54 protein-coding genes and 1 pseudogene (2 of these 55 running past the window's edge) are annotated in these 56326 nt (G+C 71.0%); 23 read left to right on the forward strand and 32 right to left on the reverse strand.

The window, feature by feature from the left end:
- A protein-coding gene (locus tag EMA17_RS03840; RefSeq protein WP_126635404.1) for a VOC family protein crosses the window boundary here: on the reverse strand, nucleotides 1–87 show its 5' portion. The gene continues 381 nt to the left of window position 1, outside the view; 87 of the gene's 468 nt are visible here — the first part of the coding sequence; the start codon lies at nucleotides 85–87; its stop codon lies off the left edge, out of view.
- A gap of 113 nt (nucleotides 88–200) precedes the next feature.
- On the opposite strand from EMA17_RS03840, the gene EMA17_RS03845 reads away from it, so the two are divergent.
- Nucleotides 201–1190, forward strand: coding sequence for a helix-turn-helix transcriptional regulator (locus EMA17_RS03845; RefSeq protein ID WP_126635405.1), 990 nt, complete (start codon nucleotides 201–203; stop codon nucleotides 1188–1190).
- 41 nt (nucleotides 1191–1231) lie between these two features.
- On the opposite strand, the gene EMA17_RS03850 is transcribed toward EMA17_RS03845, so the two are convergent.
- Entirely contained in the window at nucleotides 1232–1933 is a 702-nt protein-coding gene (locus EMA17_RS03850; protein ID WP_126635406.1) for a TetR/AcrR family transcriptional regulator, read from the reverse strand.
- A gap of 96 nt (nucleotides 1934–2029) precedes the next feature.
- On the opposite strand from EMA17_RS03850, the gene EMA17_RS03855 reads away from it, so the two are divergent.
- From EMA17_RS03855 to EMA17_RS03865, 3 genes are read left to right on the forward strand one after another with little or no spacing between them, the layout of a single operon-like run.
- The gene (locus EMA17_RS03855) at nucleotides 2030–3778 is read left to right on the forward strand and encodes a CocE/NonD family hydrolase (protein WP_160161301.1); all 1749 of its coding nucleotides are present in this window, start codon (nucleotides 2030–2032) and stop codon (nucleotides 3776–3778) included.
- Nucleotides 3775–5271, forward strand: coding sequence for an MFS transporter (locus tag EMA17_RS03860; protein WP_126635408.1), 1497 nt, complete (start codon nucleotides 3775–3777; stop codon nucleotides 5269–5271). The genes EMA17_RS03855 and EMA17_RS03860 overlap by 4 nt, the downstream gene beginning before the upstream one ends.
- A complete protein-coding gene (locus tag EMA17_RS03865; RefSeq protein ID WP_126635409.1) occupies nucleotides 5268–6494 on the forward strand; it encodes a low temperature requirement protein A in 1227 nt (408 codons plus the stop codon). Before EMA17_RS03860 ends, EMA17_RS03865 begins: the two co-directional genes overlap by 4 nt.
- 55 nt (nucleotides 6495–6549) lie before the next feature.
- Here the strand turns inward: EMA17_RS03865 and EMA17_RS03870 are convergent, their stop codons facing one another.
- From EMA17_RS03870 to EMA17_RS03880, 3 genes are all read right to left on the reverse strand, one after another.
- Nucleotides 6550–6993, reverse strand: a complete 444-nt coding sequence (locus EMA17_RS03870; RefSeq protein ID WP_126635410.1) for a GlcG/HbpS family heme-binding protein — start codon at nucleotides 6991–6993, stop codon at nucleotides 6550–6552.
- Nucleotides 6983–7378: an NIPSNAP family protein gene (locus tag EMA17_RS03875; protein ID WP_126635411.1), complete on the reverse strand. Its 396-nt coding sequence runs from the start codon at nucleotides 7376–7378 to the stop codon at nucleotides 6983–6985. The genes EMA17_RS03870 and EMA17_RS03875 overlap by 11 nt, the downstream gene beginning before the upstream one ends.
- 162 nt (nucleotides 7379–7540) lie before the next feature.
- Nucleotides 7541–8509 carry an NADP-dependent oxidoreductase gene (locus EMA17_RS03880; RefSeq protein ID WP_126635412.1) on the reverse strand — a complete coding sequence of 323 codons (969 nt, stop codon included), beginning with the start codon at nucleotides 8507–8509 and terminating at the stop codon, nucleotides 7541–7543.
- A 140-nt stretch (nucleotides 8510–8649) separates the two neighbouring features.
- On the opposite strand from EMA17_RS03880, the gene EMA17_RS03885 reads away from it, so the two are divergent.
- On the forward strand, nucleotides 8650–9063 hold the full coding sequence (locus EMA17_RS03885; RefSeq protein ID WP_126635413.1) for a winged helix-turn-helix transcriptional regulator: 414 nt from the start codon (nucleotides 8650–8652) through the stop codon (nucleotides 9061–9063).
- 46 nt (nucleotides 9064–9109) lie between these two features.
- On the opposite strand, the gene EMA17_RS03890 is transcribed toward EMA17_RS03885, so the two are convergent.
- Entirely contained in the window at nucleotides 9110–10165 is a 1056-nt protein-coding gene (locus EMA17_RS03890) for an aldo/keto reductase (RefSeq protein WP_126635414.1), read from the reverse strand.
- A 357-nt stretch (nucleotides 10166–10522) separates the two neighbouring features.
- Complete coding sequence (locus EMA17_RS52485; RefSeq protein ID WP_170222092.1) at nucleotides 10523–10693, reverse strand: hypothetical protein; 171 nt, start codon at nucleotides 10691–10693, stop codon at nucleotides 10523–10525.
- 523 nt (nucleotides 10694–11216) lie between these two features.
- Between EMA17_RS52485 and EMA17_RS03895 the strand changes: the two genes are divergently transcribed.
- From EMA17_RS03895 to EMA17_RS51600, 3 genes are all read left to right on the forward strand, one after another.
- The gene (locus EMA17_RS03895) at nucleotides 11217–11579 is read left to right on the forward strand and encodes an ArsR/SmtB family transcription factor (protein ID WP_126635415.1); all 363 of its coding nucleotides are present in this window, start codon (nucleotides 11217–11219) and stop codon (nucleotides 11577–11579) included.
- Between the two features lie 229 nt (nucleotides 11580–11808).
- The gene (locus tag EMA17_RS03900; protein WP_246126445.1) at nucleotides 11809–13452 is read left to right on the forward strand and encodes a SulP family inorganic anion transporter; all 1644 of its coding nucleotides are present in this window, start codon (nucleotides 11809–11811) and stop codon (nucleotides 13450–13452) included.
- Nucleotides 13453–13556: 104 nt separating this feature from the next.
- The gene (locus EMA17_RS51600; protein ID WP_160161302.1) at nucleotides 13557–13733 is read left to right on the forward strand and encodes a hypothetical protein; all 177 of its coding nucleotides are present in this window, start codon (nucleotides 13557–13559) and stop codon (nucleotides 13731–13733) included.
- A gap of 65 nt (nucleotides 13734–13798) precedes the next feature.
- On the opposite strand, the gene EMA17_RS03905 is transcribed toward EMA17_RS51600, so the two are convergent.
- The 5 genes from EMA17_RS03905 to EMA17_RS03925 form a co-directional block, all read right to left on the reverse strand.
- Nucleotides 13799–14632, reverse strand: a complete 834-nt coding sequence (locus EMA17_RS03905; RefSeq protein WP_126635417.1) for an SDR family oxidoreductase — start codon at nucleotides 14630–14632, stop codon at nucleotides 13799–13801.
- Between the two features lie 87 nt (nucleotides 14633–14719).
- Nucleotides 14720–15616: an endo alpha-1,4 polygalactosaminidase gene (locus tag EMA17_RS03910; RefSeq protein WP_126635418.1), complete on the reverse strand. Its 897-nt coding sequence runs from the start codon at nucleotides 15614–15616 to the stop codon at nucleotides 14720–14722.
- Nucleotides 15617–15858: 242 nt separating this feature from the next.
- Nucleotides 15859–16482 (reverse strand): NAD(P)-dependent oxidoreductase, encoded by a 624-nt coding sequence (locus EMA17_RS03915; RefSeq protein WP_160161303.1) that lies wholly within the window; start codon nucleotides 16480–16482, stop codon nucleotides 15859–15861.
- Between the two features lie 101 nt (nucleotides 16483–16583).
- Entirely contained in the window at nucleotides 16584–17417 is an 834-nt protein-coding gene (locus EMA17_RS03920) for an inositol monophosphatase family protein (protein ID WP_126635419.1), read from the reverse strand.
- 262 nt (nucleotides 17418–17679) lie between these two features.
- Complete coding sequence (locus tag EMA17_RS03925; protein WP_126635420.1) at nucleotides 17680–17922, reverse strand: 4-oxalocrotonate tautomerase family protein; 243 nt, start codon at nucleotides 17920–17922, stop codon at nucleotides 17680–17682.
- A gap of 227 nt (nucleotides 17923–18149) precedes the next feature.
- Here EMA17_RS03925 and EMA17_RS03930 point away from each other — a divergent pair, with 227 nt between their 5' ends.
- Nucleotides 18150–19019, forward strand: a complete 870-nt coding sequence (locus EMA17_RS03930) for a helix-turn-helix transcriptional regulator (protein WP_174861295.1) — start codon at nucleotides 18150–18152, stop codon at nucleotides 19017–19019.
- A 93-nt stretch (nucleotides 19020–19112) separates the two neighbouring features.
- Here the strand turns inward: EMA17_RS03930 and EMA17_RS03935 are convergent, their stop codons facing one another.
- A complete protein-coding gene (locus EMA17_RS03935; RefSeq protein WP_126635421.1) occupies nucleotides 19113–19577 on the reverse strand; it encodes an ester cyclase in 465 nt (154 codons plus the stop codon).
- Nucleotides 19578–19719: 142 nt separating this feature from the next.
- Here EMA17_RS03935 and EMA17_RS03940 point away from each other — a divergent pair, with 142 nt between their 5' ends.
- Nucleotides 19720–20619 (forward strand): LysR family transcriptional regulator, encoded by a 900-nt coding sequence (locus EMA17_RS03940; protein WP_160161304.1) that lies wholly within the window; start codon nucleotides 19720–19722, stop codon nucleotides 20617–20619.
- Nucleotides 20620–20624: 5 nt separating this feature from the next.
- On the opposite strand, the gene EMA17_RS03945 is transcribed toward EMA17_RS03940, so the two are convergent.
- The gene (locus EMA17_RS03945) at nucleotides 20625–21416 is read right to left on the reverse strand and encodes an alpha/beta fold hydrolase (RefSeq protein ID WP_126635423.1); all 792 of its coding nucleotides are present in this window, start codon (nucleotides 21414–21416) and stop codon (nucleotides 20625–20627) included.
- Between EMA17_RS03945 and EMA17_RS03950 the strand changes: the two genes are divergently transcribed.
- Nucleotides 21313–21747, forward strand: a complete 435-nt coding sequence (locus EMA17_RS03950) for a MarR family winged helix-turn-helix transcriptional regulator (protein WP_170222076.1) — start codon at nucleotides 21313–21315, stop codon at nucleotides 21745–21747. The genes EMA17_RS03945 and EMA17_RS03950 overlap by 104 nt on opposite strands.
- Before the next feature lie 72 nt (nucleotides 21748–21819).
- Here the strand turns inward: EMA17_RS03950 and EMA17_RS03955 are convergent, their stop codons facing one another.
- Nucleotides 21820–22617, reverse strand: a complete 798-nt coding sequence (locus EMA17_RS03955; protein ID WP_246126424.1) for an SIR2 family NAD-dependent protein deacylase — start codon at nucleotides 22615–22617, stop codon at nucleotides 21820–21822.
- 504 nt (nucleotides 22618–23121) lie between these two features.
- On the opposite strand from EMA17_RS03955, the gene EMA17_RS03960 reads away from it, so the two are divergent.
- Together EMA17_RS03960 and EMA17_RS03965 are read left to right on the forward strand one after the other, a co-directional pair.
- Nucleotides 23122–24888, forward strand: coding sequence for an alpha-L-fucosidase (locus tag EMA17_RS03960; RefSeq protein WP_160161305.1), 1767 nt, complete (start codon nucleotides 23122–23124; stop codon nucleotides 24886–24888).
- A gap of 301 nt (nucleotides 24889–25189) precedes the next feature.
- On the forward strand, nucleotides 25190–26422 hold the full coding sequence (locus EMA17_RS03965) for a cytochrome P450 family protein (RefSeq protein WP_126635426.1): 1233 nt from the start codon (nucleotides 25190–25192) through the stop codon (nucleotides 26420–26422).
- A 178-nt stretch (nucleotides 26423–26600) separates the two neighbouring features.
- Here the strand turns inward: EMA17_RS03965 and EMA17_RS03970 are convergent, their stop codons facing one another.
- Nucleotides 26601–27272 carry a DUF1963 domain-containing protein gene (locus EMA17_RS03970; protein WP_160161306.1) on the reverse strand — a complete coding sequence of 224 codons (672 nt, stop codon included), beginning with the start codon at nucleotides 27270–27272 and terminating at the stop codon, nucleotides 26601–26603.
- Nucleotides 27273–28041: 769 nt separating this feature from the next.
- Between EMA17_RS03970 and EMA17_RS03975 the strand changes: the two genes are divergently transcribed.
- Nucleotides 28042–30345 (forward strand): hypothetical protein, encoded by a 2304-nt coding sequence (locus EMA17_RS03975; RefSeq protein WP_126635428.1) that lies wholly within the window; start codon nucleotides 28042–28044, stop codon nucleotides 30343–30345.
- Nucleotides 30346–30451: 106 nt separating this feature from the next.
- Here the strand turns inward: EMA17_RS03975 and EMA17_RS03980 are convergent, their stop codons facing one another.
- From EMA17_RS03980 to EMA17_RS04000, 5 genes are all read right to left on the reverse strand, one after another.
- Nucleotides 30452–31483, reverse strand: coding sequence for an LLM class F420-dependent oxidoreductase (locus EMA17_RS03980; RefSeq protein ID WP_126635429.1), 1032 nt, complete (start codon nucleotides 31481–31483; stop codon nucleotides 30452–30454).
- Nucleotides 31484–31505: 22 nt separating this feature from the next.
- Nucleotides 31506–32306 carry an SDR family oxidoreductase gene (locus EMA17_RS03985; protein WP_126635430.1) on the reverse strand — a complete coding sequence of 267 codons (801 nt, stop codon included), beginning with the start codon at nucleotides 32304–32306 and terminating at the stop codon, nucleotides 31506–31508.
- Nucleotides 32306–33190 carry an amidohydrolase family protein gene (locus EMA17_RS03990; protein WP_126635431.1) on the reverse strand — a complete coding sequence of 295 codons (885 nt, stop codon included), beginning with the start codon at nucleotides 33188–33190 and terminating at the stop codon, nucleotides 32306–32308. Before EMA17_RS03990 ends, EMA17_RS03985 begins: the two co-directional genes overlap by 1 nt.
- A gap of 45 nt (nucleotides 33191–33235) precedes the next feature.
- The gene (locus EMA17_RS03995; RefSeq protein ID WP_126635432.1) at nucleotides 33236–34831 is read right to left on the reverse strand and encodes an AMP-binding protein; all 1596 of its coding nucleotides are present in this window, start codon (nucleotides 34829–34831) and stop codon (nucleotides 33236–33238) included.
- A gap of 90 nt (nucleotides 34832–34921) precedes the next feature.
- Nucleotides 34922–35698 carry an AraC family transcriptional regulator gene (locus EMA17_RS04000; protein ID WP_126635433.1) on the reverse strand — a complete coding sequence of 259 codons (777 nt, stop codon included), beginning with the start codon at nucleotides 35696–35698 and terminating at the stop codon, nucleotides 34922–34924.
- Between the two features lie 925 nt (nucleotides 35699–36623).
- On the opposite strand from EMA17_RS04000, the gene EMA17_RS04005 reads away from it, so the two are divergent.
- Complete coding sequence (locus tag EMA17_RS04005) at nucleotides 36624–37226, forward strand: lytic polysaccharide monooxygenase auxiliary activity family 9 protein (protein WP_126635434.1); 603 nt, start codon at nucleotides 36624–36626, stop codon at nucleotides 37224–37226.
- On the opposite strand, the pseudogene EMA17_RS04010 reads toward EMA17_RS04005, so the two are convergent.
- Nucleotides 37199–37888, reverse strand: a pseudogene (locus EMA17_RS04010) (FAD-dependent monooxygenase); the annotation flags it as partial. The gene EMA17_RS04005 and the pseudogene EMA17_RS04010 overlap by 28 nt on opposite strands.
- A 234-nt stretch (nucleotides 37889–38122) precedes the next feature.
- Here EMA17_RS04010 and EMA17_RS04015 point away from each other — a divergent pair.
- Nucleotides 38123–38515, forward strand: coding sequence for a hypothetical protein (locus tag EMA17_RS04015; RefSeq protein ID WP_126635436.1), 393 nt, complete (start codon nucleotides 38123–38125; stop codon nucleotides 38513–38515).
- Nucleotides 38516–38846: 331 nt separating this feature from the next.
- Complete coding sequence (locus EMA17_RS04020) at nucleotides 38847–39428, forward strand: hypothetical protein (RefSeq protein WP_126635437.1); 582 nt, start codon at nucleotides 38847–38849, stop codon at nucleotides 39426–39428.
- Nucleotides 39429–39724: 296 nt separating this feature from the next.
- Here the strand turns inward: EMA17_RS04020 and EMA17_RS04025 are convergent, their stop codons facing one another.
- From EMA17_RS04025 to EMA17_RS04035, 3 genes are all read right to left on the reverse strand, one after another.
- Nucleotides 39725–40831 carry an NAD-dependent epimerase/dehydratase family protein gene (locus tag EMA17_RS04025; RefSeq protein ID WP_174861296.1) on the reverse strand — a complete coding sequence of 369 codons (1107 nt, stop codon included), beginning with the start codon at nucleotides 40829–40831 and terminating at the stop codon, nucleotides 39725–39727.
- A complete protein-coding gene (locus tag EMA17_RS04030; RefSeq protein WP_126635438.1) occupies nucleotides 40828–42093 on the reverse strand; it encodes a wax ester/triacylglycerol synthase domain-containing protein in 1266 nt (421 codons plus the stop codon). Before EMA17_RS04030 ends, EMA17_RS04025 begins: the two co-directional genes overlap by 4 nt.
- A 175-nt stretch (nucleotides 42094–42268) precedes the next feature.
- Nucleotides 42269–43141 (reverse strand): phosphotransferase, encoded by an 873-nt coding sequence (locus EMA17_RS04035; RefSeq protein ID WP_126635439.1) that lies wholly within the window; start codon nucleotides 43139–43141, stop codon nucleotides 42269–42271.
- Between the two features lie 552 nt (nucleotides 43142–43693).
- On the opposite strand from EMA17_RS04035, the gene EMA17_RS04040 reads away from it, so the two are divergent.
- The 6 genes from EMA17_RS04040 (at nucleotide 43694) to EMA17_RS04065 (ending at nucleotide 49653) form a co-directional block, all read left to right on the forward strand.
- Nucleotides 43694–44950, forward strand: coding sequence for an ROK family transcriptional regulator (locus tag EMA17_RS04040; protein WP_160161307.1), 1257 nt, complete (start codon nucleotides 43694–43696; stop codon nucleotides 44948–44950).
- 223 nt (nucleotides 44951–45173) lie between these two features.
- Entirely contained in the window at nucleotides 45174–45431 is a 258-nt protein-coding gene (locus tag EMA17_RS55205) for a lasso RiPP family leader peptide-containing protein (RefSeq protein WP_281290430.1), read from the forward strand.
- Nucleotides 45428–47386, forward strand: a complete 1959-nt coding sequence (locus EMA17_RS04050; protein ID WP_126635442.1) for an asparagine synthase-related protein — start codon at nucleotides 45428–45430, stop codon at nucleotides 47384–47386. Before EMA17_RS55205 ends, EMA17_RS04050 begins: the two co-directional genes overlap by 4 nt.
- Nucleotides 47383–48258 (forward strand): lasso peptide biosynthesis B2 protein, encoded by an 876-nt coding sequence (locus tag EMA17_RS53790; protein WP_246126426.1) that lies wholly within the window; start codon nucleotides 47383–47385, stop codon nucleotides 48256–48258. Before EMA17_RS04050 ends, EMA17_RS53790 begins: the two co-directional genes overlap by 4 nt.
- Nucleotides 48259–48496: 238 nt before the next feature.
- A complete protein-coding gene (locus tag EMA17_RS51605) occupies nucleotides 48497–48661 on the forward strand; it encodes a hypothetical protein (RefSeq protein ID WP_160161308.1) in 165 nt (54 codons plus the stop codon).
- Nucleotides 48662–48927: 266 nt separating this feature from the next.
- Entirely contained in the window at nucleotides 48928–49653 is a 726-nt protein-coding gene (locus EMA17_RS04065; protein WP_126635444.1) for a DUF981 domain-containing protein, read from the forward strand.
- Between the two features lie 58 nt (nucleotides 49654–49711).
- On the opposite strand, the gene EMA17_RS04070 is transcribed toward EMA17_RS04065, so the two are convergent.
- From EMA17_RS04070 to EMA17_RS04100, 7 genes are all read right to left on the reverse strand, one after another.
- A complete protein-coding gene (locus EMA17_RS04070) occupies nucleotides 49712–50902 on the reverse strand; it encodes a globin domain-containing protein (RefSeq protein WP_126635445.1) in 1191 nt (396 codons plus the stop codon).
- Between the two features lie 99 nt (nucleotides 50903–51001).
- Nucleotides 51002–51451, reverse strand: a complete 450-nt coding sequence (locus tag EMA17_RS04075; protein WP_126635446.1) for an RrF2 family transcriptional regulator — start codon at nucleotides 51449–51451, stop codon at nucleotides 51002–51004.
- Between the two features lie 120 nt (nucleotides 51452–51571).
- Nucleotides 51572–52342 (reverse strand): S16 family serine protease, encoded by a 771-nt coding sequence (locus EMA17_RS04080; protein WP_246126427.1) that lies wholly within the window; start codon nucleotides 52340–52342, stop codon nucleotides 51572–51574.
- A gap of 95 nt (nucleotides 52343–52437) precedes the next feature.
- The gene (locus EMA17_RS04085; RefSeq protein ID WP_246126428.1) at nucleotides 52438–53553 is read right to left on the reverse strand and encodes a bile acid:sodium symporter family protein; all 1116 of its coding nucleotides are present in this window, start codon (nucleotides 53551–53553) and stop codon (nucleotides 52438–52440) included.
- A 96-nt stretch (nucleotides 53554–53649) separates the two neighbouring features.
- On the reverse strand, nucleotides 53650–53916 hold the full coding sequence (locus EMA17_RS04090; RefSeq protein ID WP_126635447.1) for a hypothetical protein: 267 nt from the start codon (nucleotides 53914–53916) through the stop codon (nucleotides 53650–53652).
- Between the two features lie 82 nt (nucleotides 53917–53998).
- Complete coding sequence (locus EMA17_RS04095) at nucleotides 53999–54862, reverse strand: isocitrate lyase/PEP mutase family protein (RefSeq protein ID WP_126635448.1); 864 nt, start codon at nucleotides 54860–54862, stop codon at nucleotides 53999–54001.
- 340 nt (nucleotides 54863–55202) lie between these two features.
- On the reverse strand, nucleotides 55203–56326 hold the 3' portion of the coding sequence (locus tag EMA17_RS04100) for an NAD(P)/FAD-dependent oxidoreductase (RefSeq protein WP_126635449.1). 64 nt of this gene lie beyond the right edge of the window; 1124 of the gene's 1188 nt are visible here — the last part of the coding sequence; its start codon lies beyond the right edge, outside the window — the gene reads right to left on this strand; it ends in the stop codon at nucleotides 55203–55205.

Here is a 56326-nt window from a genome sequence, read left to right on the forward strand (position 1 = left end):
CCGGCCGCCGAAGACCGACTGGTAGAACTCCAGGGCCTCGCGGGCCTGGCCGTGGAAGTTCAGGTGGGCGACAGCGTTGAGCGACATCGTGTTCCGGTCCTTCGCGAGTGATTTCCGGTGCCGGAGGTTTCCGGCGACGGGATCGACGATGTCCGAAGTACAGGTCGGTGAACGTCCGCTACTGGTGGCATGGTGAAAACATGCCGATCGCTTCCTCGACGACGACCTCCAGCCGGCTGCTGGCGCTGCTGTCCATGCTGCAGGCCCGCCGCGACTGGCCCGGCGGCCTGCTCGCCGAGCGGTTGGGCGTCAGCGCGCGAACCGTGCGCCGCGACGTCGACCGGCTGCGCGAGCTGGGTTACCCCGTGCAGGCGGTCAAGGGTCCCGACGGCGGATACCGGCTCGAAGCGGGCAGCCAGATGCCGCCACTGCTGTTCGACGAGGAGCAGGCGGTCGCGCTGGCCGTGGCGCTGCGGATCGCCGTCGGGACGGGCGCGGGCATCGAGGAGGCCGCCGCGCGGGCGCTGGCCACCGTGCGGCAGGTGTTGCCGACGCGGTTGCGGCAGCGGGTCGACGCCCTGGAGATCGGCGTGGCCGGGCGCGGCGGCGATCCGCAGGTCGATACCGGGATCCTGCTGACGCTGAGTGCCGCGGTCCGCGCGGGGGAGGAGCTGCGGTTCGACTACCGCTCACCGGGGCGCACCGAGGATGCCGAGCCGCGCCCGCCTCGCCGGGTGCAGCCCCATCACCTGGTGGTGCGCGCCGGGCGCTGGTACGTCGTCGGCTGGGACCCCGACCGCGGCGACTGGCGGACCTTCCGTGCCGACCGGATGACGCCGCGGATCCCGAACGGGCCGCGGTTCGCTCCCCGTGAAGTGCCGGGCGGGGACGTGACCGCCTTTCTGTCGGCCCGGTTCAAGGGTTCCGAGAGCGTGGACGCCTGGCCCTGCCGCGGCGAGGTGATCCTCGGCCTGCCGGTGGCGGAGGTGGCCCCGTTCGTCGGCGACGGCCGTGTCGAGGAGCTCGGCCCCGACCGGACCGGGCTGACGACGGGATCCTGGTCCTGGGCCGCCCTCGCGGCGGCGTTGGCCCGCTTCGACACCGAGATCGAAGTGGTTGCCCCGCCCGAGTTGCGCGAGGCCTTCGCGGAGTTGTCCCGCCGCGCCGGCCGCGCCGCGGGCACCGGATAGGCCGGCCGCCGGCGAACTCCACGGCCGCGAGGGCGCGCGGGTCAGGGGCTGTCCCGCGCGAGTAGCCACGCAACGACGTCGTCGAGGATGGCGAGCAGGTCGTGCAGGGGGTACGTGTGGTCGCCGAGTGCGTGGTGGAGTTCGATGCCGTCCACGGCCGCGTAGACGAACTCGCCGATCACGCGCAGGCGTTCGGGATCCGGCATCGGACGTTCGGGCGTGGCGGCGTCGCCGTGGATGGTGTCGGCGAACGCACGGACCGTCCAGGCGTTCAGTTTGGCGAGCCGGGCGCGCAACGCGTCGTCGTGGAGGCCGAGTACGGCGATGGCGAAGTACGCGCGCGTCGCGTCGCCGTCCTGACACATGCGTCCGACGCCGTCGAGGTACGCCTGCCGGCGCTCGCGCCCGGGTCGCAGTTCGCGGGCCTCGGCGGCGAAATCGGCCACCTGTTCCTGGTAGAGCCGGTCCATCAGGGCTTCGATGAGTCCGTGCCGGGTGCCGAAGTGGTACGAGACCGTGGTCACGTCGACGTGGGCTTCGCGAGCGACGGCGACCAGGGTCAACCCGGCCGTCCCGGCGCGGAGCAGGACGCGGTGCGCGGCGTCGAGGATCGCGGCGGTCGTCCGCGGCGAGTCCGCGGGGCGACGGTCCAGCGGGGTGCCCTCCCCGGGGGCCCGGCGGACGACTTCGCGGGGCCGACCGCGTCCGCGGCGAGGCTGGGGTGTGCCGGGTGATGTGTCCATGTCGCTCCGATGAAATGCCGGCGAATTCTTCCCATGCTCGCGCGTTCTGTGGCGACTAGCGTCACCCGCCTGTCACGTCGCGAACGGGAGACACGGATGAAGCATCTCATTGCGGACGCAAAGTGGGGGATGACCCGGGCATGTCTGGTCGGCGCGAAACATCTCGCCTTGCCGTTCAAGGAACTGCCCTCGGCGTCGCCGGAGAGTTTCCCCAGGGTGCGGGTGGTGCGAGGCACGATGGTGCCGATGCGCGACGGCGTACGCCTGCTGACGGACGTATACCTCCCGGCCGACCGCACCGCACGGCCGTCCGGGACCCGGCACCCGGCGATGCTGATCCGGATGCCGTACGGGATCCGCGAGGCGTACGCGTACATGCCCGCCGTCGGCCGTTTCTGGGCCCGGCGCGGCTACGCGGCGGTGATGCAGGACGTCCGCGGCCGGTTCGGTTCGCAGGGCGAGTGGCGTCCGTTCGTGCACGAGGTCGACGACGGCTACGACACGATCGACTGGGTGGCCGACCAGCCCTGGTGTGACGGCCGGGTGGCGATGACCGGCGAGTCCTACTACGCGTTCACCCAGTGGGCCGCCGCGGCGTCCGGCCATCCCGCGCTGGCCTGCATCTCGCCGGGCGACATGGGCCTGGACATGCACACGCTGCTGTTCGAGGGCGGCGCGCTGTGCCTCGGCAGCACCGCGATGTGGGCGTGCGACCAGGCCGGACGTGGGTTCCTCAACTGGCACCGCTTCGATACCCGGCATCTGCCGGTACGGGACATGGCGGACGCGGCCGGACTGCCCAGTGGGCTCTACCGCGAGTTCGCCGACCGCCCCCAACGCACCGGGCGCGACGACGACTTCTGGAACGCGCACGACTTCCGACACCTGCTCGACCGCGTCGAGGTGCCGACGATGGTGTGGAGCGGCTGGTACGACAACCTGCTGCCCGGCACGCTGCAGTGCTGGACGGAACTCGAGGAGCGCCGCCCGGACCTGGCGCGTCTGAGGCGCCTGGTGATCGGCCCCACCGACCACGAGACGAGCTGCGACTTCGACGGCAGGGTGGGCCGCGTTCCGATCCCGACCGGTCCCCGCGCCTGGGACCGGGTGTTGGCGTTCTCCGACGAGGTCCTGACCCGGGCCGACGGCTCGACGGCGGTACCCGTCGAGCTCGACGGGCCCCGGGTACGGGCGTACGTCACCGGAGCCGACCGCTGGCACACCGACGACGCCTGGCCGCCCCGCGACACCGCCGAACTCCGCCTCCACCTGCGGGGCAACCGCGAACTCACCGCCGGTGAACCCGAGGTCACCGAGCACCCGGCACGGTTCGTCTATGACCCGACCGACCCGGCGGCGCCGTGGGAGGGCAAGGACCTGTGGTCGATGACCAAGGCGCTGGCGGACCGCCGCGATCTCCATAGGCGCCCCGACGTGTTGGTCTACCGCGGCGATCCGCTGACGGACGACATGGTCGTCGTCGGCCCGATCACGGCCACGATCCACGCCTCCACGACCGCCGACGACGCGGACGTCACCGTCTCGTTGATCGACATCGCCCCCGACGGGTTCGCCCAGCTCGTCCAGGAAGGCATCCGACGCCTGACGCACCGCGACCCCGCCGACGCGCCGACACCGGTGGAACCGGGGCGCCCGTATGCCGCGCACGTCGACCTGGGGGCCACCGGGCATCGCTTTCGCGCTGGTCATCGGATCGGCGTCGAGATATCCGGCAGCGCCTTCGACCGCTGGGACCGCAACACCAGTGCGGGCACGACGACGATCCATCACGACGCGGTCACCGCGTCCCACCTGGACCTGCGGGTCGTGGGGAGAACGTCATGACGCGCGCCGCGAACGCCCGGGCCCTGCCGAGACGGGTGCGATGGGGGTACGGAGGCGGCGAGTGGGCCAACGCCGTGATGTGGACGGCGTTCTCCACCCTGTTCCTCTACTACATGACCGACGTCGCCGGCGCGTCCGCCGCGCTCGGCGGAACGGTGGTGGCGCTGGGCACGGTGTGGAACGCGGTCCTGCAGCCGTACATCGGCCGGCGCTCGGACCGCCTGCGCTCGCCCCACGGGCGCAGACTCCCCTTCCTGACGGCCGCGGCGATCCCGTACGCGGTGACGTCCTGGCTGCTGTTCACCGACTTCGGCCTGACGGGTGTCGCCCGTGCGGCCTACTACACCGCGGTCGCACTGGCCTGGTTCACCAGTCTGACCGTCTTCTACGTGCCGTACGGAGCCCTCGGCGCCGAGCTGAGCACCGACCCGACCGAGCGCACCGCCCTGTCGAGCGTGCGCACCGCCTTCTCGCAACTGGGCGCACTCGTCGGCGCGATCACCCCCCTCGCGCTCCACGACGTACTCGGCGACGCCCTGGGCGGGAGCGACAAGGCGGGCTGGTCGGCCGCCGCCGCGGTATGCGCCCTATTGGCCACCGGCGGCCTGCTGGCGACCTGGGCCACGGCGCGCGGCCGCGAACCGGCGGCGGAACCCGCGACCGTCCGACCACGAGACGGCATGGCGATGGTCCGCGAGTCCCGGACCGTGCGACTGACGCTGGGCATGCTCGCGTTCGGTTGGGCACCCTTGAGTGTCACGGGCGCGGTCGCGGTGTACTACGGCGTCCATGTCATGGGCTACAGCGAGGACACCGCGTCCCTGGTGATGCTGACCTGGTTCGCGGCCGGACTCGCGTGGCTGCCGCTGGTGCGCCGAATGACCGACCGGATCGGCAAGCCCCGCACATACCTGCTGTTCACCGGCTGCTGGGCCGTGGTGCAGTGCCTGTTCGTCTTCCCGGGCCGGGGCGACGACGTCCTGTTCTGGACGCTCATCCTGCTCAGCTCGGCCGGCAGTATGGCGGTCGCCGTCACCGGCTGGGCTCTTCTCCCCGACATCGCCGACACCGAATCGGCCCGCACCGGGGAACGCCGTGAGGGCACCCTCTACGGCCTGGCGGCCTTCGCCCAGACCGCGCTCGCCGCGATCGTCGTCTGGATCGCCGCCCTTGCCCTGTCCTTCGCCGGGTACGGCGGCGGCGACCACCCCGATGCCCGAGCACGGCACACCATCACCGTGCTGATGTCCCTGGGGACCGCCGTGTGGATGCTCCCGGGCATGTGGTGCGGCCGGCAGATCCACAACACCCTCCGCGCTTCCCAACCACCGACACAACCGGGCGCGCTCCGCCGGGCTTCGGCCGGTCCCGAAGTCCGAAGGTCGCGCCGGGGCCGTGATCGCCGCATTCGATTCGGGGTGAAAAACCCGCCCGTGTCGGACGGCGGGTCTTCGCCCGCACAGTCCGGCCCACCCGGATACTCCGCTGTATGAGCGCGCCCGTCCCCGCCGACCGATCCGCGGCCGACGACTCCGAACGCGCCGAGCAGCGGGCGACATGGACCGAGTTGTTCTTCGACCTGGTCGTCGTGGCGGGTGTCGCCCAACTCGCCCACCTGCTGCACGACCCCTCGCCCGACGACGTCGCCCTGTACGCGCTCTTGTACCCGGCGCTGTGGATTGCCTGGACCGGTTTCACCGTCCGCGGGTCCGTCGAGGGCGAACGCGCCGCCGTCCCGGCCATGCTCGTGGGCATGCTGGGCATGGCCGTCCTGGCGTCCTCGGTCGCCGACATCCGGGACGGGAGCGGCACGGTCTTCATCCTCGCCTACGTCGCGTTGCGCTGGTTCGCCGGACACCTGTGGCAAGGCGGCGCCATCACCATCGCCATGGACTGGCCCCTGGCCCAACTCGGCATCGGTACCACGCCGTGGCTGATCTCCCTGTGGGTGGACGCCCCCGCCCGCTACGGACTCTGGGCGCTGGGGCTGGTCCTGGACTTCCTCATCCTGTTCACCGTCTCCGGAACCCGCACACTGGGCGCCGCCACCCGCAGGGTCGACCGACTCCTGCGACGCCGAGCCGACCGGGAACGTACCCCGGCCCCCTCGGTCGAGGCGGCCTACACCAATACCCCTCACCTGGCCGAACGACTGGGCCTGTACGTGATCATCGTGCTCGGGGAGGGAGTGTCCCAGGTGGTCTCCGCCGCCTCGGACACCACTCGGGACCCCGGCACGCTCGGCACCGCCCTCGGCGCCTTCGCCCTCCTGGTGGGGGTGTGGAGCCTGTCGCTCCTCCAGGGGTTCGCCGGCATCCCCCACCTGCGCGCCGGTGTTCTCCCGCTGCGGCGGACCATGCTCCTGCACGGCGTGAGCACGGGGCTCGTCGGCGCGCTCGCCGCGGGGTTGGGCGTCGCGGTGGCGGCCCGGGGAGCGGTGCCATCCGGCAATCGGTGGTTGTTGTGCGGTGCCGTCGCGGCGTGGGAGTGCGTGGTGCTGATCGGCGACCTGACCGCCGGGCGGCCGTCGATGGGCACGTTCGTGCGGGCCCTGCCCGGTCCGGCGGTCGCCCTCGGCCTGAGTGCCCTCGGCGATCGCATCGGAATCGCCGTGCTGGTCTGGGTGTTGGCCGCCATCGTGATCCGGCACGTGCTGTCGGGCCCCTCGCGCCGGCTCCCCGCAGCCCCGGCGGGCCACCACCCGCCCTCGCCCTGACGGCGTTCGCCGCGCCCCACCACGCCCGACACGGCGGGTACGGGTTCGTGTCACGTTATGCGGGGATCTCGAAGCCGAGCGCGTCGAGTGCGGCTTCCGCGGCCTGCCGGTCCTGTTCGTAGTTGCCGCCGGAGATGCCGAGTCCGCCGACGACGACGCCGTTCTCGGTGATCGGGTAGCCGCCGCCCACGGCCATCAGCCGGGGGTGTTGCGCGAGGGGGGCGACGTGGGGGTCGGTGACGTAGGAGTTCCACACGTGGGTGGGGACGCGATAGGACACGGCCGTCCATGCCTTGTCGACCGCCACCTCGGCGGCCAGGAACGGCGCGTCGTCGGTGCGCTCGAACGCCTTGAGATGACCTCCGTTGTCGGTGACCGCCACCGCGACCGGGAAGCCGATCTCGTCGGCGGCGGCGAGCACCGCCCCGATCAGCTCGGCGGCCGCGGAGCGGGTGATGGTGGGAGCGGACAGGGACTTCGCCTGCGTTTCACGATTCATGGGTGCCTTCTTGCGGGACGGACGAGGTGGGGGTGATCGCCGTGGAGGGATGTTCGGGGACGTGTCGGCCCAGGGCAAAGGCGGGTGTCGGGGCCGCGCGGGTGACCACGGACTTCTCGACCAGCAGCAGGTCCTGCACGACCGGGTCGATCACGTCGGTCCAGTGGTCGTCGTCGTAGACGGCGGCGTACAACCGGACGCGCCGCGCCTCGCTGTCGAACCGCCGGATCCAGATGTAGCCGTCCGGGTCCTCCTCGTCGGTGAAGGACGCGGTGACCGTCATTCCCTTCGAGGTCTGGAAGGGGATCACGACCTCCTCCATGTAGCGGACCCATTCGTCCCGACGTCCGGGCCGGGTCCGGTAGCGGCGGATCTCGTAGAACATGGTGGGTTCTCCCTCGTTGTCGGCCGGCGCCGGAAGGCGGAGCCGGGGCGCGGTCGCGCCCCGGCGGTGCTCGGCCCTACGGGCCGAGGGGCGTGGCTCGGTCGACGCCGGTCGGTCGTGCGGCGGTGTCGGGTGGTGGTGCGGATACCGCGAGGCGGTGTGTCAGGAGGCGACGCGCAGGACGAGCTTGCCGCGGGTACGGTCGGTCTCGCCGCGAGCGTGCGCCCGGGCGACCTGCTCCAGGGCGAAGACCTCCTCGACCTCGACGGCCACCTCTCCGGCGTCGACGAGTTCGGCGATGCGGGTCAGGGCCGCGCCGTCGGGTTCGACCAGGAAGGCGCTCGCGCGCATCCCGCGCGAACGAGCGGCCTCGGCCAACTCGGCCGAGACCCCGGCGGGGATCGCCACGAGCAGGCCGCCCGGGCGCAGCACGTCCAGCGATCGGGTGCTGGTGCGGTCGTGACCGTCACCGACCAGGTCGATGACCACGTCGACGTCGCGGGCCGCGTCCTCGAAGCGGACGGCGGTGTAGTCGACGAGTTCGTCCGCGCCGAGTCCGGTCAGCCAGTCGTGGCGGCCACTGCTCGCGGTGCCGATGACGTACGCGCCCAGGTGCTTGGCGAACTGGACCGCGAAGTGCCCCACCCCGCCCGCCGCCGCGTGGATCAGCACGCGTTGGCCGGCGCGGACCCCCGCCGTGTCCACCAGCGCCTGCCAGGCGGTGAGGGCGGCCAGGGGGACGGCGGCGGCCTGTTCGTGGGTGAGGCGGGCGGGCTTGCGGGCGAACTGGCGCGCCGGTGCGGTGACGTACTCGGCGTAGCCGCCGACCGCGCGGGGAAACCACGGCATCCCGAAGACCTCGTCACCCGGCTCGAACGTGGTCACCCCGAAGCCGGTCTCCTCCACCACCCCGGACACGTCCCAGCCCAGGATGAACGGCGGCTCGCCCAACACCCCGGCCATACCCGTGCCGGAACGCGTCTTCCAGTCCACCGGATTGATCCCGGCCGCGTGCACCCGCACCAGGACCTCGGTCGGCAGGGGCACGGGCCGGGGCACCCGCGCCACCCGCAGCACCTGCGGACCGCCGAATCCGTTCTGGACCACGGCGCGCATCAAGGTTGCGGACATACGTCAACTCCAAGCGGTGGAACGACGGGAGGTCGATCGTGCGGCCTCCCTGTTGATGTCGACGACCGTATCCACGCGCATATAGTTACCCGCAAGGTTCACTACTTCCCTTTGGGAAGCAAGCAGGTGAGGAGCGGTTCATGGTGATGGAATGTGCAACGGGCCGGCACAGTGACCACGACGTCTACGCCGCGCAGTGCCCCTGCCGCGCGATGCTGGACCTGCTCGCCAACAAGTGGTCGGCGCTGATCATCGGCGCGCTCGAACAGGGCTCGCAACGCTTCGGAGAGCTCCGACGGCGTCTCCAGGGCATCAGCCCCAAAGTCCTCACCCAGACCCTGCGTCGCCTGGAGGACTCCGGCATCCTCACCCGCACCGTGCACCCCGCCGTACCCCTGCACGTGGAATACGCCCTCACCGATCTGGGCCACAGCGCCGCCGTCCCCCTCCGCCTGCTGCGCACCTGGGTCGAGGAGAATCTCGACGACACCACCACGAGCGCGTGCCTGCCCCGAAACCCGACGGGTCCGGAAACCGCAGCCACGGGCTCGTGAGGCGGGACCGCCCCGTTTGCCGCGGGCGTGAACGCGGACGCCGTTGTCACTGTGGCGGCTGTCGGCGCGCTGCCCGGGTTTCGGTGGTGCGCCGGCGGAGTTCCGGCCGGGTGAGCGCGGGTGGGAGGTAGGCGACGTCGACGGGTCCGACGTCGGTTCCCGGCGGCGCGATCTCGTCGATGCGGTCGAGGACGTCGTCGTCGAGGAGGGTGTCCGCGCCGGCGAGGAGGTCGTCGAGTTGTTCGGGTGTGCGTGGGCCGATGATCGCCGAGGTGACCGCGGGGTGGGCGGTGACGAACGCGAGGGCGAGGTGGGGCAGCGACAGTCCGGCCTGTTGGGCGACTCCGGCGAGTGCCTCGACGGCGTCGAGCTTGCGCTCGTCGGTCATGTGCCGCCGTGCCCAGTGCAGGCGCCCGGGCGAGGCCGTTTCCGTGTTGCCCCTGCGGAGGCGGCCGGCGAGCAGGCCCATCGCCAGCGGGCTCCACACCAGGACGCCCAGTCCGTGGCGCTCGCAGACCGGCAGGATCTCGCGTTCGATGCCGCGGTTGAGGATCGAGTAGTGCGGCTGTTCGGAGCGGAAGCGGGCGAGTCCGCGCCGATCGGACACCCACTGGGCCTCGACGATGTCCGAGGCGGGCAGGTTGGAGTGGCCGATCGCGCGGATCTTGCCCGCGCGCAGCAGGTCGGTCAGCGCGCCGAGGGTTTCCTCGATGTCGGTGCCGGGCTCGGGGTGGTGGGCCTGGTAGAGGTCGATGTGGTCGACGCCCAGGCGGCGCAGCGACCCTTCGACGGCGGAGACGATCCATCGGCGGGAGTTGCCGCGCCGGTTGGGGTCGGATCCCATCACGCCGTTGAATTTCGTGGCCAGGACGACGTCGTCGCGGCGGCCGCGCAGGGCTTTGCCGATGATCCTCTCGGCTTCGCCGTCGCCGCCGCCGTAGACGTCGGCGGTGTCGATGACGTTGATGCCGGCGTCGAGGGCGCGGTGGACGATGCGGATGCAGTCGTCGGGGTCGGGGTTGCCGTAGGGGCCGAACATCATCGTGCCCAGGGTGTAGGCACTGACCTGGATGCCGGTCCGGCCGAGCGGACGGGTTCGCATGGGTTTCTCCTGGGGTGCAGGCGTGCGGCCGGACGGGGCGCACACCTCGCGCAACGGTCGGAGCCGGGTGTACTCGGCCGTGACGCCGACGACTCGGCCGAACACGACGTTCGTCGCTCCGAAGACCGAACGAGTGGTTTCCGGTGCCGGAGGGTTCCGGCGACGGGACCGACGATGTCGGAGGTACAGGTCAGAGAGCGTCCGCTACGTGTGGCACGGTGAAAACATGCCGTTCGCTTCCTCGTTTCGCGCTCGTCCTTGGGGCGAACACGAGCTTCGGTCGCCGCAACACCCACACGCCCGGCCGATGCGCATGGCATGGCGTGGTACCGGGCGGGCCCTGGGTCGGGATCGGGGTCAGGCGCGGTCGGGCAGCGGTACGCCGTGTTGTTCGGCGAGGCGTTCGAGGGCGTCCAGGCGTGCCTGCCAGACCTCGATCCCGTAGGCGTCGTGGTCCTCGCGGGCCTCGTCGAGTTTTTCGTGGGCCTCTCGGAGGCCGCCGATCAGTTCGTGCACGAATTCCCCCATGGGGTACCTCCTGGGACGCTCCGCCGGTTCGTGGGCCGCATCGTGCTCGGCGCAGACCTCCCCATCATCCTGACGTATGAAGCAGTTGCCAATCTTATCAATTGCTAAGCTATCGTCTTCGTCGAGTCGGCGGTTCCCCGCGATGGTGGGGCCGCCGGTGGATGTGGTCGATGCGGGTCGGTGAGGTGGTGTGGAGGATGCCCGGGAGTTGGGGGGATCTGTTCAGGTGCGCTGTGTGGACGCGGGCTCGGGCGACGGCCGCGCGACCCGGACCTGCGCGTCACGCGCCGGGGTAATGACTTGCTAAAATAAGCAATTGCTCAATTCACGTGAAACGAAGGTGTCGTGGAGCCCGTCCCGAGACGGGCGGCGGGCGACAGGACAAGATTCTTCCCATGACCGAGTACAGACCCGAGGACCCTGCGTGGTTGCCACACACCCGTCCGAGCGACCCGGCCGCCACCCGGCGACCGCCGTCGCCGACCGCCCCTCGCACCGTGACCCCCGGGAAGGACGTGGAGCGGTGAGCACCCCGCTGTACGAGCTGAAGGCCGAGTTCTTCAAGACGCTCGGCCACCCGGCCCGCATCCGCATCCTCGAACTGCTCAGCGAACGTGAGCACGCCGTCGCCGAGATGCTCCCCGAGGTCGGCATCGAAGCCTCGCGGCTGTCTCAGCAGTTGGCGGTGTTGCGGCGCGCCAACCTGGTGGTGGTCAGCCGCCGGGAGGGATCCACCGTCTACTACACGCTCACCAGCCCCCGGGTGGCCGAGTTGCTCGCCGTCGCGCGCAACATCCTGACCGGACTGCTCGCCGGACAGATGGAACTGCTCGAAGACCTGCGCGCGACCACGCCCCAGAGTTCCCCGAGGACGCCCCAGGACTGAGCCGGACCTGCTGCGGTGCCGCCCCACCCGCACGACGGCCCGGGAACGATCGCCCGACCACGGGCGGGTGCGGGGCATCGGCACGGCCTACCTTCCAGGAGCGAGGAACCGCACCATGAACGACCGGTGGCAGCCACCCCACACCGCCCGGGACACTCCGGCTCCCCCGGTCGGCGGACGCGCCGCCCGCCTGCGCGCGCTCCTGCCCGGGCGCGGCGACCTGCGCACCATGCGCCGTTCCCCCGGACGCGACCTGATCGCGGGACTGACGGTCGCGGTCGTCGCGCTCCCACTGGCGCTCGCGTTCGGCGTCGCGTCGGGTCTGGGCGCGCAGGCCGGGCTGGTCACCGCGATCGTCGCCGGGGCGCTGGCCGCCGTGTTCGGCGGCTCCAACCTCCAAGTGTCGGGACCCACGGGGGCGATGACCGTCGTCCTGGTGCCGGTGGTCGCCGCCCACGGCACCGACGGCGTCCTGATGGTCGGCCTCCTCGCCGGGCTGATCCTCGTCGTGATGGCCGTGTCGCGTCTCGGGCGCCTCGCGGCCTTCCTGCCGGCCCCCGTCATCGAGGGGTTCACCGCCGGGATCGCCGTGGTGATAGCCCTGCAACAGGTCCCCGCCGCACTGGGGATCGCCCACGCCGAGGGGGACAAGGTCTGGCAGAGCGCCGCCGACGCCGCGTTCCGCTGGCTCGATCACCCCGGGGCCGCCGCGCCGATCACGGCCCTGGTGGTCGCCGGCGTCATGCTTTCGGGCGCCCGATGGCGCCCGGCGGTCCCCTTCTCCCTGGTCGCCGTCGCCGGGGCCACGATCCTGGCGTGGTCGATGGATCTACCGCTGACCCCGATCGGGGCCCTGCCCGCGGGACTTCCCGCCCCTTCGCTCGGGTTCGCGGACACATCCATGGTGGTCGACCTCCTGCCCTCCGCGCTGGCCGTCGCGGCGCTGGCCGCGCTGGAGAGCCTGCTCTCCGCCGCCGTCGCCGACGGCATGACCGTCGGGCAACGGCACGACCCCGACCGGGAGTTGTTCGGCCAGGGCGTGGCCAACCTCGCCGCGCCCCTGTTCGGCGGCGTTCCCGCCACCGCCGCCATCGCCCGCACCGCCGTCAACGTGCGCGCCGGGGCGACCTCGCGTCTGGCCGCGCTGACCCACGCCGTCGCACTCGCCGTGATCGTGTTCACCGCCGCCTCCCTGGTCGCCCACATCCCGCTGGCCGCCCTCGCCGGAGTCCTCCTCGCGACCTGCGTGCGCATGGTCGAGGTCTCCGCGCTGCGCGCCCTCGCCAAGGCCACCCGCGCCGACGCCCTCGTGCTGGCCCTGACGTTCGTCGTCACCGTCGCCCTCGACCTGGTCACCGCCGTCGCCGTCGGCATCGGCCTCGCCGTGCTCCTGGCCCTGCTGTCCGTCGCCCGCGCCGCCCGCCTCGAACAGGTCCCCCTGGACACCACCGACCACACCGACGAGGAACGCGCCCTCCTCGAAGCGCACATCGTGGCCTACCGCCTCGACGGACCCCTGTTCTTCGCCGCCGCACACCGCTTCCTGCTCGAACTCTCCGAGATCACCGACGTCCGAGTCGTCATCCTGCGCATGTCCCGGGTCACCACCATGGACGCCACCGGCGCCGGCGTCCTGGGCGACGCCATCGACAGACTCGAACACCGCGGCATCACCGTCCTGCTCTCCGGGATCAAACCCGCCCACGACGACATACTCACGAGCCTCGACATCGCCGAACACCTGCGCCGCGACCACCGCATCCTGCCCGACACCCCCGCCGCCATCGAGCACGCCCGAACCCTGCTGCGCCAACCCCACACCCGGCCCGCCCCGTTCGAGGCCGACTCCGCCCCCCGGGCACTGCCGTGCTGAGCCGCGACCCCTCGGGCCCCGGCCACCCGGCCGACGGCGACCCGCGCCCCATCGGCCGTCACGGCGCCCCCGCCGCCCTCGAACAACCGGATCGGAGACACAGCGTGAGCCCCGACGACACGAACGCGGAACGCCCCACACCGCCCCGCCCCGTCGCGAGACGCCAGACCCAGAAGGAGATGGAACGGGGCATCATCGTCTGGCTCCTCGTCTTCACCTTCGGAACGCACCTCATCGGCGGCGGAATCTGGCTCTACATCCACTTCAGCGGCCGCGGCTGACCGTGCGTCCGGTGCGCCCGGCGAAGCGGGTGCGCGTGTCCTCGCGGTCGACGTGCGGGACGCGGTCAGTCGAGCCAACGGGACATGGCGGCGGCGACGTTGCCGCCGTCCAGGTCCGCGAGGGAGAGGCCGACCAGGGCGGTCGCGGTCGGTGAGGTCTGCCAACGGAAGCGGGGTGTGTCGGTGGTGGCCGCCTCGACCACGACCGCCGCCGCGTTTCGGGCCGATTGGGCCTCGGCCATTTCCGCCTGCGCGGTCCGGAGGAACCTTTCCGCGAGTTCGCGGTAGGGGTCGTCCGCGCGGAAGAGCGCCCGGGCGTCGAGGTTTTCGGTCATGTTCGTCGCGACGGACGCGGGTTCCACCACACTGATCGTGATCCCGAAGCGGGCCGCCACGGGTTCGAGGGACTGCATCAGGCCTTCGAGGGCGAACTTCGAGGCGCAGTAGGCGTCGAGGAACGGTTGGCCGTGGGCTGCGCCGTTGCTGGTGACGTTGACGATGCGGCCGGCGCCGGCTTTGCGCATGGACGGCAGCACATGGCGTGTCAGGGCGGCGGGGCCCAGGTAGTTGACGTCGAGTTGCCGCTGGAGGGCGGCGGTGTCGAGGTGTTCCAGTGTTCCGGCCGTGCAGGCGCCGGCGTTGTTGACGAGGATGTCGATCGGGCCGAATTCGGCCGACACCGCGTCGAGGCACCGTCGGGCGTCGTCGAGGTCGGTGACGTCCAGTCCGCGCACTGTCAAGTCGACGCTCTGGTCGGCGCATTCGGCGCGCAAGGGGTCGGCCTTGGCGATGTCACGCATCGTCGCCACCACGCGGATGCCCCTGGCGGCCAGGCCCACGGCGGTGTGCAGGCCGATTCCGCTGGATGTCCCGGTCACCAGTGCGACCTTGTTGTCCATGTGTGATTCCTCTCCGGTGGGCGCTTCGACGGCGAGCCGACTCCGTCCCGCCGATGGGCGGCGGTGGGTGCTGCGGATGCCCGGCCGTCAGCAGGTTCGGCGGACGTACTTGCCGTTCGGCGGGGCGGTGACGTCGTGGTCGCGGCGGACGACCGAGATGCGCGGGCCGACGGATGTGCAGGCGGAGGCGAATCCGGCGTCGTCGTACTCGACGTCGACGACCCGGTTGTCGTAGGCCGATGCGTACTGATCGCACTCGTCGGTCGCGCCGCACTGCTCGGAGACGGCGAAGTCGAATCCGATCTCCCGGTGCCGGTCGAGCAGTTCGGCGCCGTTCTTCTGGGCGATGGCCAGGCCGTCGCGGTGGGCGCGCCGTGCCAAGAGGGTGGCGAACGCGATGTTGTCCTGCGGTTTGAGCAGCCCTTGGGAACGGCCGTAGGAGTCGAGGTTGTCGGGTTCGACGGCCTGGAATCCCTTGGCCGCGCAGCCGTCGATCCAGGGGTATTCGATCTGTGCGAGCCTGTCCCGCTTGGCGGCGGTGGACACGTCCAGCAGGGGCTCGTGCCAGTCCTTGTCGAGGATCGGGGCGCCGCCGGAATCGCGCAGCAGCAGGTCGGGGTGGTTGCTCTGCCACCAGGCGCTGCTGCCGGGCTGGGCCTGGAAGGCGTTGATGTAACAGATGTTGTACAGGCCCGGGGCCGGGTCCGCGCCGCTGTCGCGCGAGACGATGCGCACGCCCGCGGCCGGCGGGTAGGCGCCACCGATCTGGTAGTCCCATGGTGCGCCGACCGGTGGCGGCAGGACGGGCCTGGCGTCGCCGGCGGTCGGCTGTGCGGGTGGCGCGGCGGTGCCGGCGCCGGGGGAGGGGTTCTGTGCGGTCGGCGCGGTGTCCGCGTCCTCGTCGGAGCCCGAGGAGGCGCATGCCGCCGTCAGGAGAAGGGTCAGGGCCAAGGCCACGATCCGGGTGGCTGCGGTCGAACGCATGAAGGTTCCCGTGTGTCTGCGGGTACGGTCCCCGCCTCGGTACCGGTAGGGTCCTGGCGACTGGGTCCGGGCTTGCGGCTGCGCCGGCATACCGGATGGGAGTACCTCGGGCGTCGGAGGGCAACGCGCTTTCACGCTACACCAATCGACTCGCCGGCCGGCCGAAGCGGTGCGGTGGCGGTCGTCTTCGTGGGATCCGTCCGCCGGGTTCGTGCTGGCGGGGACGGCGGCTCGCCGGCGGCTCAGCGATTGTCGAACAGGGCGATGGTGTCGGTGTCGGCGAAGTGGGGGCTTTCCGCTTCCGCGACCATGAGGGCGGCGATTCCGGCGCGGGGTGCCATGGGCGGGATCGTGCGCGGTCGGAAGTCCGCGGCGCGCAGGAGTCGTCCGTTGTCCCGGTAGGGCTTGTTGGTCAGCGGCCCGGCGTGGACGGTGGTCCCGCCCGCTTCGCGGACGGTGCGGCCGGCGACGGCCTTGGCGTCCCACTCGTGGCGCAGGATGGGCTTGAGGAGAGCCCCCGTGACGGGGCCGAGTGCTCCTTCGGTGGCTCCCATGCCCAGGGAGGTGAGCCAGACGACGCGGGACGCGGCCGAGGCGATCTGACGGGCGCCGTCGACGAGGATCGCCGGGTCCTGCTTCTTGGTGATGCCCAAGGCGCTGATGACGACATCGGCGCCCTCGACGGCCGCGGCGACCGTGCCGGCGTCGGTCACGTCCGCACGGACCACCCGCAGGTTCGCTGCGGCGGGCACCTCGATCCGTTCCGGCCGGCGGGCCAGCGCCACGACGTCGTGGCCACGCTCCACGGCGCGGGCGACCAGCAGCCGGCCGGTCGGTCCGGTGGAGCCGAGTATTGCGATCCTCACGATGATCTCCACTCGTGCGGTAAGAGGATGAACAGGGTTCCGTGGTAAGCCACTTGGCGGCTCCGGTCGGCCCGGGGCGGACCCGGACCGGGTGGTGCGGGTCAGCGGGGGCCGGACAGGACGTCGACCGCCCGGGCGTGCAGGCCGGGCGCGGTGGCGAGGAAGTCGGCGCTCGCCAGGCTCCAGGGCTCTCCGCGGGTGTCGGTGACGGTGCCGCCGGCCTCGGCGACCAGGAGCGCGCCGGGCAGCAGGCCCGAGCGCACGTCGGAGAACTGCCAGAAGACGTCCATGCGGCCGGCCGCGACGTGCACGAGTTGCAGCGTGGCGGGGACCGAGACCCGCACGACGAGGGCGTCGAGGAGCATGGCGGTCACCGCCGCGCCCGTGCGGCGGAGCGCTTCCTCGTCCTCGCCCGGCTTGGCCTGCCCGGTGCCCACCAGCGCGGCGCGCAGGTCGGTCTTGGCGGAGGCGCGCAGCGGTGCACCGTCGAGGAAGGCCCCCTTGCCGCGCAGCGCGGTGTAGGTGTTGCCGGTGAGCGGCAGGTGGACCACGGTCAGGACCGGGGCGTTGTCGCGTACCAGCGCGGCGGTCACCGCCCATTCGCCCATGCCGTGGATGTGGTTGATGTTGCCCTCGGCGGTGTCCACCACCCACCACTCGCCCCCGGGCAGCACGCCGCCGGCCAGTTCGTCCTCGACCCATCGGGAACCGGGACGTGTGTCGAGCAGCGGCTGCGCGACGAGGGCCAGGACCGCTTTGTCGTTGGCGTGGATGGCGCGGACGATCTCGTCGAGGTCGCCGGGGCGCGCGGCCGTGTCGTAGCGCTTGCGCAGGAGTTCCCCGGCCGCCTCGACCACGGTCACGGCGCGCTCCAGGACCGCTTCGAGTTCGGCGGCGTCGGCGGGGACGGTGCGGGGGGCGGGGAGGGTGTTCATGATCGCTCCTGATGCGAAAGGGAGGGGGATTCGCGGCCTGCCGGCTGCTCGCTTTCGACGTTAGAAGCAGGGATCATTAACATCAAATGCAACCTTGTTACGCCTGGATTTACTGTGGTGCAACTGGATTTCCGGGCCCCGGCCCTGCGCGCGACCGTGCACGATCATCACCGTGTCCCGCCGGGGACGGCCGCGCGAGCCCGGACCGAACGAGGCGGGCCCGGCGCCGTGGCGCCGAGCCCGCACACCGACCGGGTGGCCGTCAGGCGTTGTCGTCGCCGTTGCCGCCGTTGCCGCCGTCGTCGCCGTTGAGCATGGCGGCGGTCAGGACGTTGCCGGCGACGCCCCAGCCGCCGTCGACGACCTCGTCGATCAGCACGACGGTGGTGGCGCGGGCCCGCTCACCGTAGATCTCCGCGTACAGGTCGGTGGTGCGCTCGACGAGCTTCTTCTTGTCCTCGGTGGTGACGGTGCCCGCAGGGACCTTGAAGTTGGCGAAGGGCATGGGTGTTTCTCCTTGAGTGGGTTTCCGTGAAGCGGGGAGGTTTGGCCGGGGCCGCCTCCCGGGTGCCGGCCGGCGTGGTCGGAGGCCGGCGCGGGGGGTCAGCAGTTCGTCGATGCCGATCCGGCGCGCTCGGGGTGTTTCGTGTTCATGCCCTCCACGATGCGCGGCGCCGGCCGGCGGAACCAGGGGACGTCATCCCCTGGGTCGCCCGCGCGACCGGACGCACAATGGCAGACATGGGTTCCGTGAAACACACCGAGTTGGGGGCGTTCCTGCGCTCGCGCCGCGCCCGCATCCGCCCGGCCGACGTGGGTCTTCCGCACGGGCCGCGCCGCCGGGTGCCCGGGCTGCGCCGCGACGAGGTCGCCCGGCTCGCCGGCGCGTCGGTGGACTACTACAACGAACTCGAACGCGGCGCCGGATCCCAGCCCTCCGAACAGATGATCGCCGCGTTGGCCCGGGCGCTGCGGCTGACCGGCGACGAGCGCGACCACCTGTACCACCTGGCCGACCGCCCCGTGCCCGCGTCCGGCGGGCCGGCTTCGCACGTCCATCCCGGCATGCTCGACCTGCTCTCCCGGTTGACCTCGACACCCGCACAGGTCATCACCGACCTGCACGTCACCCTGGTCCAGAACCCGCTCGCGGTGGCGCTGCTCGGGGACCACTCCGGTTTCCGGGGCACCCGGGCGAGCTTCGTCCACCGGTGGTTCACCGAGCCCGACGCCCGCCTGCTCTATCCCGAGGCCGACCACCCGGGGCAGTCCCGGGCCTTCGTCGCCGACCTGCGCGCGGCCGCCGCCCGACGCGACGCCAGGGACACCGAGGCCGCGTCGCTGATCGGCACGCTGCTCGCCGCCTCGCCCGAATTCGCCGCCCTGTGGGCCGACCACGACGTGGCGTTCCGCCGCGACGACCGCAAACGCCTCGACCACCCCACGCTCGGCCCGATCGAGGTCAACTGCCTCAACCTGTTCAGCGAGGACGGCCGACAACGGCTGCTCTGGTTCACCCCCGCCGTCGGCACCGACAGCGCCGACCTCCTCGACCTCCTGGCCACCCTCGGCACCCAGGACATCACCGGTCTCGAACGCTGAGGACTCCACGCCACGGCACCGGACCCTCCGCGCGCGTCGGTGCCGAGGATCCGGACGCCGCCGGCCGACCGCCGCCCGGCCGCCGGGTGTCGGTCAGCGCCCCTCGGTGAGGTCGACGCCGAGCCGGCGCAGGAAGCCGACGTTGTCGTACTGGACCCACTCCTCGGCCAGTCGGCCGTTCTCGTGATAGCGGAAGAGGTTGATCAGCTCGAGTCGCATCGGCTGCCCGTTCGGTGCGATCGTGCCGATGGGCGACGCCTCGAAGGGCCCGGTGAAGCGCCCCGACATGCAGGTACGCGAACCGATGTACGGACCCTCGCCGATGATGGCGCGACGCTCGCAGGCGAATCCCTCGAACGCGGCACGCATGGCCGCGAAGAAGGAACGCAGCTGTGGGTACGTCATATCGCCGTCGGGACCGTGGAACACGAAATCGTCCGCGAAATAGGCGTCCAGCTTCTCGTCGTCGGCCACGGCGATCGCCTCGCGGCCGATCCGCACCAATGCGCGCGCACGCTCGTCGTACCGGGTGTCGTCAGGGGAAATGAACTCGCTCATGGGAAGGGCCTTTCGGGGTTTCGGCTTGTGTCGCCACCTTCGACGGTAGACCCCGAAAGCCGACTTTCGGCTCTGCGTCACATGCAATCATCGGTCCGCTCCCATAACGTCCATGCATGGCTCGGACGGTTACCATGTCGCTGTGCCGGAACTCAGCATCACCGCCCTTCGCGTCGTACGCGCGGTGGCCGCGCACGGCTCCCTGAGCGGCGCGGCGCGCACGCTCGGCTACTCCCAACCCGCCGTCTCCCGCCAGGTCTCGGCCGCGGAGAAAGCCGCGGGACAGCCGCTTTTCGTACGCGGCGCGCGCGGCGTCAAGACCACGCGCGCGGGGGAGATCGTCGCCCGATTCGCCACCGAGACCCTCGCCGGACTCGACCGGCTCGACGAACGGCTCGACGCGCTCACCTCCGGGCCGCAGATCCGGGTCCGGGTGGGGGCGTTCCCCGCCGCGAACGCCGGCCTGCTCCCCTTCGCGCTGGCCAGAGCGTTGGAAGAGCAGCCCAGACTGACGTTCACACTCACCGAGGCGTCCTCGCCCCGGCTCGTGCACCAGGTCACCACCGGGCGACTGGACATCGCGATCGTGGCCTCCGGGCCCGGCCTGCCACAGCCGGCCCTGGAGGGGCTGCGGATCATCCCGCTGCCGGGCGGCGACCTGATGGTGGGCGTGCCGCGCGGGCACCCGCTCGCCGAGTCGGAAAGCGCCGTCCCGGTACGCGAACTCGCCCACGCGTCATGGATCGTCGGCAAAGGCGCCGACGACGAACCACAGTTCGGTGCCTGGCCCACACTGACCGATCCGCTGATCGCCTTCCGCACGCGCACGTGGCCCAGCCGGTTCGGACTCGTCGCCGCCGGTCTCGGCATCTGTGTCATCCCGGAAATCCTCGCCCCGGTCGTCCCGCGGAACATCGCCCTGGTGCGCGTGGACGACCCGAACCTGCTCGGCCGGCGCATGTTCGCGGTCACCGGGAACGACAGGGTGGAAACCCACGAAGTCGTCGTCCGGGCCCTGCGGGAACCCCGCGAGCACCGGTAGACGCCTCACCGTCGACAGGCCGGGTTGCTCGTCCGGCGTAGGTGGGCGTCGATCAGGGCGAAGGTGGCTTGCGGTTGTTCGATCTGCGGGAGGTGGCCCGCCTCGGGAACGACCTCGAGTCGGCCGTTGCCGAAGGCGTCGGCGTATGCCGCGCCGTAGACGGGGGTGACGATGCGGTCGCTCTCACCCCAGAGCAGGAGGGCGGGTGCCTGGACGTGCCGGAGCCGGCGCAGCAGCTTGGGGTCGTGCATGTAAGGGTCGCCGGCGAGGACGCGCATGGTGGCCATGTTGGTTCGTCTGCGCGCGAGTTCTTCGGCCGGGACGTCGGCCGGGTCGAGGTGGTAGTGGTCCGAGTCGTGCCAGGAGTGCTCCGCGACGCCGCGTGCGTCGAGGGCGAAGAAGTCGGTGATCGGTTCCGTCTCGACCCGCACGCCGACGGCGTCGACCAGGACGAGGCCGGTGATGGTTCCCGCGTTGTCGCGTACGGCCATTTCGGCGGCTGTCCAGCCGCCGAGCGAGGAGCCGAGGACGAGAACGTCGCGCAGTCGGCGTTCGCGCAGGAGGTGGAGGTAGGCGAGGGCCAGGTCGTCGATGCCGGTGAGCCATGCGGGGCGGTGGGTGCCGTCCCGGCCGGGGTGCACGGGCGCGATGGTGTGTGCGACGTGGGAGAGGTGTCGGACGAGGCCGGCGACCGTGTCGGGGCCGCCGCCGTGCAGGACGAGGACCGGCCTTCCGGCTCCGGCCTCGGAAGCCCGGTATCGACAACACCGGGCCCTTGACGGCGCGCTCTCCGCCAACGGCACCACGCCGGCCCAGTGGGATGCCCTGCGTGCGATCGGCCGCTCGCCCGGGGCATCGGCGCGCGAGTTGGCCGCGGCCACGTTTCAGACCGAACAAGCCTTCGGAGCGCTCGCGGGCCGTCTCACGGCCCAGGCCCTCATCGAGCGCCGCCCGGGACTCGGCCGGCGTATCGAGCACCACCTCACGCCCGCCGGCGAGCAGGTCCTGGCGGTCGGCCACACGGTTGCCGACAAGGTGCTCACCGCCTGCTTCGCGGCCCTGTCCGGCGCGGACCGCGCAACGCTGCTCGACCTACTCCGGCGCCTGACCGCGGAACGAGACACGTAGAGCCCCGAAGGCAACCCCGACCTGCGATCCGGCGCCGCACCGGCGCCGGATCCGGGTGCTCGCCCGTCGGGCTCATCGGGTCGGCGTTCCGCCCGCCACCAGCGTGCTCACGAGTCGCGGCACGATGGCCTCGATGTCGCCTCGCAGCACGGTACTTGCGAGGCCGTCGTACGGCGTGGGTTCGGCGTTGACGATCACCAACTCGACACCGCACCCGATCGCCGCGGCGCACAGATCGGCGGCGGGTCGCACCCGCAGCGAGGTCCCGATCACCACCAACACCTCGGCCGCCCGCACGGAACTCGCGGCCCGCCCGTGGACGTCACGGTCCGGGTGCTCGCCGAACAGGGCCACGTCCGGCCGCAACACCCCCGTCCGACAGGCCGGACACGGGGGCTCGCTCGCCCCCGCCCGGACCGCGCGCAGCGCGTCGACCATCGGCACCGGGCATCGGCATCGCACGCAGCGGGCACGGGCCAGGCTTCCGTGCAACTCGTGCACGGAATCGACGGGGCTGCCCGCCATCCGGTGCAGTCCGTCGACGTTTTGCGTGACGATACTCGCCCGCAGCCGAGCCAGTGCCCGGTGCGCCGCGCCGGGCCGGGCATCGCTCACCCCGGGTGCGGCCAGGTCGCGCCACACCCGCGCCCGCACGCTCGGGTCGGTCGTGTACCGCTTGCGGTGGGTGTCCTGCTCGCGCGCCGGATCGCGGGTCCACAGGCCGTGCGGGCCGCGAAAGTCGGGGAGGCCCGAGGCGGTGGAGATCCCCGCCCCGGTCAGCACCGCCAACCGGCGCACCCCGCGTAGCCCCATCTCGCCCATTCGGCCGCCGAGTTCGTCCCCGTCGGGCTCGGGTGCGGTCTTGGTCACCGGTGCGAACGCTCCTTCGTGAGGCGGTCGGTGAAAGCGGCCGGGGCGCGTGGGAACCACCCGCGACGGCCCCGATCACCTTGATGGACGGGACCGGTCGGCGCATCGCTCGCTCGGGGGTGTTCGGCGATCCCGCCCGGCGGAACGGCCGGTTGCGCGGTGCCCGCCCCGAGTCTGCTCGTCGCGTCGGATCGGCGCATCCGAATTCCGAGCAGCGGCCGGCAGCGCGTGCCGATTCCGACGTCGTGCACGCTTCGCACGTGTTCGGGGCGTCCGACCTGTCGTCGAGGCACACGATCGTGATGCGTTGTATCCAGGCGAGGGCCCGGTCCGGCAGGGTTCGGGCCGGGGCGTTGGCGTGCCACTGCTCGCCGGATGTGGTGGGGGCGTGTTGCGAGGCCCGGTGTCCGGACTTGGCCCTGCCGATCCCACGGTGCGCCGCGGGCGGTTGTGTGGGTAAGCGGTATGCGGATGGACTTCCACCGGACGGAAAGGGATTCGCTTATGCGTTTGGCCGGTAGGCGCAAGTCGACGGGGCTGTTCGTCACGCTGGTTCTGCTGACGGCTCTCCTCGTGGGGCCCTTCCCGACCCAACGGGCCCACGCGGACGACGGGTTGACCGACGTTCTCGATCACAAGTACGGCCTGTTCGTCCACTACGTGCCCGGTCGCACGGTGACCCCCGGCGGCGTCGTCGTCCACGACTCCAACGCTTTGGCGAACGCCTTCGACGCGAACGGGTTCGCCGACGATCTGGCCGCCACGAAGGTGCAGTACGTCGTCTTCACCGCCTGGCACGCCGGGATGGTGGCCCTGTACCCGAGCCGGAGGATGCTCGACTGGGACCTGCCCGGCCATCGCGTCGACCGCGACCTCATCGGCGACATGATCACCGCGGTCAAGGCCAAGGGCATCCGGGTCTATCTCTACACCCACCCGCGCGACGGCATGGAATTCACCGCCGCCGACAGGCGAAAGACCGGCTGGGGAACCCAACCCCACCCGCCCGGCCAGCCCTGGAACCCGGGAGCGGACTTCGACCGCCCCCGATGGAACACGTTCGTCAACGACGTCTACCAGGAGCTGATGCAACGCTACGGCGCACGGATCGACGGCCTGTTCATGGACGAGGGAAGCCCTGCGGGCGACAGCCAGACCGTCCTGGACTACCCCCGGCTGCGCACCACGATCAAGGCGGTCAATCCGCGCGCCGTGCTCATCCAGAACGACTACGGCAACCTGTACGGCCTGGACAAGGGCATGAAGGAGTACTTCGGCCAGAACGAGTTCGCCCAGCCCGACGGCGACCTGTGGCCCGGCTACGCCAAGCCCGTCACGGCGACGCTGCGCGCGACCGAGACCTCCTGGTGGGCCTCGGAGACCGGCGGCTGGGTGAAGTACCCGCCGCGGAGCCTGTTCCGCTACACCGTCCTGCAGGCGGGCACCAACACCGACGGCGGCGGCACGGCCTGGGCGGCCGGCCCCTACGCCGGCGGCGGCTGGGAACCCGGCGTCATGCCGGCACTGCGGCAGGTCGGCGCGTGGATCGACCCGATCGCGCGGTCCGTCCTGGACACCCGACCCAGCACGTCCTACCCCACCAAACCCGGGACCCGCATCACCGACCTGCCCTGGGGCGTGGCCACCAGGTCACCCGACGACCGCGCCGAATACCTCCACGTCCTCAACCCGCCCGCCGGGCGGACCCTCGTCCTGCCGCTGCCCCGCGACGGCAAGGTCTTCTCCGCGGCCTCCCTCGTCAAGGACGGCACACCGGTCGCGCTCGGCCGGGACGCCAACCGGGTCACGCTCACCATCCCGGGATTCTGGGACGCCAACGACACCGCCATCGAACTCACCGTCGCCGACCGCTCCGGCCCCGTCGCCCTCTACCGCTGCTTCAACCCCGCCACCCAGGACCACCTCGTGACCACCGAAGCCGGCTGCGAGGACCCGAGCCGCTACCACTTCGAAGGCCCCCTCGGCTACGTCCACCGCGACCGGGTCCCGGGCACCGTGCCCCTCTACCGCTGCTACAGCCCCGCCGCCAACGACCATCTCGTGACCACCGAAGCGGGTTGCGAGGACCTGAGCCGCTACACCTTCGAAGGCCCCCTCGGCCACGTTCACCACGATCCGACGGCGGGCACCGTCCCCCTCTACCGCTGCTTCAACCCCGCCACCCGACAACACCTCGTCACCACCGACTCCCGTTGCGAGGACCCGAGTCGGTACTCCCTGGAGGGTGCGCTCGGCCACATCGTCAACTGAACCGGGCACCGCGTGGGCGGGGGACCGGGCGGCGGCCGCAGCACACGCTGCTGGGATGTGCCCGGTGCGTCCACTCGGCGTGCTCATCGCTCACCGAACGCCGGTTCGCCGGAGCCCTGTTCCGGGGAATGCTCACTGTCGGCGGGGCACTCGACAACGTGCTGTAAAGCTACTCACCCATGGCGAACTCCTGCTTCCACAGGCGTCGACGTGGCGTCCGGGACCGTTCCGCCGCACCCCGACCGCCTTGCCGTGCACTTCTCACCCCCGTCCGCGCATCGAAGAGCCACGGAGGTACGCCATGGAATCCGCCGACCACGCCGGATGCCCGTTCCTCGACCCCACCGGCGCCGACCTGCACACCGAGGCCGCCGGCCTGCGCGATCGCGGCCCCGCGACGCCCGTTCGCCTTCCCGGAGGCGTTCGGGCCTGGTCGGTGACCCGACGCGACACCATCAAGTTCCTGGTGAGCGACCGCCGCGTCTCCCGCGACGCGGCCGCGCACTGGCCCGCCCTGCGCGATGTTCCCCGGAACTGGCAGCTGGACGTGTGGGTCCGCACCGACAGCGCCTTCAACGCCCACGGCCGTGAACACCGCCGCCTGCGCGCCCTCATCGCCACCGCCTTCACCCCGCGCCGCACCGAGGAACTCCGGCCCCGCGTGCAAGAGATCGTCGACCGCCTGATCACCGACCTGCACATCGTCGAAACCGGGCAACCCGTCGACCTGCGCGCGGCGTTCGCCCGCAAGGTGCCCACGGAGGTGATCTGCGACCTGTTCGGCGTCCCCCCACACATGCGCGCGCGCAGCCTGCACGTGATCGACGCCGCCCTGCACACCGCCGCCGACCCGGACCAGGCCACCGCCGACTACCGCGAACTGCGCGCGTGCATGGGCGAACTGGTCGCCCACCGACGCGCCCACCCCGGCCCCGACATGACCAGCGACCTCATCGCCGCCCGGGACGGCGACGGCCACCTGACCGAGACCCAACTCGTCGACACCTGCATCCTCATGATCGGCGCCGGCTCCGATACCACCGTCAACCTGATCCTCAACAGCGTCCACGCCCTCCTGATCCACCCCGACCAGCACACACGTCTGCGACGCGCGAGCATCGACTGGAACGACGTCGTCGAGGAAACCCTGCGCCTCGAAGGCCCCATCGCCCACATGCCCCTGCGCTACGCCGTCGCGGACATCGAGCTCGGCGAGGGGGTCACCATCCGCCGCGGCGACGCCATCATCATCGGATTCGGCGCCGCCGGCCGCGACCCCGCCGTGCACGCCGACCCCGACGTCTTCGACCCCGCCCGCGCGGACAAGGAACACCTCGCGTTCGGCCACGGCCCCCACTACTGCCTCGGCGCGCCCCTGGCCCGCATGGAAGCCGACATCGCGCTGCGCGCACTCTTCGCACACTTCCCCGACCTGACCCTCGCCCACCCCGAACGTGCGCTCCCGCGCCGGGAGTCGTTCATAGCCAACGGCCTTCGCGAACTCCCCGTCCTCCTGCGCACGGACACCTCCTGACACAACCCCGCTCGCCGCCCCGGGCGTCGGCCGCGCGGCGCCGCCCGATGTCGTGCCGCCTCGCGAACTCCCTTTGCACAGAGCGGTGTTCGGCGACAACCCGGGCACGCCCGCAAGGGGCGGTCGAACCGCCTTGCCCGACCGGAGTATCCGCACTCGATCGACCGACTCGTCGGCCTCAGGAGTCCTGGACGAGCAGCCTGCCGCGGGTGCCGTCCTCGGACACGAAGGCGAACAGTCTCGGTGCCGCGCCGAGGTGGAGCCGGAACGGTACCCAGTTCGAGTCCAGTTGCAGCAGCAGCCGCCACGGCCCGCCGTCCGGCCACTGGTCACCCTGGAAGAACAGCGGCGTTCCACCGATCTTGTCGCCGTCGACCCGCTCCACGTAGCGGTCCCGGTCGGCGGTCGGCAGTGCCTCGAGTTCCCCACTCGTCAGGGAAACGGGCTCGTCGACGGGGCGGAGGTCGGCGGTGAACTCCACCGCTGCCCCGTCGTCGCCATACAGTCCCGGCCCGGTCGCCAGCGGGCGTACCGGGCCGGCATGGTCGCCCCCCGGCTGCACGATCACCGCGTTCTCGCCCTCATCGGGATCGATGACGTCGGGATCGAAGAAATCCTCCCCGTGGTCGGCGTGGGTCACGAAGACGTAGGCCACCTTCCCGCGGCCGGCCGCTCCCAGGACCGGGCCCAACTCGATCTGGCAGACGAACCGCATCGGCCGATCCCAGGCCGCACTGATCGGCCACTGCGGACCGGTCAGCCACACGGGCCGACCGCCGAACTTGGTGGTCGGGGTGGAAATCGGTCGACCGGTCGGGGAAAAACCTTCGATGCGCCGCGCTGTCACCATGACCGGCATCATCCCCCAGCCCCCACACCCGACGACGAACCCGACGCGGCATCCCGGCCGTCCCCGCAGAGGGCGGTTCCGTGGGCGGTCGTCGACAGGGCGACCGGATGATCGAATCCATCACCCCCGGTGCTCCAGGGATGCGTTGCCGAAAGGCGTGAACGCCTCGGGCGAGAAGTCGGCGCGGAGGAAACCGTTCCGGTGCCCGGTTGCCGCTCCTCAACGGGGAATCGGCCCGCTCGTCGATGGCGGTGTGCCGGGGGGATCGTGATCGTGTCGGCGGGACGCGCGGTTTTGCAGTGGGGACCGGGCGACGGACCTACCGTGGATTGCATGCCCGGCGCGAACGGCAGGATCCGGGCCGGAATAGCCCCACGTCCCCGACCGGCCTACGAAACCGGAATCGATCGTGATTGCCCACGTTCCGACTGAATTCCTCGATTTCCGACAAGACCGTCAATGCTCCCGTACGAACCGAGGAGGACGCGGACCAGATGCCGCGACACACCGTCGATCGCACAAGCGGGTGGGCCGCCGGTCGGATTGCGCACCCGATCATTCGGGCCCGGGCGGTGTCGGGTCTTCGGCCGGCGGACCGGCTTGACGGGCCCGACCGAGGGAATCATGCAGCGAATTGGTCCCGGCACGGTTCGGATTCGAATCCCGCCGGACGCATGCCCGTTGGGGGAGGGGCACGATGAATCCGTGGACCACCCGCGCGAAGCGGTGGCGTACTCGAGTTTTCGGCGCGGTGGTGATCCTGGCGGGGATGGCCATCCTTGCGAATTTCCTGGTGTATGGGCAGGCGTCCGGAGACCAGATCGCCTCCGTCGTGGGAACGATGATCAGCGTGTTGGCGATCGTCGGAATAATTCCGAATTTCGGTTCGGATCGCGGTGTCGTCACCGTGGATGATATTCTCCCCGAGATTCGAAGCAATGCGAAAGACCTCTGGACCCGGGAGCGACGGGACCGTGGTATCGAACGCCCGGATCTACTGCGGGTTCGGATTCGAGATCTGGACACCGGCACCTATCTCGTCGAGCCTCCCCCGCCTCCGGCGTCGCCCCGATACGAATGGGATTTCGAGGAATACCTCGCGCAGGTCACCGGCCTCGTGTTGACGGGCGGTGTGCGACGAGCCGTCGTCTACGGTTCCGGCGGCGGCGGGAAGACCACGCTCGGGGTGCTCCTGACGACGGGAATCGCGCGATACGCCGAAAACTCGGGACTGGTCGCTCTATACCTGCCCCTGGCGTCGTGGAGTCCGTCCCGGGAAACATTCGAGACCTGGTTCGACCACCAGGTCACCGCCTCCTACCCCGCTCTTCGCCAATTGCGGCCGGAACCCGGCAAGTCCCTGCTGCACGCCCTGACCGACTCCGACCGGATCATGTTGATCCTGGACGGCCTCGACGAGGTCGAGGGAGGCCAGGTCCCGGGGCTCGCCCTCCGGGGGATCGACACGATTTCCAAAGACAAGCCCCTGTTCGTTCTCTCGCGGCCGCTGCCACCCGACATGCCCGCGCCGACGAAATCCTGGAGGCTCGTCCTCGAGGATCCACGCCCGGCCGACGTTCTCGGCTATCTCGGAGCACGTCTTCCCTCCGTCGGCCCCGGGACCCGTGCGCACCTGAACGGGCTGATCCACGCGATCCAGGCCAATCCCGGGTCGGATCTGGCGGCCATGCTCGGCTCGACACTGTGCGTCGACCTGCTGTGGCGGGGCTCCCTGAGAGATCCCGCATTGCCCACCCGCCTGCGCCATGTGGTCCAGTGGCACGGCGGCGACGCGGGCAGGGCGCTGCTCATGGAGACGCACGTCGACCAGAGCCTCGCCGGACGCATATCCAGACCCGCCCGGCGCGCCAGGGTAAGGAAACAGGCCGCGTACATCGCCTACAAGATGCGGAACGTACAGCCCCCGGCGGCGACCCTGCCCTGGTGGCGCATCCACGAGGCGATATCCCCGGGGATCTTCGGCATCGCCGTGATACTGGCCGTGCTTCCGGCCTACCGGCTCTGCCTCGAGATGCCCCGGGGCCTCACCCGCGGATTCGCCATCGGCAGCATCACGGGCATCGTCCTCGGAGTCTGTCGCGGCGTCCGGACAAAGCAAGCCGCGCTCACCGCGTTCCTGGCCACGGCCCTCGCCGTGGTGGTCGAGGGAACGCTTCTCGGCGAGGGTCCGACGGCCGTGATCGACGGGGCGGAGATCGCACCCGCGGTGGGGCTCGTCTTCCTGCTGAGGACCCGGCTCACCGGATCACTCGTCGGTGGCGGGTTCGCCTGCCTGGCTGTCGCGGCATCCTCGGCCCTCGGCGTGTTCCTCGCACAGGCCGCGTTCGGACACGCCGATCCCGACCGCTCCCCGGGGCAGGTCCTGTTGGCGGTCGCGCTGGGAGTCGTGGTCGCCACCGTCTCGGCCAGGATCCTGACGCGTCCGAACGACCCGCTCGTCCCGTCCACGGCTCACGTCCACGGAGGCTTGGGGCCACCCGTACAACTGGCCTCGGCCATCGTCGCAGCCGCGCTCGTGGGAGCCGCGGGCGGGTTCGTGGGCGGGGTCGCACACGGGCCGAACTACGGTCTGAAGCTGGGAATCGTCTTCGGCGTCGTCGTCGGAGTACCGGTCGGCCTGACGGGCGGGCTGATCAGTTGGCTCAACCAGCCCTCGCCCGGACACCTCCCCAGCATCACCCACCTGTATCGCCGGGACCGAGCCCTCGCGCTCTTCTGCGTCGTATCGATCGCGGGAGTCTCCACCCTGATGCTCTGGGTGACGACCCGATTCCTCGGGACGACCCTGGGTGACCCCCACTTCACCCCCGCCCCGGTCCACGGCCTCCTGTTCGGCGCATCCATAGGACTCATCGTCGCCGGCTTCAACACGGCGTGGCCCAACTATGCGATATGTGTCGTGTCGTTCGCCGTCCGCAGGCGACTTCCGTGGCGGCTGATGAGCTTCCTCCAACTCCTGCACACCTGCGAAATCCTCCGGCGCGACGGCCAGTTCTACAGCTTCCGCCACCGACAACTACGAGAACACCTGGCCGACACCCACATTCCCTGAACAATCCCCCGGTAGGGACTCGCCGTCGCAGCCTGTGGGCAGATCCACCGGAGTTCGTGGCAACCGTCAAGCGTCGCAATGGGTGTTGCCCGGGCGGAAGCGGAGGTCAGGCCGCCCACTCCTTGAGTCGACGTATGAGGCCGGCGGGGTCGGGGCCGGTCGGGGTGACCTGGAGATTGGTTACGCCGGACTCGCGGAAGGCTTCGATTCGTTCCCGGACGTAGGAGGCCGGGCCGACGAGGTTGATCTGTTCGAGGAGTCGGAACGGGACCTTGGCCTCGGCTTCCTTCGTCTTGCCGTCGAGGTAGAGGTCCTGGATCTCCTTGGCCTCGGCTTCGTAGCCGTAGCGTCGGACGAGGTCGTTGAAAAAGTTCTTGCCGCGGGCGCCCATGCCTCCGATGTAGAGCGCGAGTATCGGCCGCGCGACGTCGAGCATCTTCTTCACGTCCTCGCCGATGGCGACGATGCCACCGGCCACGACCTCCAGGGGCGCGAGGTTCCCGGAGCGCTTCGCGGTTCCCGCGGCGAGCGCGTCGCCCCATACCCCGGCGGCGCCCTCGGGGGAGTACAGGAAAGGCAGCCAGCCGTCGGCGTACTCCGCCGCGCCTTCGACCGATTTCGGTCCCAGCGCGGCGACGTAGAGCGGAACGGAGGGACGTAGCGGCTTGGTCATGATCTTCAGCGGCTCACCGAGCCCGGTGCCCCGACCGGCCGGGAGAGGGATCTCGAAGGAGCGGCCGCTGTAGTCGACCGCCTCGCGCCGCAGGGCCGCGCGGATGATCTCGACGGTCTCCCGGGTGCGGGCGGTCGACCGTACGAAGGGCATGCCGTGCCACCCCTCGACGATCTTCGGGTTGGAGGCGCCGAGGCCGATGACGGCGCGACCGCCGGACACGCTGTCGAGGCCGGCCGCGGTCGACGCGAGCATGGTCGGGGTGCGGGAGTAGACGTTGAGGATGGCCGCGCCGATCTCCACGCGCGACGTGCGGGCCGCCAGGTAGCCCATCAGGGTCGGCGAGTCGTAGCCGTACCCCTCGGCGACCCAGACGGTGTCGAGCCCGGCGGCCTCGAGTCGAGTGATGTGGTCGGCGGCCTCGCGCGGGTCGGTGCCGTAGGTGAGCATCGTCGAGATCTTCATGGTCCGCTTCATGAACAGTGCCTCACTTCGAGGTCGGCGAGTCGAAGCTCGCGCCCATGCCGATGCCGGCGCCACCGTCGACCGGGATCACCGCGCCGGTGACGAATCGCAGGTTGGGTGACACGAGCGCACCGACCAGGTCGGCAAACTCACGGGGCTCCCCGACGCGTCCCATGGGTACCCCGTTCCCGAGGCCGGCCTTGGACAGCTCCGGCTGCCGTTCCAGCATTCCGCCCAGCAGGGCGGTGTCGAAGAATCCGGACAACAGGGTGTTGACGTTGATGTCCTGCCTGGCGACCTCCAGGGCGAGCGTCTTGGCGTAGCCGATCACCGCCGACCACACGCCGACGGACGCCGCCATGCCGACGGCCGGGCGCTCGACGACGCCGGAGACCACGTTGAGGATGCTGCCGCCTTCGGTGGTCATGTACGGCAAGGTGGCTCGAACGGATCTGACGACGTAGAAGAAGTGGCGCTCGAAGGCCTTCAGCCACACCTCGTCGGTGAGTTCGGAGATGCGCCGGATCGGTGGTCCGCCGTCGTTGGTGACCAGAACGTGAACGGCCGGACCGAACCGCGCGAGGGTCGAGGCGGTGACGCGCTCGATGTCGGCGTCGGCCGAGCAGTCGGCGGCCAGCCCGAGGACCTTCTCCTCGCCGTACGCGTCGGCAAGCCGTCGCGTGGCGGCAGTGATCTTCTCCGCGCGTCGCGCGAAGATGGTGACACTGGCGCCTTCCCGCAGCAGACGATCGGCGATGGCGTATCCCAAGCCGTCGCTGCCGCCGCCGACGATGGCGACCTTGCCGGTCAGTCCGATGTCCATCACCGAACTCCGATCGAGGCGAGGAACGTCTCGGCGTTGCCGGCGAACACGTCGTCGAGGACGTCGGGGGAGTAGCCCTCGTCGCGCCACTCCTCGACCAGCCTCTCGTGGGCGAGCATCGGGTAGTCGGCTCCGAAGAAGACCTTCTTGCGCAGCCGCTTGCCGATCTCGCGCTTGAGCTCGTCGGGGAAGTAGCGCGGTGACCAACCGTGCAGCTCCATCCACACGTTCGCCTTGTGCAGCGCGACCGCGATCATCTCCGACTGCCAGGGCCACGCCACCCGAGCCGCGATCACGTTCAGATCGGGATGCCCGGCCGCGACGCGGTCGACGTAACGGGGGTGGCAGCCCTCCAGGGTGATGCCCATGCCTCCGCGGGTACCGGCCCCGGTGGCCGACATGCCGACATGGACGAGGACGGGACGGTTGGCCTCGACGCACAGGTTCAGACAGGTCTCCCATTCCGGCTGATCGGGTGTCCCGGCCGGGGTGAACGAGTGGACCGTCAGCCCGACGAGTCCCGTCCCCTCGCTCAGGCAACGCTCGAATTCCCTGACGTGGGCCGGTTGCGTGGGATCGATGCCGATCCAGTTGCCCAGTACGACGTCGGGGTGCCTGCGCGCATAGTCGAAGGCGTAGTCGTGCTGGTCGCGGAGCGCACCGGCGTCCATGGTGTGGGTGAACGCGAAGTCGAGCATCGCCCTGACGTTGGCGCGGCGAAACCGGAGGGCCTGCTCCTCGTCGTCGACGAAGCCCATGTCCCACTTGAAATAGCCCCGCAGGGCCTCGCGGTCCTCGGCGGTCTCGTACGGGCTTCCCTTCCATCCTCGCTCTGTGCCCCAGTGGGAGTGGAAGTCGATCAGTCGGGCCGGCGGTACGTTCACACCGAGCGCCTTTCGTGACGGGCCCTGGGAAGGGCATCGGAATAGTCAGTGGACATTGCGGGGCGAGTCGGCCCAGAACGGTGCGCGCAGGCGCTTCTTGTCGATCTTTCCCACCGGCGTGGTGGGAAGTGAGTCCACGACCACGACCTTCTTGGGCGCGTACATCGAGCCCTTGACCTGCTTCACGTGGGACTGGAGCGCGGGAACGTCGACCCGCCGTCCCGGTCGCGGGACCACGAAGGCGGTGACGATCTCACCCCAGCGGCTGTCCGGCACGCCGATGACGGCGGCCGAGCCCACCGAAGGGTGCGCGGTCAGCACGGCCTCGACTTCGCCGGCGTAGATGTTGAAACCGCCGGAGATGATCATGTCCTTCTTGCGGTCCACGATGTAGATCAGGCCCTCGGCGTCCTGGCGGGCGAGGTCTCCGGTGTGGAGCCATCCCCCCTCCAGTGCCACTTCCGTCTCGTGGGGGAGGTTCTTGTAGCCCTGCATCACCCCGCGGCTCCGCATGGCGATCTCGCCCACCTCGCCCAACGGAACGTCGTTGCCGTCGTCGTCGATGAGCCTGATGCGGTTGCCGACCACGGGACGGCCACAGGAGGCGAGTTGCTCCAGGCTCGCGGTCTCGTGTGCGGCCTTGGTCAGGACCGTCCCGATGCCGGCCGACTCCGTCTGCCCGTAGATCTGGGAGAAGACCGGACCGATCCGCTCGCGAGCCTCCGCCAGGCGCATCGGCGACATCGGTCCGGTGGCATACCAGACGACCTCGAGGCTGGAGAGGTCTCTGGTCTCCGGACGCTCCTGATCCAACAAGGTGTAGATCATCGTCGGAAGGCCGTTCACACAATTGATGTGCTCGGCCTCGATGACGTCGAGGAATCGGCCGGGTTCGAAGCCCTGCTCGATCACGACCGTCCCGCCACGCAGCAGTGTCGGGATGACGGCCAGCCCGGCCGCGTGGGTGAGCGGGGCCGCTGCCAGGTAGCGCGGGAGGTGTGGCTGCTCGAAGTCGGCCATGTGCGCGTAGACCATCTGCACCATCGACCGATGAGGCTGCATCACGCCCTTGGGTCTGCCGGTCGTCCCCCCGGTGTACTGCAGCCAGGCGACATCCGTCTCCGTCGCCGGACCGCGGTCGAGCGATCGAACCGCCGGGGGCTCGCCCTCGGGCGGACCACCGGCGGCGGGGATCACCATCAGGTGTCGCAGGGAGTCGACCTCGGCGAGGATGTGGCGTCCGTGCTCCTCCAGGGGTGCGGTCACCACCAGCACCGTGGCCTCCGCGTCCTCGCAGACGGTGATGTGGTCGGTGGCCGAGGCCAGGGTCTGCAGCCCGGTGAAGCGGCCGCCCAGGAGATACGTCGCGGCCTGGACGATCCACGATTCGGGCATGTTCGGACCGAGCATCGTGACCCCCACGCCGAGCCCCACTCCCCGCTGGGCCAGCGCGGCCACGTACCGCGAGAGGAGGTCCCTGACGTGCGCGTAGGTCAGTCGCCGAGCACCGGCCACGAAGGCCTCGGACGAGCCGTGCCGGCCGAGCGCCTGGATGATCAGGTCACCCAGCGTGACTCCGGAGGATGCCGTCGTGGCGGCTGCCGAAGCCGCGGCGCCGTGACCCGAGAGGTGGTGAGACATGCCTCAAAGCGTGGCCGCCGAGCGGGCGGGCGTGCCACCGATGTTCCGCCTCGAATTTCCGATAACCCGCCAGGCCGACGGAGGCGGTGCTCAGCTGTGAGCCGCACCCGCCGCGGAGCGGTACCGACCGGGCGTCTGGCCGACGAGATCGGTGAAGGCGTCGATGAAGCTGCCGGGGTTCGCCCAGCCGAGTCGTATCGCCGTCTCGGTGACCGAGGTACCTTCACAGAGTTCGAGCAGCGCTCGCTGAATCCGCAGCAGTGTGCGCCACTGATGGAAGCTCATCGACAGTTCGATGCCGAACAGCCGACTGAGAGTGCGTTCGCTCGAGCCGGTTCGGCGCCCCAGCTCCGCCAGCGTCGCCGACATGGCCGGGTCGGCGTGCAGCAGGTCGGTGACGGCCTTGAGGCGAGGATCGCTGGGCTCCGGCAGCCGTAGTGGCTCCTGCGGGGCGCGGATCAGCTCCGCGCCGATCACCGCGAGCAGCAGACGGCCACGGTCACTGGCGGCGGGCTCGTGCTCGCCGGTCATCGCCAGGTACGCCTCGCGCAGCAGCGCACTGGCCACGAAGACCGACGGTTCGGGCGGCAGTTCTTCGGACAGTGCCGCCGGAACCGGGAGCACGCGGACATCGGTCTCGCCGTGGGAGCGACTGCCGTGGACGTAGAAGGGCGGCACCCACGTGATGCGGTTCGCCGGGGCCACCCAGGTGCCGACCTTGGTCGTGGTGACGAGCGCCCCGGAGGCGGCGTACCTCAACTGGCCGTAGTCATGGAAGTGCGCGGCGATGTCCGCACCGTGCGCCATGGGCTCGCAGACCGGCGTGTCGTCGGTCCAGAACACTGCTTGCCGCGCAACCTCGGTCATCAGCAGCCACCATAGCTCGCGCCGGCGGGCCACCGGGCCGGCCCGGCGCGAGCGGGGTGCCTCCGGGGCGGGGGACGGTGTCGCGCGGCCACCACACCCGGGTGCCTCCACCCGAGCGCCGATGAGGGGCGCGACGCCGACTGGAAGATGTTCCGTTCCCGGTGGAATTTTCGCAACTCGTGCAATTTGAGCCGTGATTGCTCGGTGTCGAGTCCGTTGTGGAACTGGAGGGACAGGTCCGCCACCGCATCACGCGAAGCCATGAACCCCTGCCACTTCTGCTGTGGCTGAAGCCAGGTGTCCGTGGCGGTAAGGATCGCAACGATGAGGGCAAGGGTCGGAACCCAGGCCACGAGCCAGGAGGTCTTGCCGCCCGAAAGGTTCTGATCGGCCGCGCGTCGCGCCGTCTCCGTTGTCCGTTGGCTCTTCACTGATCCCCATCGATCCCCCAAGCATCACCGACCGGCGCTGGTAGGAGGACCCTGCCCCGGAGCGTGTCTCACGAAGACTCCGAACGGTCCTTCCCGGGACCGACCCGAAGCGATGCACCCCGGTGCGACGTCGGGTCGTCGCGCCCAGCCGCCCCGATCGCCCGGCGTGCCGCCCTCGCTCGTCCCGCGTCGGGTTCGCCAATTTGTGCCGCAACTGGTTCAGACCATTGACCGACCGGAATCACCGCTTCTAGCGTGCTGAACGCGCCCCCGGCAACGAACGTACGCGACACGCGCAGGTCGCGCCCGACACGATCCGAATCCGGACCGTGTGGTTCCACGTTCGGATGCGGTATTCGACGTCCCATCGACTCGACGACCACGCTCCGGCGCACGCGCGCACGCGCGGTTCGACACGCGCGCGGATCGATCCGAGGCCGCGTCCGAACGAGTCTGCCCGTCCCGGCACGACTTCGTTCACGAGGAGAAGTTCGATGCGCAAGCTACGCAAGAGGAACGTCCTGGCCACGCTGAGCGCCTCGGTGCTCGCCCTGCCCTTCCTGCTGCCCGCGCCCGCCGCCTCCGCCCACGGATTCATCTCCGGCCCGGAGAGCCGGTCCGCGTACTGCTACGACGGCACGGTCCAGGACTGCGGCGACATCCAGTGGGAGCCACAGAGCGTCGAGGGCCCGAAGGGCTACCCCGCGGGTGGACCGCCCGACGGGCAACTGTGCGCCGGCGCCGACGAGCGCTGGGCCCCGCTCGACGACCCGCGCGGCGGCCAGTGGCCCACCACCCGGCTCACCTCCGGCTCCAGGTTCGCCTTCACGTGGGAGATCCAGGCCAACCACTCGACGACCTCGTTCCGGTACTACGTCACCAAGCCGACCTGGAACCCCGCCACACCGATCACCCGCGCCCAGATCGAGAGCACCCCGTTCCTGAACGTCCCGTACCACGGAGCCCAGCCCGGCACGCACGAGGTGCACACCGGCACCCTGCCCACCGGGCGCACCGGCCGAGCGGTGATCTTCGCCGTCTGGACCATCGACGACACCGACAACGCCTTCTACTCCTGCTCCGACGTGACCTTCTGACGCCATCGCAACCACACACCCACCGCACCCCCCGGCGGCCGGCCGCACCGGCCGCCGGTCGCGGATGCTCGGCGTGGTGCCGGGCGATCGGCTCCCCACGCCCGTCGCGCGGCGGCGGCGAGGTGGCTGGTGCGCCAGGCGATCACGTGGTCGGGACGGATCAGCAGGGCGCCGTGGTCGCCGATGCCGCAGGCGTCGGCGGGCCGTTCCGTTGCGGGGGCGATTCGGCGGCGCAGGTATGCCGTGTCGAGCGTGGAACGGAGCCCGTCGTCGCCGGGCAGGGGCAAGTGCGGCAATTGGGTACCGGGCTCGCCGCGCCGGCGGTCCGGCTCGGCGGCCACCGGTGGTCCGGCGGCCGGATCGTCGCCCGGCATCGGGTATCGATAGCCGATGGCCGCTGCCGCCTCGCCGAGCAGCGGGCGGTCCTCGATCGGGACCAGGGCGCGGTCGCGGGCACGCAATAGTGCCTGCTCCACGGTGATCCGACCCACTGCGCGACGTTCGGGCTCGTAGTCCTCCAGCCGTCGCGGGTCGGCGTGGCCGCGCAGGACCGAGACCCGTTCGGTGGTGAGGTTCCAGGCGTCCTGGATGCCGGCGTTGGCGCCGAAACCGCCGGTTCGGTGGGGTGGCGCGTGGACCGCGTCGCCGAGCAGGCAGACGCGGCCGGCGCGGTAGACACCTCACGCTGCCAAGCGGTCAAGCGGGGGTCGTGAGCGGCCGGTGTAGCCTTCTGGCTGTTCGATTTCGGGCAGGGGGTGTGGGGACGCAATGGGCGTAGCGCGGGTCATGGAGTCGTTGGCAGAGCAGGGTGTGACGGTGTTGTTCAAGGTCGATGCCGAGCGCATGCGCGTTGGTGCTTCCCGATTGACCGCGCGGTGCAGGGCGGGCAACGAGCCGTGATCGAGCTTCCCGAAGGGTCATGGTGGGACTGGGACATTGTCGACTGGACCCCCGGGCGGTTGCGTCTGGGTGCCGGGCATGACATCTCGTATGCCCACGGCCTGGAGGTGGTGTTCGGCGACCCGGTCTTCGTCACGTGCCCGTCCTTCTTCCAGGACCCGGTGTTTCGTGCGCCGACGCCCGACGAGGTCCGACTCGTTGCTCGGCAGGTCGGTGAGATACCTTCCGTGCTGATTGCCTTCGAGGCCGATGCGGGCGGGCCGAGTCCGGCCTCCGGCCTGGTCGCGGCTGGGCGGCTCGACATCGTCCAGGGAACCGTTTTCCGTTACTGGCGCGAGAATCTGGCAGTCGGGGAACGTCTGGCTTCCTGGGTGAAACCTCCGGCTTGAGTGGTCCTCGGCCTTCCCGCCGCACCGAGGGCTTCGCCCGACGGCGGGAAGGCGGCGAATTCGTCGAATGGCCGGCGGTTCTCGAGGCAGTGGTGGAGCCGGCCGAGCAGCCGGTTGAAGAGGTTGCGCCGGGCGGCGGTGTGCCGGTCGGAGTGCTCGTCGCGCCGGCGCCGCTGGTGGGCTTTGGCGCCCATGGAGGCCGACAGGGACGCGAAAGCCCATGGATATCCCGCATGGTCGAGCTGACGAGGGAGGCCGAATCGCCGCCGGCGTCGCCGCTGGTTGCGCGCGGCCGGAGTCACGATGGCGGTGGCCGTCTGCGGTGCGGGGGGTGATCGCCGCTGTCGCGCGCGGGGCGGGCTCCGTGGATCCGTCCACCACGGCCGCCGCGCCGATTCCCCGCGATGCGCCCGCGTGGGGCCCACAGGAGCCGGGCCCGTTCACGTGCGGCCGGCCGATCGGATACCCCACGACCGAGCGGTACGACGGGTTCGGGCTGTCGCCGTTGACGATCGAGCATCCCGCCGGGGCGCCGGACGGTCGTCCGACGGCCGTGGCCACCCTGACCCCGTCGTCGCCGACCGGATTGAACGCCACCGAGGTGTATCCCGTCCTGCTGGTACTGCGCGACGGGATCGTGGTGGGCGGCCCGGTCCAGGCCGGTGCCCGGGGGCCCGGACGACTGCTCCGCAGCCCGACCTGGGGTCCTGGCGATCAGACGGTCAGGGATCTCGCTCCGGCCTGGTTGTGTGGCGCGGTGACCTGGGAGCAGATGTGGGCGCACCCGGGAAGGTACACGCCGGCGCTCGTGATGACCCCACCCACGACCGACGGCAACCGGCCCGGCAGCCGTGCGATCGACGCGTCCTATCCATTGCTGATCTCGACGGCGCGGCTCGACGCGCGGCCGTGAGATGGATCTCGTCCGGTGCGACCGCCATCGTCGTCGCACCGGACGAGGGTCGTGTCAGCGACCTGATTTCGGTGCTCGTCGAGGAGCAGCCCGCCTTGACCGAGACGTTCCGGCCGGTCTCGCGGGAGACCGGATCCGAGAACACTCGGCCCGGGTTTTGCGAGGGATCGAACTCGGGCCGCAACGGCCGGTTTCCGTGAGCGTCCGGGAAGCCGGGCAGACAAGACTCGCGTCGGTGCACGCGGCGGTACGCGAGCGCTCCAATTCAGCGGGTTCGGTCTCGTCGGTGTCTTCGGTCAGGGATGTGGTGCTGTGGTTGCGGGGGTGGGGGCGGGTTTCGGTTTTGTGGCTCGTGTTGCCCTGCGTGCGGGGCCGAGGTGGGTTCGCAGACGCCAGGTGGTGAGGATCTGCTGCTCCTTGGCCGGTTCCATTCCGTGTTCGTCGTGGCGGGGGTGCGCCACGGCGGGGTCGCCGGTGGTCATCCACGTCCAGGTGTCGTGGATGGTCTCCTCGATGGGACGGCAGGAGAATCCGGCGGCACGTGCGCGGTCGGCCGCGATGGTCCATGCGCGGGGTCCGGGCTGCCACAGGGGCAATTCCGTGAAAGGGCTGATGCCGCAGCGTTGGAGGAGGGCGTCTTCCACCCAGGCGAAGGAGGCCGTGGAGCCGGTGGTCAGGCGGCAGGCGCGGAGCAATCGGGCGAAGGTGAGCGATCCGTCGAGGGGCGTGGTGAGGTTGAACGACGCGTCCTGCGAGCCCGCGGCCACGTCGAGGGCGAAGGCGGCGATGTCGCGGACATCCGTGACCTGCACCTGCCGGTTCGGATCTCCGGGGGCGAGTACGGTCCCGCCGCGTTGCACGCGCCGCAGCCACCACGGCAGGCGGCCGACGTATTCGTACGGGCCGACGAAGATGCCGGCCCGCAGCATCGTCGACCGTTCGCCGAAGACGGAGCGGACGGCGCGTTCGCAGCCCGCCTTGAGTTCGCCGTACCGCTGCGGTGCGAACGGCCGCGCGGACCCGTGCGGTGAACCGGTGGCGTCCGGTGGGCAGTTCCGGATCGCCGACTCGTCGCTCACGTGCCGCTCGGGCCAGTCGCGATAGGCGGCGGCGCTCGACACGAACACGTACCGGTCGACCGCCTCGTGGAGGCTGCGCGCGCCGTGCAGAACGGTGTGGGGGATGTAGCCGCTGGTGTCGATCACGGCGTCCCACGGGCCGCAGGCCGACAGGCTCCTTATGGCCTCGGGCGACGAGCGGTCGCCGCGCAGGGCCCGGACGCCGGGTGTGTCGGGGCCCGACAGGCCGCGGTTGAACGTGGTGACGCACAGGCCGCGCCGGACGGCCTCCTCGGCCAGGGCGCGGCCGAGGAACCAGGTTCCGCCGAGAATCAGCAGCCTCACGGGTGGATCGGCTCCGCCCGCGGAGGCTGGGTCGGGATGACGGGCGGCGCCGGCGTCTCGAGGTGGGCCAGTGCCTGGAGGTAGAAGTCGGCCATCCGCTCCCCGAGGGGCAGCGCCTCGTCGACGACCAGGCACAGTTGCGCACTCGTGCCGTGGACGAGCAGGGCCGCCACGAACAGGTGGCCGGGCGGCAGGGCGGGATGGAAGGCTACGAACTTCGGGTCGAGGCCCGCGCCGGGGGTGAACAGGAGCGTGGTGCTGCCGCCGATGACATGCCGGGGGTGCAGTTGCCGCCCGAGCAGCCAACCGCAGAGGCGGCCGGGCAGCCACCGCACGAGGTCCCGTGCGGCCGCGCGATGACCTTGCGCGGCGGCGCCTCGGGCGATGAGGTCCACCAGGCGCTCCCGGGGCGAACTGGACGCGCCGAGCAGGGGCAACCGCAGGGCGAGCACACGGTTGCCCCACGACGGCGGGTCGTCGGGACGGCGGGCATCGACGGCCAGGAACAGCGCGGGCCGGTGCAGCCGTACTCCGGAGGCCGCCGACCATCGGTGCAACATGCCGGTGAGCGCGGCGAGATGGGCCTCGTTCGGGCCGCCGCCGAGCGGCTGGGCGACGCGTCGCAGGCGTGCCCTGTCCACGTGGGCGTACAGGAGACGACGTCGCCCCGACAGCGGTGTCGCCGCGGTCGCCCCGGCGACGCTCGTCCCGGCGATCTCGCCCAGCAGTCGGCCCATCAGCCCGGCGGCCCGCACCGCCCGGCCCGGCAGCGGTTCGGGTCGGCTCGTCCCGGTCGGGGTGGCGCCGGTGAGTACGGTGCGCAGCGTGTGGGACGCCGCGCCGCCGTCCTGGCAGCAGTGGTGGACGCGGTAACACAGGCTGTAGCAGCCGGGTTCGTAGCCGTGGATCAGCGACAGGTCCCAGTCGGGCCGATCCCGTTCCAGCGGGCGGTCGAGCACGGAGGCCGCCACCGCTTCGAGGGGCGTGTCCCTCGGCACCTCGACCTCCACGACGTGCCGGGCGAGATCGAAGTGGGGGTCGTGGACCCATCGGGCGCGCCGCGACGAGCCCGTGAGCCGGCAGGTCAGTCCCGGCAGGACATCGACGAAGCCCGCCAGCCACGCGCGCAGGTCCTCCACACGCGGTGGGGCACCCTCGAAATGTGCGATTCCCGAGACGTCCGAACGCCCCGGGTCGCGCTCCTCCCATCCGAGGAACATGCGGTCGAGTCCGTGCGCCCGAAAACTGGGTGTCAGCGTCACGACCGGGAGCGTACCAACTTTTATGTCGCTTACGTTGCATATCGTGACCAAACAGGCGAACGGGCGGCCCTTGATCGAGCGTCGGGTCCCGCCTCGAACCGCCGCCGCCGGTGGGTCGTCGACGCCATGGTTCAGCGGGGCCGGTACGCATGGGGTTGTGCCGGCGATGGTCTCGTCACGCGGTTCCGTGCCGCATTCGCCTGGTCACCGTGTCGAGTGTCGGCCAGGGCGGACCCTCGTGCAGCAGGCGCAGAAGTTCCGCTCCGAATCGCCTCCCGTTCGGGAACCGGTCGCCGAGCTCCCAGCGCCACGCGGCGACCATCGCGACAACGAGCTGCCGACACTCGTCCAGCAGCTCCCGGTCGATGCCCGGGTAGTGCTCGCAGACCGCCTCGGGAGCATGGGCGAGATCGAACTCGACGGGTCCGCGACAGCACGTCTCGAGGTCGACGAACAACGGGCCGTTCGTCGTGCCGAGCACGTTGCCCGGATGCGGTTCGCCGTGGAGCAACTGCTCCACGGCGCCGCGGCCTTCGATCGCCCGACGCAGGCGCGCCAGTCTGCCGCTCAGGAACACGCGGTCCGCGTCGGCGAGTTCCGGCGAGCGATCCGGGTCGGCGACGACCTCCTCCGCCTCCGTGATCCGGTCCGTGAATCTCGGGCTCGGCACGTCGACCGCGCGCATGCCGGCGTGCAGCCGCTCCAGCGCCCGCGCGTAGTCGACCGGTGAGGGGGGCGGTGTCACGGGCTCGAAGTAGGTCCACAGCGTCACCGCGAAGCCGTCGCGCGTGTGCACACGCGGGTCCGTCCGAGGCTCCAAGGGACACACCGGGCCGCCGACCTCGGCGAGCCGCTGCGCGAGTTCGATCTCGAATCGGGCGACCTCTTGTCCCACGAGGGCGACCCGGGCGAAGACGTCGCACGGGGTCAACCGCAGGGCCAACTTGTTCGAGTCGTGCAGAACGGTCGCCTCGTCGGCCGGCAGGCCGAGCGACGCGGCGACCGAGGTCGCGGCCGCGATCGCACGCGTGACGTCGGTCGTCTCCATCCCCGAATCCTGGCACGAACGAGCGGGGACGATGCCAACGAGCGTGGCCGGCTTCCGCGTTCCCTGTCATACCAACCCCGCCGACGCCGTCCGACACCCGATGGGCGGCGATCGACAGGGAGCGGGCCGGCGTCGATGCGCACGCCCGCTCCCGCTCACTCGAAAAATGCGACGGCTTCTCGCCGACGGCCCCTGGGACATCCGGCGTCCGTCGCGTGGACGGAACCGGAAGCACCGGTCCTGGCCCGGCGTTCTTCGTCGATACGATGGGTCCGACCGGCGTGACGGTGGACGTGCCCGCGGGCCCCCGGGTGACCATGGATGGCATCCGCCGGTTCGGCGTGTGCGATCGTCTCGACGCGTCGTACATCGGGTATGACTCGTGACACATCGCCTGCCGAGTGGCGGCGTTCATTCCGGGGGGTTCGACGATTCGGTCCGAAGTCCCACCGGATACGAAATGAAGTATTAGCCTGCGTTTCGGGTGCAAGCGCCTTCACTGTGAACGATCGCCGACGCGCTCGCTCGTTCGCCGACCCATCGGGGGAATTCGTGGCCGATCTCCGTACCCTGCTCAGGGCGGGCGATGCCGGCAATCGCCGCCGCGTCCTGCAGGCCCTGATGATCCGCGGCGGGAACCAGACCGACGTGGCCAAGTACGCCGGCATCGCGGCGGCGACGGCGGGCAACATCCTCAGCGCCCTCGAGGGTGAGCACGTGGTGCGGCGCCAGGCGTCCGGACGCGAACAGCAGGTGAACCTGCAACCGCTGACCGGCGTCGCGGTGGGCGTCGAACTCGGCTTCCAGCGCACGTCGGTGGTGGCCCGGCGGGTCGACAGTCCGCACCTGGCGCCGGTCGGCAGGCAGGACGACGTGGGTGCCAGGCACGGTGTCCAGGCGTGGTCGAACGCGGTGTTCGCGGCGGTGACCGCGCTCGCGGAGGAACTGGGCGAATCGCCCGACGACATGGCGACGGTCGGGCTGGCCGTCCCGGGCGCGGTCGATCCGCGCTCCGGGCTGCTGACCCCTCCGGTGTTCCCGCTGTGGCGCGATCAGCCGGAGCCGCGCGCGGAGTTGGAGCGGCTGCTGCGCGACAAGGCACGTCCCGGCACGCTGCGCGGCGAGTTGCGCGTGGTCATGGACAACGACGGCACGCTGGGCGCGCTCGCGGAGAGCGTGCACTCCCACCCCGACGCGGAGATTCTGCTGTGGATCAAGGGAGCGACCGGCGTGGGCGGCGGGCTGGTCGTCGGCGGCCAGGTGATCCGCGGCGGCAGTGGCTCGGCGGCGGAGATCGGGCACATCGTCGTCGATCCGGAGGGCGACTACTGCCAGTGCGGCGGACGCGGCTGCCTGGAAACCCTGATCGGGGCGAACACCCTGATCCGCAACGTGCGTTCGGGCCTCGGGCAGCTGCCCGTCGCCGCGCAGCCGACCGACCTCTACCAGATCGCCGACAAGGCCCGGGCCGGCAACCAGGTGTGCCTGCGGGTCCTGCGCGAGGCGGCGTTCCACCTCGGCCTCGTCCTCGGCAACGTCTGCAACGTGCTCAACCCGAGTCTCGTCCTGCTCGGTGGGGCGCTGGGTTCCGCGCACGACCTGATCCTGGCGGATTGCCGGTCCGCGATCGACCGCACCGCGCTCGCCGCGGTCCGCCTCGACGCCTCCCGTCCCGAACTGGTGGGCCCCGGCGATCCGGAGGCGAAACATCCGCGCTTCCGCCTGGAGCCGAGCCGGCTCCCCGACGCCATCGCCCGCGGCGCGCTCATCCTGGGCATTCAAGGCGCGGGTTTCGCCGAAAATCGTTGATTTCGCGGTGGATTACGTTTCAGGTTGGGCATTGTCGCCGGTCCGAGGTGTTCGATTCGTTCATTCCGAAAGGTTCATGTCGGGTCCGACACCCGTAATTTCCGGGTCCTCCCGAGGTGGGGTCGAAAGCCGACCACCGCTTGTATGGTGGAGAAAACGTTTCGCGCCCGCCGCGGTGACGAGTCGAAGGCTGGGGAGAATGCGCAGGGTTGGCGACGCTCGCATGCCGGAATCACCGGAGACTTCCGCACCCGAGGCACTTGAGGTACTTGAGGCACCGGAAGCACCGGGCGCACCGAACGCATTGAAAGCGCCCGTATCCCCCGAAGAACCCGGATCACCCGAAGCGCGCGAATCACCCGAGGGTGCCGCCGGTGCATACCAGGCCCCGATGGTCGTCGCCGTCGGCTCGGTGCGCCGGGCCACCAAGGGCAGTGCCGCCAGCGGCAAGGCGGACGCGAATTCGCAGTTCTACTGGTGAACCCGTCCTCCGCGACGGCGCCCGGCCGCGCGCGGCCCGCCGAGGTCGCCGTGGCCCCCGGGTTCGTCGTCGCGATCCGGGAGCGGCCCGCACGGTCGCCGGCCGAACCCCCCGCCGACCCCGCATCGTTGGGCCTGCCCGGCACCGCCGTGTGGTCGGCGCTGCCGGGGCTGCGCGTGTACGGGGCATGGCGGCCGGGGCAGGTGCGCTCGGCGGTGTACCGCGACGTGCGCATGGTGGTACTGGGTCACTGCCTGGCGTCCGACGACCGGCTGGCGCGCGAGCTTCGCGACATGATCGAACGCGAGGGGATCCGGGCCGACGGGATCGACGGTGGCGAGGGCCGGGTGGGTCGCGGGCTCGACCTGCCGGGCGCCTACGTGTGCGTCGTGGCCGCCCGCGACGGCGTGCGCATTCGATCCGATCTGGCCGGACAGTACCCGGTGTTCGTCTCGCGCGCGGACGGATGGGCCGTCGCCGCGTCGCACGCGCGCCTGCTCGCCCGGCTGCACGACCGCGAGCCCGACGCCGTCACCGCCGCCGCGCGGATCGCCTGCGCGCACGTGCCTCCACTGTGGGCGGACCGATCCCCGTTCCACGACGTCGCGCGGGTGACGGGCGGCGCGGTTCTTCGACTACGGCCCGGCGCGCCGCCCGTGGTGGGCCGCACCGGGACCCTCTTCGGTATCGACCCCCTCGCGCGCGGCGCGCACACGCTGCGCGACGCGCTGACCGAGGCCGTGGCCGCGCGCCGTGCCGCCGGCGCCGTGGCAAGCGACTTCAGCGGCGGACTCGACTCGACGACGCTGGCGTTCCTCGCGGCACGCGCCGGGCATGGGCCGGTGTCGGCGGTGACCTACCACCACCCGGATGCCCCGGCGGGCGACCTGGCCCATGCCCGGCGGCTCGCCCGTCTCGACGACCGGTTGCGTCACATCGTGGTCGAAGGCCGCCACGACACACTGCCGTTCGACCGGGACGCCGCCCGAAGCCAACCGACCCACACGGCGCCCGTGTGGCGGACCGACGACGACGAGCCGGTGCCGGGGATGCTCGCCCGCGGTCGGTCGCTGCTGCGCCTGGCCGCCGTCGGCCCACTGGACAGCCATCTGACCGGTGAGGGCGGAGACGCGGTTCTGGGCGCGCCCCCCGCGTATCTCGCACATGTCGCGAGCCGCGGGCACGCGCGTACGTTCGCCCGGCACTGTCTGGCGCAGGCCCGACGCCACGACACCTCCGCCGCGGCGTTGGCGGCGCGGGCGCTGCGTACGGCCCGGACATCGGGCTCCGAGGCGCTTGTACACCTCGCCGCGGCGCTGCGGTCGGGGACGATCGCCGACGGCCCCACCTCGTGGATCGACGGCGTGACGTGGTGGCCGCCGGTCGGCGAGGCGGTGTCGTGGCTGACACCGGCGACGCGTCGCGCGCTCGCGGACCGCGCGGAGCGGGTGGCGTGCGACGGCACACACCACCTCGACGGCGCCGCGGCGGCCGTGCACGTCGCCGGTGCCGGCGAACTGCGGCATTCCGCGGACGCGCAACGCCACCTGCGCGAACTCGGCCACCGGTACGGCGTCGACGTGCACGCGCCGTTCCTGGACGACAGGGTGGTGCGGGCGTGTCTCGCGGTCGCGCCGGGGGAGCGCGTCGACCCCGCGGGCGGCAAGCCGTTGCTCGCGGCGGCGTTGCGCGGCACGGTTCCGTCCGCCGTGCTCGGCCGCCGGACGAAGGGCGACTACAGCCGCGAGGAATACCTGGGCGCGCGGCGGGCCGAGCCGTGGCTACGAGCCTTGTGGGCGGACTCGGCCCTGGCGGACGCCGGTATCGTCGAACCGGCGGCGGTGCTGCGGAGCCTGGCGCGGTTCACCGCGGGCGTCGCGGTACCGCTCGGCGCGATCCGGCAACTCGTGGCCACGGAAGTGTGGTTGCGTGCCCGGCGGGAGGAAGGATCGTGAGGATTCCCGCGCACGTGCGCCACGAGACGATGCCCGACGGCGGCGTGGTGGTGCTCGACTGCGCCGACGGCCAGTGGTACGTGTTCAACTCCGGCGCCCGGGACTTCTGGCAGTGCTGGTCGTCCGGACGAAGCCTCGCGCAGAGCGTCGCGGCCGTCGCGGAGCGGCACCCGGACCTGCCGCGCGAGCGGATCATCGCGGACGGCACCGCGCTGCTGCGACAGTTGACCGCGCTCGGCCTGGTGGAGGCGGAAGGCGAGGGTCGGGTCGGGGCGCGGTCGTCCGCCCGGGGGTGGGCCGCCCGCTTCGGGTTCGCCGAAGCCCCCTCGCGGGCGGCGAACCCCGCTCGGAGCGACGGCGCCGGCGCCGTTCCGGGCGCCGCGACCCGGGCACGGCCGATGGCCCGACGGCGTGCGATGGCCCGACGACGTGCGACATCCCGACGACGCGCGATGTCGCAACGACGCCCGATGGGCCCACGACGCTCGGCCCTCGGCCCGCGGGTCGCCCTGCTCGGCGCCGCGCTCGCCGTGCGGCTCCCGTTCGCCGTCGTACATCGCGCGGTGCGCGCGACCCGGGGCCGATGGGCCTCCGTCCCGGAGGACCCGCGTCGGGCCGAGGAATGCCTCGCGGCCCTGCGCCACATCGCGCGCCGGTTCCCGGGGCGCGCCGCATGCCTGGAGCTCTCGCTGGCCGCCGTCCTGCTGTCCGCCGCACACCGACGCCGCCTGGACTGGTGCCTGGGGGCGGCCCCGGATCCGTTCCGATTCCACGCATGGGTCGCGTGCGACGGCGCCGCGGTCGCCGGCTCGTTGTCCGGGCCGGAGGACGACGGCGATCCCCCGCCCTACCGCGCGGTCCTGACGGTCTGAACGCCCTTTGATCGCCGCACGGTTCGGATTGGCCGTTCCGCGGCCCGGCGGCGCCGTCGACCGTCGAATCCGCATTGCCGCCGAATTCCACCCACCGCGTCCGACCATGTGAAATCCGAAGTCGCTCGGCACGATTTCTCGTGCCCGATCATGCCTACCTCGCACCCGAACGCCGTCCCTACGCTCCCCACACAGGTCGGTACAACACCGGTCCGCGTGTTCGGAGGAGCGAGGACACATGAGCGAGAACAAGCGTGGGCGACGCAAGCCCTGGATCACGATCGCCGTCGAAGCCGATTTCACCATCGGCAGGCGCCAGATCATCCGCGCCGTCAAGATCCTCTGCGGCCTGCTGGTCGCCGCCCTGCCCATCCTGCTGCGCGGCCTGGGCCTACTGCCCTGAACCACGCCGCCCCCGCCCGGGCGCCCCACGGGTGGTCGGCCTCCGCCGCAGTCCGCTGCGGACGGTGGCCGACCCACCCGACCCGTCGGCCCGCCGACGCGGGCTCGGATGTCGACGCGCACTGTCCGGTGCCGGGTGCCGGGTGCCGGGTGCCGGGTGCCGGGTGTCAGGTGCCGGTGCGCCGGTCGGGTCGCAATCGGGTGAATGCCGGCGTCGGTGGCCGAAGGATCGAGTGATTTGCGCTACTTGGTGATTATTGTCCGAATATGAGTCAAGGTGCGTACAATCTCGCGGCCTCCGGTTTGAAGATCGACTGGAACCAGATGCCGACCTACAACACGATCATGTCCGTGGCGGCCGGAGCCGGGCTGCTGCTCGTGGTCGCGCTGGGGTGGCAACTCCTCTCACCCGGGCGCAGGATCGTTCCGGAGGCGTGGGCGCTTGCCTTCGGGGCCCTGGCGTTCGTGCTGATCACGACCGGTCTGCACATGACCCTCACCTGGCCGCTGGCCGGTCAGGGATTCCCGTTCGACAACATCGTGTTCGGCGAGCCGTCGCTCGGCTTCGGCGTGCTGCTCGCGTGCGCGTCGCTGTACCTCTGGAAACGAGGAGCCGCCCTGGCCGAGGACCCCGACCGGCTGATCCGCACCGCGGGACTGGCGTCGCCCATCTCGGTCTTCGTGTTCGGCATGGGCCTCGCCTGTTTCGGGATCGCGGCGGCGGGCTGGAAGTACACGCTGTTCGCCGCGCCTCCCGAGGAGCCGATCTCGGGCGAGTTCGCCGATCACCCGATGCTGGAGGCGAGTTTCATCTCCAGTCTGTACGTGCTGGTCGGCATCGGCGCGATCCTGTTCCCGCTCGCCCTGCTCCGCCCCAACGGTTGGCCGGTTCGCGTGGTCGGAGTGGCCTGGACCCTGTCCGGACTGGCCTTCCTGTTCTTCGGCGGGCTGAACTACTTCACCCACATCGGCCTGATCGTCAACACGATGTGACACCCCGCGCCGCCCGTCCCGTGCCCCGGTGTGTCGGGGCGACGGGCGAGGGGCGACGCTACTCGCCGCCGAGCCACAGATCGGGGCCGAAGACCTCGTAGTGGATGTCGGCGGCGGGGACGCCGCGTTCGATGAGCCGGGCGCGTATCGCGCGCATGAAGGGCAGCGGGCCGCACAGGTAGGCGCGGGCGGCGGTCGGGACGGCGATGTCCGTCAGGTCCATGCGTCCCGCGCGGGCCTCGGTGGTGCCCTCCGCGTCGGGCGATTCGTACCAGAAGTGCGCCGCTGCCGAGGGCAGTTCGGCGGCCAGTCGGGTGTGTCGCGCGCGCAGGGCGTGCTCGGCGGGAGAACGATCGGCGTGCAGTACGGTGACGGGTCCGGCGTGGTCGACACTCACGAGGTGGTCGAGCATCGCCACCATCGGAGTGCAGCCGATGCCGGCGGAGATCAGCAGCAGCGGCGCGTCGGCGTCGATGGACGGCACGTCGCCGTACGGGGCGGACAGGGTCAGGCGCGAGCCTTCCCGCACGTGCGCGTGCAGGTGGTTGGACACCTCTCCGTCGGGCGTGCCGTGCACCCGCTTGACGGTGATCGACAGGGTCTCGGCGGGCGCCGCCGACAGGCTGTACTGCCTGATCTGCCGTGCACCGTCGGCGAGTTCGACCTGGACCGAGACGTACTGTCCCGGCCGGAAGCGTGGTGCGTCCGCGCCGTCGACCGGCCGCAGCCGAAACGTGACGACGTCCGCGGTCTCGCGCGAGCGCCGCACGACCTCCCAGTCGCGCCAGGTGCTTCCGTCGACGGCGCCGGCCTCGGCGTACAGGCGGGCCTCGACGGCGATCAGGGCGTTGGCCATCAGCCAGTAGACCTCGTCCCACGCGCGGGCGACGTCGGGTGTGACGGCCTCGCCGAGCACATCCACGATCGCCGCGAACAGGTGGGTGTGTACGACGACGTACTGGTCGCGGGTGACGCCGAGCGACGCGTGCTTGTGGGCGATGCGGGCGATCAGGGCGTCGGGACGAACCTGCGGGTGCTCGACGAGCGCGGTGGCGAACGCGGCGATCGAACCGGCCAGCGCCCGCTTTTGCGAACCGTCCGCCTGGTTGCCGCGGTTGAACAGGTCGCGGAGGAGTTCGGGGTGGGCCGCGAACAACTTCTTGTAGAAGAGGTCGGTGATGTCACCGATGGCCGCGCCGATCGTCGGAAGCGTGGCGCGGACGGTGGTTGTGGCCTGCTCGGACAACATGACGACTCCTAATTGGTATCACAGATGCGTATTAAAGAGCGGGGGAGGTGGGCGAAGGGCGTGAGACGGGCGAGGAATGGAAGGTCGGGGCGGGACGAATCAGCCGGACGCGGTGGGCGCCCGGGCGATCATGCCGATCAGCGTCGGGCCGGTGGGCGAGGCGATCAGGTCGGCGAGGGTGATCGGGTCGAGCGAGGCGTAGAAGGCCTCCTGCGCACGCCGAAGCGCCCCGCGCAGACGGCAGTTCGCGGCGAGCGGACACGGCGAGTCGCCCTCGCAGGCCACCACGTCGCCGGCTCCCTCCAGTTCCCGGACCAGCGTCCCCATGGACGCGGACGCGGCGCCCGGCCCCAGGCTCAGACCGCCACCCCGACCGCGTCGCGCCTCGACCAGGCCGAGGTGCTGGAGGCGTGCGACCGCCTTGGCCGTGTGGGTGTACGGGATGTCGATCGCCTCGGCCACCCGGCGGGTGGTCAGGGACTCGTCCCGGGTGGCCGCGAGACACATCAGTGTCCGCAGCGCCACATCGGTGAACATGGCCAGTCGCATGCGGAGCACGCTATTTAATACGCATCACGAATGCAACTTAAGCTCCCGAGGGCCACCCCGACCGCGCCGCGACCCTTTACCGAGGACGAGACCGACGAGTGACCGGCAACGGCCGCCCTCTCAGCACGACGGGACCTTGCCTCCCGTCCCGAGCGCCTTCAACGCATCCACCGCACCGGCCAGGGTCTCCACGGGGACGAGTCGCAATCCGCCGTTGCCCGCCCGGTCCGCCTCGCCGCACTCGGCCCTCGGAAGGACGAACACCGTTGCCTGGTCCCGTTTCGCGGCCAGGAGCTTCATCGGCAGACCACCGATCCTGCGGACCCGGCCGTCGGCGTCGATCGCGCCGGTGCCGGCGATGGTGCGTCCGCCGGTGAGGTCTTGCCCGGACAGTTTGTCCACGATGCCCAGGGCGAGAAACAACCCGGCGCTCGGCCCACCGACCCTGCCGGTGTGAAACGTCGGCTTCGCCTGCTCGGTCGACATACCGAGGTACGCGAGAGCCGCGACCGTGGCATTGTCCTGTGCCTTGTTCATGTCCCGGAGATTGGCTTCTAGGACCTGCTGGCCCGACTTCCCGTCGGGATAGACCGACTCCTTCGGCACGACCGCCTTGTCGGTGTCCCACCACGCGCGCAGCAGGGAACCGAGGTGATGCCTCTCGCCGCGTGCGCCGACCCCGACCGTGGTCAACAGCAGTCGACCGGTGGTCGGGTACACCCTGGCGGGGCCGGAGATCTCGACGACCGGCCGGCCCTCGTTCTCGCCCAGGGTGTCCAACGTCGACGAGGGCCGGACCACGACGTACGGCACAGGCACCGAAAACGCGAGGGCGAACATCAGCAGGACGAGGAACAGGGACACCCGGAGCACAAGCTTGGAACGAGCCACGCCCCATCATTGAACAGGGCGCGATCCCACCCGCCCCCGGGGGGGTTCGGGCGACGCGAGAAACCCCGATGCGGACAGCGCCGATCGTGGGGTGTTCAGGGGTGTTCGTTTGCGAGATCGCCGGTTCGAGGTCGGTCGTCGTTTCCGGCGGGAACCGTGGTTGGCTCGGTGGCGCAGGGTGCCGGCGGGGCCGGAACGTGGGCGAAGTCGCGGGCGTTGTCCGGGCGGCGTGCCCAGCGGCCCGAGAGTACGGAGCAGACGATCAGTTGCAGTTGGTGATACAGCATCAGCGGCAGGATCGTCGTCCCGGCGTGGGCACCGAACAGGACCGCCGCCATAGGCAGGCCCGCGGCCAGGCTTTTGGTGGCGCCACCGAACACGATGGTGATCCGGTCTTCGACCGTGAAGCCCAGCCGTCGGGACGACGTCGCCGTCAGGCCGAGCGTGGCGCCCAGCAGCGCGGCGGTCACCACGACCAACGCCGCCAGCCGTGCCGGCGTGACCTGTTGCCAGACGCCTTGGACCATCCCGGCGCTGAACGCGCAGTACACGACGAGCAGGATCGAACCACGGTCGACGAGCCCGAGCCACGTCTTGTGACGGGTGACGAACGCGCCCAGCCGGGGGCGCAGGAGTTGACCGGCGAGGAACGGCGCGAGCAGTTGTGTGCCGATGGAGAGCAGCCCGGACGCGGAGACGTCCACGCGCGAGCCGATCAACCACGCGGCGAGCAACGGCGTCGCGAGCATGCCGAGCAGACTGGAGTACGTACCGGCGCAGATCGCCGCAGGCACGTTTCCGCGCGCGACGGACGTCAGCGCGATCGAGGACTGCACGGTGGACGGGACGACGCACAGGAACAGCAGTCCGATGTACAGGTCCCGGGTGAGTACCTGTGGAACCAGGCCCGAGGCGGCGAGCCCGAAAGCGGGAAAGACGACGAACGTGCAGCAGACGATGGTGAGATGGAGCCGCCAGTGGCGGAGTCCGGCGACCGCCTCGCCGGTGGACAGTCGTGCGCCGTAGAGGAAGAAGAGAAGCCCGATGGCCACGTCCGCGCCGACGCCGAACGTCGAGGCCGCCCGACCCTGAGCGGGCAGGACCGCGGCCAGGGCGACGGTACCGAGCAGGGCCGCGATGTAGGGGTCGATCGGCAGTCGCCGCATCGTCCCGAGGAGCCGGGTACGGTGGCCGGGCGTGTCGTCCTGCATGACTTCCTTCGGTGCTGTGGTGGGGCATGGGTGGTGCGGAGTCGGGTCGGAGGCGGCGGCCGAGCCGGAAGCGAACCCGTTCGGCCGCCGCCGGACTCAGTCCCCTCCCTCCAGGTCGCTGCCGACGACGCCGCCGGTCGCCGCGTTGAGCGATCGATCGATTTCCAGCACCGAATCGGGTTTGAAGCTGCCGACCGGCAACACCGTTACGGTTGGCGCGAGTTGCACGACCGGGGTGGACGCGGCCTCGGGTGTCGGGGCCGGTTGTCCGCCGGTGTCGGCCGCGGCCGACACCCCGGGGCTTGCCGCGAACAGCAGACCGGCCGCGAGGGTGGTGACGGTGAGAGTGTTCAGTGCTCGCACGTGGTCGGGACTCCTCGTCGTGGGCGAGGCGGACGGCGACGGCGGCGGATGGGCGGACGGGTGGGCGACCAGATCGGTACGGTCACACCGAGACCGCGTCCCGGGCCGAGTGGTGGCGGCTGATGTTCTTCTCCAACAGCTCGGTCGACTCGCGGACGCCGATGCCGGCACCCTCGTTCACCTGGGGGAGCCGTCCGTCGGCGAAGGCGAGGTCGGCGAGCGCGGCGTCGATGGCGCTGTGCGCCGCGAACAGGCACGGCGTGCTGTAGATCGCGACGTCCACGTCCAGTTCGGTCAGTTCGGTGAGCGAGAGCCGTGGTGACTTGCCGCCGGCGATCTGGTTGAACAACAACGGTTTGTCGCCGATCACGGCCCGGATCCGACTGATCCACTCGATGCTGCGGACCCCGTCCACCAGAACCACGTCGGCGTCGGTCTCCGCGAGTGCGGCGGCGCGCCGCAGGATCTCCTTCTCCTCCGTCGCGTCGGTGCGCGCCACGACGAGCAGGTCGGTCCGCGATTCGAGCACCAGGTTCAGTTTCGTCAAGTACTCGTCCAGCGGCAGCACTTGCTTTCCGTCCGCGTGACCGCAACGGCGCGGACGTTGCTGATCCTCCAGGATGACCCCGGAAGCGCCTGCCCGTTCGAGCTGTTGCACGACGTGGCAGGCGACCTCGGGGTCGACGTAACCGTCGTCGATGTCCACGAGCACGTGGTGCCGGGGGAAGGCCAGTCGCAGGCGCTCGGCGAAGTGCACCATGTCGGGCCAGGCGATGAAGCCGATGTCGGGCAAGCCGTAGTGGGACGCGGCGAAGCCGAATCCGGAGACGAAGAAGCCTCCGTAGTGCTGGGCCGCGATGGACGCGGAGTACATGTCGTAGATGCCGATGAGAGGCGTCGTTCGGGGGCGGGAAATCTCTTCGCGCAGGGCGCTGCCGTAAGTCACGGTTCCTCCGAAGTCGAGAGCGAGTCCTTCCGCCGCGACCGATATGCGCGGGAGCGTGCAGTCGACGCTTCGGCCCGGCGCGGCACGGCCCATGTCGAGATGGACGACGCGACGTGCCGGTGCGGACGAAAGTCTGTCGACTACTACATGTGACGGAAAGACTTCGCTCCGTAGTATGTGGAGGTGGGCAAGTCTTTGTCAAGATTCAACCAACTCGCTGTTCGAATCCCTTTGATGACCCCTTGACAAGACCGACCACGCCATCTGCCGGCCGAGCGTCCGAGGGATAGTTGCTGCTCCGCGCTGATCGTGGACCGGGCGGTGGGGGTGGGGTCGGTGTTCAGGCTGCGCGGAGCAGTTCGTCGGTCAGGATGCGGCGGTACGCGCCGATCCGGCCGGGGCCGCCCACCGTCACCGCGCCGACCAGGCGCCCCGCGCGGTGGTATGTGACCTCGAGCCTGCGGCCAAAGACGTCGTATCGGACGACTCGGCGCTCGTCGGAGTGCGCGGGCAGCCCGACGGCGCGCAGCGTGGACCCGTGCAGGTCGGACCAGAAGGAGGGCACGACGGTGAACGGCCGGGCGTCGTCGTGGTGGAGCAGGGTGCGTGCCGCCGCCGCGGCCTGTTCGGCGGCGTTGCTCCAGTGGCCGAGCGCGATCGGCGCGCCGTCGGCGAGCGGGTGCGGCCATCTGGCGATGTCGCCCGCCGCGACCACGTTCGGCAGCGGCGCGCCGCTTTCGTGCAGCACCCGCAGGCACGGATCGCACGCCACGCCCCCGGCCACCGGTACGCCCGATCCGGCCAGCCATCCGGTGTTGGGCTCGGCACCCAGGGCGAGGACGGCGAGGTCGGCGTCGACGGTGTCGCCGTCCGAGAGCACGACGCCGGTCAAGGCGGGGTTCCCGGTGAAGCCCAGCGCGGTGCGACGGGTCACCAGGGCGATGCCGGCGGCCCGGTGCAACTCCGCCACGTAGGCGCCGACTTCGTCCGCCACCAGGCGGGCCAACGGCTGGGCGGTCGAGACCACCAGGGTGACGTCGAGCCCGCGTCCGCGGGCGGCCCCCGCGATCTCGCTGCCCAGATAGCCGCCGCCGACCACGACGATGCGACGGCCCGTACGAAGCCGGGTCCGCAGCGCCGCTGCGTCGTCGCGCCCGCGCAGGGTGAGCACCCCGTCGGGGACGTGGTCGGCCGGATGGGTCCGAGCGGCGGCGCCGGTGGCGATGACCAGTCCGTCGTAGTCGAGTTCGCGGCCGTCGGCCAGCCGGACCGTGCGGCCCACCGGATCCAGGGCCTTTGCCGGGGTGCCGAGCAGCCAGGTCGCGTCGAGGTCGGGCGGGATCGGCAGGTCGGCGTCCTCGGGCCGCGCCGCTCCGGTCAGGTGCCGCTTCGACAACGGCGGGCGGTCGTACGGGAGATGGGGTTCGTCGCCGACCAGGGTCAGGGTGCCGCGAAACCCCTCGG

The organism is Embleya hyalina, from assembly GCF_003967355.1.
In the GTDB taxonomy this organism is placed as follows: Bacteria; Actinomycetota; Actinomycetes; order Streptomycetales; family Streptomycetaceae; genus Embleya; species Embleya hyalina.

Bases quoted from the DNA above. Each gene is read 5' to 3' on its own strand.
- EMA17_RS03845 (WP_126635405.1), top strand. From the start codon at position 201: ATGCCGATCGCTTCCTCGACGACGACCTCCAGCCGGCTGCTGGCGCTG.
- EMA17_RS03850 (WP_126635406.1), bottom strand. From the start codon at position 1,933: ATGGACACATCACCCGGCACACCCCAGCCTCGCCGCGGACGCGGTCGG.
- EMA17_RS03855 (WP_160161301.1), top strand. From the start codon at position 2,030: ATGAAGCATCTCATTGCGGACGCAAAGTGGGGGATGACCCGGGCATGT.
- EMA17_RS03860 (WP_126635408.1), top strand. From the start codon at position 3,775: ATGACGCGCGCCGCGAACGCCCGGGCCCTGCCGAGACGGGTGCGATGG.
- EMA17_RS03865 (WP_126635409.1), top strand. From the start codon at position 5,268: ATGAGCGCGCCCGTCCCCGCCGACCGATCCGCGGCCGACGACTCCGAA.
- EMA17_RS03870 (WP_126635410.1), bottom strand. From the start codon at position 6,993: ATGAATCGTGAAACGCAGGCGAAGTCCCTGTCCGCTCCCACCATCACC.
- EMA17_RS03875 (WP_126635411.1), bottom strand. From the start codon at position 7,378: ATGTTCTACGAGATCCGCCGCTACCGGACCCGGCCCGGACGTCGGGAC.
- EMA17_RS03880 (WP_126635412.1), bottom strand. From the start codon at position 8,509: ATGTCCGCAACCTTGATGCGCGCCGTGGTCCAGAACGGATTCGGCGGT.
- EMA17_RS03885 (WP_126635413.1), top strand. From the start codon at position 8,650: ATGGTGATGGAATGTGCAACGGGCCGGCACAGTGACCACGACGTCTAC.
- EMA17_RS03890 (WP_126635414.1), bottom strand. From the start codon at position 10,165: ATGCGAACCCGTCCGCTCGGCCGGACCGGCATCCAGGTCAGTGCCTAC.
- EMA17_RS52485 (WP_170222092.1), bottom strand. From the start codon at position 10,693: ATGGGGGAATTCGTGCACGAACTGATCGGCGGCCTCCGAGAGGCCCAC.
- EMA17_RS03900 (WP_246126445.1), top strand. From the start codon at position 11,809: ATGCGCCGTTCCCCCGGACGCGACCTGATCGCGGGACTGACGGTCGCG.
- EMA17_RS03905 (WP_126635417.1), bottom strand. From the start codon at position 14,632: ATGGACAACAAGGTCGCACTGGTGACCGGGACATCCAGCGGAATCGGC.
- EMA17_RS03910 (WP_126635418.1), bottom strand. From the start codon at position 15,616: ATGCGTTCGACCGCAGCCACCCGGATCGTGGCCTTGGCCCTGACCCTT.
- EMA17_RS03920 (WP_126635419.1), bottom strand. From the start codon at position 17,417: ATGAACACCCTCCCCGCCCCCCGCACCGTCCCCGCCGACGCCGCCGAA.
- EMA17_RS03925 (WP_126635420.1), bottom strand. From the start codon at position 17,922: ATGCCCTTCGCCAACTTCAAGGTCCCTGCGGGCACCGTCACCACCGAG.
- EMA17_RS03930 (WP_174861295.1), top strand. From the start codon at position 18,150: ATGGCAGACATGGGTTCCGTGAAACACACCGAGTTGGGGGCGTTCCTG.
- EMA17_RS03935 (WP_126635421.1), bottom strand. From the start codon at position 19,577: ATGAGCGAGTTCATTTCCCCTGACGACACCCGGTACGACGAGCGTGCG.
- EMA17_RS03960 (WP_160161305.1), top strand. From the start codon at position 23,122: ATGCGTTTGGCCGGTAGGCGCAAGTCGACGGGGCTGTTCGTCACGCTG.
- EMA17_RS03965 (WP_126635426.1), top strand. From the start codon at position 25,190: ATGGAATCCGCCGACCACGCCGGATGCCCGTTCCTCGACCCCACCGGC.
- EMA17_RS03970 (WP_160161306.1), bottom strand. From the start codon at position 27,272: ATGGTGACAGCGCGGCGCATCGAAGGTTTTTCCCCGACCGGTCGACCG.
- EMA17_RS03975 (WP_126635428.1), top strand. From the start codon at position 28,042: ATGGCCATCCTTGCGAATTTCCTGGTGTATGGGCAGGCGTCCGGAGAC.
- EMA17_RS03980 (WP_126635429.1), bottom strand. From the start codon at position 31,483: ATGAAGATCTCGACGATGCTCACCTACGGCACCGACCCGCGCGAGGCC.
- EMA17_RS03985 (WP_126635430.1), bottom strand. From the start codon at position 32,306: ATGGACATCGGACTGACCGGCAAGGTCGCCATCGTCGGCGGCGGCAGC.
- EMA17_RS03995 (WP_126635432.1), bottom strand. From the start codon at position 34,831: ATGTCTCACCACCTCTCGGGTCACGGCGCCGCGGCTTCGGCAGCCGCC.
- EMA17_RS04000 (WP_126635433.1), bottom strand. From the start codon at position 35,698: ATGACCGAGGTTGCGCGGCAAGCAGTGTTCTGGACCGACGACACGCCG.
- EMA17_RS04005 (WP_126635434.1), top strand. From the start codon at position 36,624: ATGCGCAAGCTACGCAAGAGGAACGTCCTGGCCACGCTGAGCGCCTCG.
- EMA17_RS04035 (WP_126635439.1), bottom strand. From the start codon at position 43,141: ATGGAGACGACCGACGTCACGCGTGCGATCGCGGCCGCGACCTCGGTC.
- EMA17_RS55205 (WP_281290430.1), top strand. From the start codon at position 45,174: ATGCCGGAATCACCGGAGACTTCCGCACCCGAGGCACTTGAGGTACTT.
- EMA17_RS51605 (WP_160161308.1), top strand. From the start codon at position 48,497: ATGAGCGAGAACAAGCGTGGGCGACGCAAGCCCTGGATCACGATCGCC.
- EMA17_RS04065 (WP_126635444.1), top strand. From the start codon at position 48,928: ATGAGTCAAGGTGCGTACAATCTCGCGGCCTCCGGTTTGAAGATCGAC.
- EMA17_RS04070 (WP_126635445.1), bottom strand. From the start codon at position 50,902: ATGTTGTCCGAGCAGGCCACAACCACCGTCCGCGCCACGCTTCCGACG.
- EMA17_RS04075 (WP_126635446.1), bottom strand. From the start codon at position 51,451: ATGCGACTGGCCATGTTCACCGATGTGGCGCTGCGGACACTGATGTGT.
- EMA17_RS04085 (WP_246126428.1), bottom strand. From the start codon at position 53,553: ATGCAGGACGACACGCCCGGCCACCGTACCCGGCTCCTCGGGACGATG.